Source organism: Pseudomonas sp. E315, from assembly GCF_055406205.1.
Window position 1 is genome coordinate 1 of sequence record NZ_JBUZPJ010000010.1, and the last position, 55,861, is coordinate 55,861.

Consider the following 55,861-nt stretch of genomic DNA (forward strand, 5'->3'; position numbering starts at 1 on the left):
TCAGGTTTACGGACGCTGCGCGCCCGATCGCAGCCTTCGTTCCTCGTCAGCTCCTACGTAGACCAGGGTGATGCCCTCGTGGGAGCTGCTGAGCATCAGCCGTAGAATCAGGCCCCGGGGTGGGCCAGGCACTCGGGGCTGTCAGGTTTACGGACGCTGCGCGCCCGATCGCAGCCTTCGTTCCTCGTCAGCTCCTACGTAGACCAGGGTGATGCCCTCGTGGGAGCTGCTGAGCATCAGTCGTAGAATCAGGCCCCGAGGTGGATCAGACACTCGGGGTTGTCAGTTTACGGACGCTGCGCGCCCGATCGCAGCCTTCGTTCCTCGTCAGCTCCTACGTAGACCAGGGTGACGCCCTCGTGTGGGAGCTGCTGAGCAGCAGTCGTAGAATCAGGCCCCGGGGTGGGTCAGACACTCGGGGCTGCCAGGTTTACGGACGCTGCGCGCCCGATCGCAGCCTTCGTTCCTCGTCAGCTCCTACGTAGACCGGGGTAACGCCCTCGTGTGGGAGCTGCTGAGCATCAGTCGTAGAATCAGGCCCCGGGGTGGGCCAGGCACTCGGGGCTGTCAGGTTTACGGACGCTGCGCGCCCGATCGCAGCCTTCGTTCCTCGTCAGCTCCTACGCAGACCAGGGTGATGCCCTCGTGGGAGCTGCCGAAGGCTGCGATCTGTAGATGAGATCAATAAATCTCAGCCTTCGGCAGTTTAGAACAGCCAAATTCAAGACATAAAAAAACGCCCCCGACCGCAAGGCCGGGGGCGTTTTTATAACCGCTAACTAAGTGACTTAGTTTTTGGCTTTTTTAGCAGCGCGGGTACGCTCGCCTTCGTCCAGGATCTTCTTACGAAGACGGATGGACTTAGGCGTCACTTCGCACAGCTCGTCGTCCTGGATGAATTCCAGAGCTTGTTCCAGAGTGAAGCGAACAGGCGGAACCAGAGCGATGGTTTCGTCTTTACCCGAAGCACGCATGTTGTCGAGCTTCTTGCCCTTGGTAGGGTTAACGCCCATGTCGTTGTCGCGGCTGTTAAGACCAACGATTTGACCGTTGTAGATCTCTTGACCGTGCTCAACAAACAGCTTGCCGCGTGCTTGCAGAGTTTCCAGGGAGTAGGTCAGTGCCTTGCCAGTCTCAACCGAAACCAGTACGCCGTTCTGACGGCCGGACATGTGGCCGGACTTCATGGTGTCGTAGCGATCGAAGATCGAGGTCAGGATGCCTGCACCGTTAGTCAAGGTCAGGAAGTGGTTACGGAAACCGATCAGACCACGTGCCGGGATGTTGTATTCCAGACGTACACGGCCCTTACCATCCGGAACCATGTTGGTCAGGTCGCCTTTACGCAGACCCATCTCTTCCATCACCTTGCCCTGAGAATCTTCAGGGATGTCGATGGTCACGTTTTCAAACGGTTCCTGCTTAACACCGTCAACAACGCGGATGATTACTTCTGGACGGCCAACGCCCATTTCGAAGCCTTCGCGACGCATGGTTTCGATCAGAACCGAAAGGTGCAGCTCACCACGGCCAGAAACCTTGAACTTGTCAGCGGTGTCGCCTTCTTCAACGCGCAGAGCAACGTTGTAGAGCAGTTCTTTGTCCAGACGTTCCTTGATGTTACGGCTGGTAACGAACTTGCCTTCTTTACCGCAGAAAGGCGAATCGTTTACCTGGAAGGTCATGGAAACGGTTGGCTCGTCAACCGACAGAGGCTTCATGGCCTCTACAACGGTTGGATCGCACAGGGTGTCGGAGATGAACAGTTCATCCATACCGCTGATGCAAACGATGTCGCCAGCAGCTGCTTCTTCAACGTCTACACGGTGCAGACCGTGGTGACCCATCAGCTTCAGGATACGGCCGTTACGCTTTTTGCCGTTAACGTCGATAGCCACAACTGGAGTGTTCGGCTTAACGCGACCACGAGCGATACGGCCAACGCCGATAATGCCCAGGAAGCTGTTGTAGTCCAGTGCCGAGATTTGCATCTGGAACGGGCCATCACGGTCAACAGTTGGTGCTGGTACGTTGTCGACGATCGACTGGTACAGCGGGGTCATGTCTTCAGCCATTTCGGTGTGGTCAAGACCAGCAATACCGTTCAGGGCAGAGGCGTAAACCACTTTGAAGTCCAGCTGTTCTTCGGTAGCACCCAGGTTGTCGAACAGGTCGAAGATCTGGTCCAGAACCCAGTCCGGACGTGCGCCTGGACGGTCAACCTTGTTGATAACCACGATTGGACGCAGGCCGGCTTCGAAAGCCTTCTTGGTCACAAAACGGGTTTGCGGCATAGGGCCGTCTTGGGCGTCAACCAGCAGCAGAACGGAGTCAACCATCGACATTACGCGTTCAACTTCGCCGCCGAAGTCGGCGTGGCCCGGGGTGTCCACGATGTTGATGTGGTAGCCGTTCCAGTTGATAGCGGTGTTCTTCGCCAGAATGGTAATACCGCGCTCTTTCTCCTGGTCGTTGGAGTCCATCACGCGTTCGTCGTTAAGCTCGCCGCGCTCCAGAGTGCCGGATTGACGCAAGAGTTTGTCTACCAGGGTAGTTTTACCGTGGTCAACGTGAGCAATGATGGCGATGTTACGTAGATTTTCGATCACTTGTGTATCTCGATCAGAGGATTCGGTGTGCTGACAGGTCGTGGCAGCGATTAACAGTAGAGTCAGGCCTTGCCGTTACAGCTTGACCGCGGCGTCGGGGGGCCGGTGACGCAGGCCACAGGCATACAGCCCCGGGCTCTTAGCTCGGTCGATAAACGCGCACATTGGCATGTCCCTCACTGAGCAAATGGTGAGCATGCAGGCGACTCATCACGCCTTTGTCGCAATACAACAGGTACTGACGAGTGTCATCCAGTTCCTTAAAGCGGCTGTTCAAAGCATAGAACGGCAACGCTTGTACTTCGATGCCAGCCAGTTCCAGCGGTTGATCTTCTTGAGCATCCGGGTGACGGATGTCGATCACGATCTGACCCGCGAGCACTTCGCTGACTTCTTCGACTTGCAAATCCTGGCCCAATTCATCGATCACCCGATCAATCGGCACCAGTTTGGCCCGCTCAAGCGCTCGCTCAAGCACGGCCATATCAAACTGTTGTTCTTCGTACTCCACACGCGGGCGCTTGGCGTGGGTCTTAGGGTTAACCGAAATCACCCCGCAGTATTCAGGCATGTGCTTGGCAAAATCGGCTGTGCCGATTTGAACCGCCTGATCAATGATGTCCTGCTTGTGACTGGCGATCAGCGGGCGCAAGACCAGTTTGTCGGTCACGCAGTCAATCACTGACAGGTTTGGCAGCGTTTGGCTGGAAACCTGCGAAATCGCCTCGCCCGTCACCAACGCATCAATGTCGAGCCGGTCCGCAATACGGGACGCAGCGCGCAACATCATACGCTTCAAAATGACGCCCATATGACTGTTATCGACTTTGCCGAGAATTTCGCCCAGCACTTCTTCAAACGGCACGCTGACAAATAGCACGCGTTGAGAGCTACCGTACTTCTTCCATATGTAGTGCGCGACTTCCATCACGCCCAGCTCGTGGGCACGCCCGCCGAGGTTGAAGAAGCAAAAGTGGCTCATCAGGCCGCGACGCATGATCTGGTAGGCCGCCACCGTTGAATCGAAACCGCCCGACATCAGCACAAGCGTCTGCTCAAGGGCGCCCAGCGGGTAACCGCCGATGCTGTCGTGCTGACTGTGGATCACAAACAACCGTTGGTCGCGAATTTCGAGACGGACTTCGATTTCCGGGTTTTTGAGCGAAATCCCGGCGGCACCGCACTCACGTCGCAGCTTGCTGCCGACGTATTTCTCGACTTCCATCGAGGTAAAAGGGTGCTTGCCAGCGCGCTTGCAACGCACCGAAAAAATCTTGCCTGCCAGCGCATCACCAAAGTGCACTTTGCACTTTTCGACGATGTCGTCGAAGTCGCCCAGCGGGTACTCGTCAACCTGCAGGAAATGCGCGATGCCCGGCATGCAGCTCAGGCGCTCAGTCATCTCCTTCAGGGCTTTGGGGTCGCTCACACGCGTTTGCAGCTCGATGTTGTCCCACACACCTGTCACCACCACAGCCGGGTCCAGATCGCGGAGCACAGCACGGATGTTTTTAGCCAATTGGCGGACGAAACGCATCCGAACCGGGCGGCTCTTGATAGTGATCTCGGGGAAGACTTTAACGATTAATTTCATGAAAACAGCGCGCGAGCAGCCTGCCAAAAAAGGGGGGCGCGGATTATAGCGGAAATTGCTCAAGGTTTAACCAGTTATCGTACAAACGGTTTTGCTCGCACCAAAATGAAGCAAAAAGTATGTTTTTCGCTTCATTAGAGTGCGATTGAGCCCGCTAATCGGTAGTCTGCCGCGCTTACCTGCTTGAGATTGGGGCATTGCACCCAAGTCGGGGCACTGGCATGCAATTTGCTCCCTTGTGAGGCAGGTTGCCTTGGCAGAGTATTCGCGCCGGCATCAACCACTTATTAAGGGCTATTCCACCACCAGCCCTAAGCCACCCCGGAGGACACTATGTCGAAGTCGGTTCAACTCATCAAAGATCATGACGTCAAGTGGATTGATCTGCGCTTCACTGACACCAAAGGCACTCAGCACCACGTGACCATGCCGGCCCGTGATGCGCTGGATGAAAACTTCTTCACCGACGGCAAAATGTTCGACGGCTCCTCCATTGCTGGCTGGAAAGGCATCGAAGCGTCCGACATGATCCTGCTGCCAGACGACAGCACTGCCGTCCTGGACCCATTCACCGAGCAGCCAACGCTGATTCTGGTGTGCGACATCATCGAACCTTCGACCATGCAAGGCTATGACCGCGACCCGCGCGCCATCGCTACCCGTGCCGAGGAATACCTGAAGTCCACCGGTATCGGTGACACTGTTTTTGTCGGTCCAGAGCCTGAGTTCTTCATCTTCGACGAAGTGAAATTCAAGTCCGACATTTCCGGTTCCATGTTCAAGATCTACTCCGAACAAGGTTCTTGGATGTCCGATCAGGACGTAGAAGGCGGCAACCGTGGCCACCGTCCAGGCATCAAAGGCGGCTACTTCCCGGTTCCACCGTTCGACCATGACCACGAAATCCGTACCTCCATGTGCAACGCTATGGAAGAAATGGGTCTGGTTATTGAAGTTCACCACCACGAAGTGGCAACTGCTGGCCAAAACGAAATCGGCGTGCAGTTCAACACTCTGGTGAAAAAGGCTGACGAAGTTCAGACCCTGAAATACTGCGTACACAACGTGGCAGACGCCTACGGCCGTACCGCTACTTTCATGCCTAAGCCTCTGTACGGCGACAACGGCTCGGGCATGCACGTTCACATGTCCATCTCCAAAGAAGGCAAAAACACCTTCGCTGGCGAAGGCTATGCCGGCTTGTCCGACACTGCTCTGTATTTCATCGGCGGCATCATCAAACACGGTAAGGCTCTGAACGGCTTCACCAACCCGTCCACCAACTCCTACAAGCGTTTGGTGCCAGGTTTTGAAGCTCCGGTCATGCTGGCCTACTCGGCTCGCAACCGTTCTGCGTCGATCCGTATTCCTTACGTGTCCAGCCCTAAAGCTCGCCGTATCGAAGCACGCTTCCCGGATCCAGCAGCCAACCCGTACCTGTGCTTCGCTGCACTGATGATGGCTGGCCTGGACGGTATCCAGAACAAGATCCACCCTGGCGACGCTGCTGATAAAAACTTGTACGACCTGCCGCCTGAAGAGGCCAAAGAGATCCCACAAGTGTGCGGCAGCCTGAAAGAAGCCCTGGAAGAGCTGGACAAAGGTCGTGCGTTCCTGACCAAAGGCGGCGTTTTCAGCGACGACTTCATCGACGCTTACATTGCTCTGAAAAGCGAAGAAGAAATCAAAGTACGCACCTTCGTACACCCACTGGAATATGAGCTGTACTACAGCTGCTAATCCAGTTTCACCCGCACTCGCGGCGTGACTCAAAAGGCCTCCTTCGGGAGGTCTTTTTTATGAGCGGTGTCTTACGCAAAACCGAGGCAAAGCCCGACCTCGTTCCGATCTACGCCTGACAGCCAATCCAATGCGCTATCTGTACTTTGAGCCCATTCATCGTACGGACGCTGCCCTATGCGCCGCTTACTCATCACCTTGCTGCTAATTACACCGCTGGCAAGCGCACAGGTTTACAAGTCTGTGGACGCTCATGGCCGAACCCATTATTGCGACACGCCCTGCCAACATTCGAACAATCTGCCTCTGGAGCTACCGCCGCTCAATCGCCAACAGGCACTGCCAGAGCAGAGACCTCACAACCCGGAACACCTTTTACCCGAACAAGAGTTATCGCAAACCGCTTATACCGTGCTGGCACTGAACGGCATACCAGCGGATCAGGCATTGCGCGCCAACAACGGCAGCTTCACCGTGCATATAACCGTGCAGCCACCGCTCAAGCCTCAACATCAGCTGCAATTGGTGCTCGACAACCAGCCTTATGGCCAACCCAGCCACCGCACCGACCTGCAATTGCTCAATCTTGATCGCGGTGAACACCAACTGGCCGTGCGCGTGCTGGAAGGCGACACAATGGTGCAGCAAAGCTCCGCCGTGAGATTTCACCTGCAACGCCACTTCCTGCGTAAAGGACAATCGTAAATACCGTGTTACTGCCTGGCCTAAGGCGGCTTCACAAACCGTACTTTTCGTAGCAGCTGCCGAAGGCTGCGTCCGATTGCGAAGCGATCGTAAACCTGCAGCACAGTTTCACTGAGGCACCGCGCTATCTGATTTAAGTCAGGCTGAATCCATTCAACAACCTTGCACTATATTGGTGCAGCTATAGTCTAGGCACACACTTCTCAGCCCAATTTGGTTCAAAAAGACTCACTTTTTAAAAACGTGCGCGTGCAAAGCTGACTCACGACGCCCATTTCAGGCCTTTCGCGCTTCTTTTCGGGGCCTTGGTTTGGTTTTTGCATTTTCCTTGCATCAGCGCCTCACCCGCGCACGCAATCCGGGATCGGCCCATGACCATCAGTGATGCCCTGCACCGACTGTTACTCGACAACCTGACTACCGCCACCCTTCTACTCAATGCCGATTTACGCCTTGAGTACATGAACCCGGCGGCAGAAATGCTACTGGCCATTAGCGGCCAGCGCAGTCATGGGCAATTCATCAGCGAACTGTTTACCGAGTCCACCGAGGCTCTGTATTCACTGCGCCAAGCGGTTGAGCAAGCCCACCCCTTTACCAAACGCGAAGCCATGCTGACCTCCCTCACAGGCCAAACACTGACAGTCGATTACGCGGTCACACCGATTTTGAGTCATGGCGCCACCCTGCTACTGCTCGAAGTCCACCCCCGAGACCGCCTGCTACGCATCACCAAAGAAGAAGCCCAACTGTCCAAGCAGGAAACCAGCAAAATGCTGGTGCGCGGCCTGGCCCATGAAATCAAAAACCCGCTCGGTGGGATTCGCGGCGCCGCACAACTGCTGGCACGCCAACTGCCCGATGAAAACCTGCGCGATTACACCAACGTGATCATCGAAGAAGCCGATCGCCTGCGTAATCTGGTCGACCGCATGCTGGGCTCCAACAAGCTACCGTCGCTGGCCATGACCAATGTTCACGAAGTGCTGGAGCGCGTGTGCAATCTGGTCGAGGCTGAAACACAAGGTGGCATCACGTTGGTGCGTGATTACGACCCGAGCCTGCCCGACCTGCTCATCGACCGCGAGCAGATGATTCAGGCCGTGCTCAATATCGTGCGCAACGCGATGCAAGCCATTGGCAGCCAAAATGAGCTGCGTCTGGGGCGTATCAGCCTACGTACACGCGCCATGCGCCAATTCACCATTGGCCACATTCGTCACCGACTGGTCACCAAGATCGAAATCATCGACAACGGGCCGGGCATCCCGGCCGAGCTGCAAGACACCCTTTTCTTTCCGATGGTCAGCGGCCGCCCTGATGGCACCGGGCTGGGGCTGGCCATTACGCAGAACATCATTAGTCAACACCAGGGATTGATCGAGTGTGAGAGCCACCCCGGCCACACACTCTTCTCGATCTTTCTACCACTGGAACAAGGAGCCGCATCGACATGAGCCGAAGTGAAACCGTGTGGATCGTCGATGACGACCGTTCTATCCGTTGGGTCCTGGAAAAAGCCTTGCAACAGGAAGGCATGACCACACAAAGCTTCGACAGCGCCGATGGGGTGATGAGCCGTTTGGCTCGCCAACAGCCTGACGTGATTATTTCGGACATCCGCATGCCCGGCGCCAGCGGGCTCGACCTGCTGGCCAAAATTCGTGAGCAACACCCGCGTTTGCCGGTGATTATCATGACCGCCCACTCCGATCTGGACAGCGCAGTGGCGTCCTATCAGGGCGGCGCATTCGAGTACCTGCCCAAGCCGTTCGATGTTGACGACGCCGTGTCGCTGGTCAAGCGCGCCAATCAGCATGCGCAGGAGCAACAAGGTCTGGCCGTTGCCCCCGCTGCGGCGCCAACGCCTGAAATCATTGGCGAAGCGCCAGCGATGCAAGAAGTGTTTCGCGCCATTGGTCGCCTCAGCCACTCCAACATCACCGTGCTCATCAACGGTGAGTCAGGCACGGGGAAAGAGCTGGTGGCCCACGCCCTGCATCGCCATAGCCCACGGGCTGCGTCACCGTTCATTGCGCTGAACATGGCGGCGATACCGAAAGACTTGATGGAATCAGAACTCTTCGGGCACGAAAAAGGCGCCTTCACCGGGGCGGCCAACTTGCGCCGCGGACGCTTTGAGCAGGCCGATGGCGGAACATTGTTTCTCGATGAAATCGGCGATATGCCCGCCGATACTCAAACCCGCTTGCTACGGGTGCTGGCCGATGGGGAGTTTTACCGTGTCGGCGGCCACATACCGGTCAAAGTCGATGTACGCATTATTGCCGCGACACATCAAAACCTCGAAACGCTGGTGCAAGCAGGCAAGTTCCGGGAAGACTTGTTCCACCGCCTGAACGTCATTCGCATTCACATCCCGCGTTTGTCGGATCGACGCGAAGATATCCCGACGCTGACACGGCACTTCCTCAGCAGCGCGGCCCAAGAGTTGTCGGTAGAACCCAAGCTGCTCAAAGCCGAAACCGAGCAATACCTGAAAAACCTGCCGTGGCCGGGCAACGTACGCCAGCTCGAAAACACTTGCCGCTGGATTACGGTCATGGCTTCGGGCCGCGAAGTACACATCAGCGACTTGCCGCCCGAGCTGCTGAACCTGCAACACGACTCTTCGCCGATCACCAATTGGGAACAAGCGTTACGCCAATGGGCCGACCAAGCGCTGGGCCGTGGCCAAACCAGCCTGCTCGACAGCGCAGTACCAACCTTTGAACGGATCATGATCGAAACGGCGCTCAAACACACCGCAGGCCGTCGCCGTGACGCCGCCCTGCTGCTGGGCTGGGGCCGCAATACCCTGACCCGCAAAATCAAAGAGCTGGGCATGAAAATCGACGGCGACGAGGATGATGGCGACGAAGTGTAAATTTGGAAAATAACCCTGGGCCAGCGCCTACACGTCAGTACGCACCAGCCTCAAGCAACACGCCCCATTTTTGTGCACCGCTCTAGCCCGATGGTTTGCACGGTGGCTCTCGAAAAACCTGCCCCATACGCAAAAGCCCCGGATTTCGGGGCTTTTGCGTATTAGGGAAAGTAATCCTACAAAAAAACAGAAACTGGCACGTGCCCTGCAATACCTATTACCAAGCAACAACGGTTTAGGGGACCTTGGTACAGGCAGGCCAAGACTCCCCACTTTTACACCCGCAGCCTTGATGCCTTTTGCATCAACGCGCACACCCGTTTGGGGAACCCGGTACAGGCAGGCCGGTGCTCCCTCTTTTATTACTCACGCAAGTTAACCTGCAAGCGCCAGCGCCCATCCTGCGGCGCTCCAGCCCAGTCGCCATTTAAGGCTCGGGCCGCCACCACCGTCAGCAACAACCCGCCATCTGTAAGGCGCACCCGCCAGTTAACATCTTTGCCATTGAGCTTGAATTGACCGTTCTGCGGCTTGCCCTGAGCATCAAATAACACCCCCAACGTACCGTCGACCAACTCGCCATGCAGCTTGGGCTCAGCGCTGAACCACACCACCAGCGCGCCCGGCAGAACGTCAACCTGCTGCAACTGGACCGGCTCGGTAATGGTCAAACGACCGATCATCATCCCCACCATAAAACCCACTATCGCCAAAGAACCTAAAACCCGCGGCCATAGTTTCGGTCTTGGGTCTTCTTCAGGCGTAGAATGCTGCCCATCTTTAAGTTCGGAGCCGTGCATGTTTCACGTCATCCTTTTTCAACCAGAAATTCCGCCGAATACCGGCAACGTTATCAGGCTGTGCGCCAACAGCGGCTGCCACCTGCATTTGATCGAGCCTATCGGTTTTGAGCTGGACGACAAGCGTTTGCGTCGCGCCGGGCTCGATTATCACGAATACGCCCCGCTCAAGCGTCATGCCGATTTGGCGAGCTGCCTTGAAAGTTTGGGCCACCCGCGCCTTTTCGCGTTCACCACCAAAGGCTCGCGGCCATTTCACGATGCTCAGTTTGCCGAAGGTGATGCCTTTATCTTCGGGCCTGAAAGCCGTGGTTTGCCGCCTGAAGTGCTTGATGCTCTGGATGGCGAACACCGCCTGCGCTTGCCGATGCGCGAAGGCTGTCGCAGCCTGAACCTCTCTAACACCGTCGCCGTCGCCGTTTACGAAGGCTGGCGCCAATTGGGGTTCAAATAACAGACCCTCTGTAGTCGCTGGCGCAGGCTGCGAGAAAGGTGGCCGGGGATTCAAGTAGACGGGTAGCTGCGCAACCCTTCGCAGCCTAAGGCAGCGACTACAGTTCCCAAACATAAAAAAAGCGCCTTAAACGGCGCTTTTTTTGTATTGCATCGACCGTTTATTGAACAGTCGGGGTGCCTTCTTCTTGCATGCGCTGCAATTCTTGCGCGTACAGGGCATCGAAGTTCACCGGAGACAGCATCAACGCAGGGAACGAGCCACGGGTAACCAGGCTGTCCAGCGTTTCACGGGCATACGGGAACAGGATGTTCGGGCAGAAAGCGCCCAAGGTGTGGTTCATCGAACCTTGATCCAAGTTTTTGATCAGGAAGATGCCAGCCTGCTGTACTTCTGCAATGAAGGCCACTTCTTCACCGTTTTTCACGGTTACCGACAAGGTCAAAACCACTTCGTAGAAGTCGCCTTCCAGCGGCTTTTGACGCGTGTTCAGATCCAGAGCAACAGCCGGCTCCCACTGCTGACGGAAGATCGCCGGGCTTTTTGGCGCTTCGAACGACAAGTCACGCACATAGATACGCTGCAGAGAAAATTGTGGAGAAGTATCTTCTTCAGTCGCAGCGGTGTTCTGTTGGTCAGTCATCACAGATCCTTGTTGATCTTGGGGCTTATAGAAGTTGAGAGTCAGACGTTCAGTAGCGCATCCAATTTACCTGCGCGCTCCAGAGCGAACAGGTCATCGCATCCACCTACATGCAAATCGCCGATCCAAATTTGCGGAACTGACGTGCGACCGGCCTTCTGGGCCATGTCTGCACGCACTTGCGGCTTGCCGTCGACTTTGATCTCTTCAAAGGCAACGCCCTTTTTCTCAAGCAGAGCCTTGGCTCGCATGCAGTAAGGGCAATAGTCGCTGGAATACACGATGACCTTGGACATAGTTACTTCACCACTGGGAGGTTATCGGCGCGCCAGCTGGAAATACCGCCGGATAGCTTGGCCGCGTTGTAGCCTGCCTTGAGCAGCTCACGGGCGTGGGAACCAGAATGTTGGCCTTGAGCATCGACCAGAATCAGGGTTTTACCCTTGTGCTTATCCAGCTCGGCAACGCGCGCCATCAGCTTGTCTTGTGGGATGTTCAACGAACCCACAATGTGGCCAGCTGCAAAGTCCTTGGCCGGGCGAATATCAATCACCACACCTTCATCGCGATTGACCAGTCCGGTCAGCTCGCCGGTGCTGATACTACGTCCGCCACGGCTAATCTCGTGGGCAATCAACATCACCAGCAGGATGACAAACGCGCCAACAAGCAGGTAGTGAGAAGTGGCAAATGCAATCAGGTGATCAACCATCAGAAGGTTCCAGGGTCGTAAAATGTGGGCCAGTATACACAGCCACCTTGGTCGGCCAAACCCCGCCCGGCGGTGACGCCACCTGAACTTCGCTTTAAACTGCCCCTCCTTTGCAAACCTTCTTTTAAACCAGCCACGAGTGGGATCTATGACTGCCACGCCTAAACCTTTGGTCCTGATCATCCTGGATGGCTTCGGTCACAGTGAAAGCCACGAATCCAACGCCGTGTATGCGGCCAAAAAACCCGTACTCGACCGCCTGTGCGCGAGCCTGCCAAATGGCCTGATTTCCGGCTCGGGCATGGATGTAGGCTTACCGGATGGCCAGATGGGCAACTCCGAAGTGGGCCACATGAACCTCGGTGCAGGCCGCGTTGTGTATCAGGACTTTACCCGCGTCACTAAATCGATCCGTGATGGCGAGTTCTTTGAAAACCCGACCATTTGCGCTGCGGTCGACAACGCTGTCGGCGCGGGCAAGGCCGTGCACATCATGGGCCTGTTGTCCGATGGTGGCGTTCACAGCCATCAGGATCACTTGGTGGCGATGGCGGAACTGGCGTTCAAGCGTGGCGCCGAAAAAATCTACCTGCACGCCTTCCTCGATGGTCGCGACACTCCGCCAAAAAGCGCCCAATCGTCGATTGAGCTGTTGGATGAAGCCTTCAAGGACATGGGCAAAGGCCGCATTGCCAGCCTGATTGGCCGCTACTTCGCAATGGACCGTGACAATCGTTGGGACCGTGTGGCTCAAGCCTACAACCTGATCGTCGATGGCAAAGGCGAGTTCAACGCCGCGACGGCACAAGAAGGCCTTGAAGCCGCTTATGCCCGTGGCGAAAGCGACGAATTTGTCAAAGCCACCACCATTGGCGAACCCGTGAAGGTCGAAGACGGCGACGCTGTGGTGTTCATGAATTTCCGCGCCGACCGCGCCCGCGAGCTGAGCCGCGCATTCGTTGAAGACGACTTCAAGGAGTTCGAGCGTGCCCGCCAGCCACAATTGGCCGGCTTTGTGATGCTGACTCAATACGCTGCCAGCATTGCGGCCCCAAGTGCATTTGCCCCTGGCAGCCTGGAAAACGTGCTGGGCGACTATCTGGCCAAAAACGGTAAAACCCAGCTGCGTATCGCTGAAACCGAAAAATACGCACACGTCACCTTCTTCTTCTCGGGCGGGCGTGAAGAGCCGTTCCCCGGCGAAGAGCGTATTTTGGTGCCCTCGCCGAAAGTCGCTACCTACGACCTGCAACCTGAAATGAGCGCCCCTGAAGTCACCGATAAAATCGTCGATGCCATCGAACACCAGCGCTATGACGTGATCGTCGTCAACTACGCTAACGGCGACATGGTTGGCCACAGCGGCGTATTCGCAGCAGCAGTAAAGGCAGTTGAATGCCTGGATGCCTGCGTAGGCCGCATTGTGCAAGCGCTGGAAAAAGTCGGCGGCGAAGCGCTGATCACCGCTGACCACGGCAACGTTGAGCAAATGTCTGACGAGTCCACCGGTCAGGCCCACACAGCCCACACCTGCGAACCCGTGCCGTTCATCTATGTGGGTAAGCGTGCACTCAAGGTTCGCGAAGGCGGCGTATTGGCCGACGTAGCTCCGACCATGCTTAAACTGCTGGGCTTGCCACAGCCTGAAGAAATGACCGGCACTTCGATTTTGGTCGACGCTTAAACATACCTTGTAGTCGCTGCCACAGGCTGCGAAGGGTTGCGCAGCAGCCCGATTTCGAAGGCACCGCGATTCACCTCGCAGCCTTCGGCAGCGACTACAAAGGCTTTACATACCGAATCTGCAGCTACTATTTCGTCTCACGGATTTCTCATACTCAACGTTGGCGGGCATACTAGGCCGTCCCATTCCCCAGGTGTCGCCCGCCCCATGCTCCGCGCCCTTATAGCCCTCGCTCTCACTTGCCTGCTCCAACCGGCGTTTGCCGACGAGCGTGCACAAACTCAACAACAGCTGGACGCCACGCGTCAGGATATCGGCGAGCTGAAAAAGCTCCTCGGCAAGCTCCAGCAAGAAAAATCCGGCGTGCAGAAAGACCTGCGCGGGACCGAAACCGAAATCGGCAAACTGGAAACGCAGGTGGAGGCCCTGCAAAAAGAACTAAAAAAGAGTGAAGGCGAGCTGCTGCGCCTAGATAGCGAGAAAAAAAAACTCCACAGCGCAAAAATTGAACAGCAACACCTGATCGCCATTCAGGCACGCGCCGCGTATCAAGGCGGGCGTCAGGAATACCTGAAGATGCTGCTCAACCAACAAAACCCCGAGAAGTTCGCCCGCACCCTCACCTATTACGACTATCTGAGCCAGGCCCGCCTGGAGCAGCTCAAGGGGTTTAACGAAACCCTGCGCCAATTGGCCAACGTCGAAGCCGAGATCAACCTGCAACAAGCGCAACTGCTGTCGCAAAAAAGCAGCCTCGACAGCCAGCGCGCCGAACTCGATAACGTGCGCAAAGAGCGTCAGCAAGTGCTGGCCAAGCTCAATAGCGACGTCAAAGACCGCGATCAAAAGTTGCAAGCCCGCGAGCAGGATCAAGCCGACTTGGCTAAAGTCCTCAAGACCATCGAAGAAACGCTCGCCCGCCAAGCCCGCGAAGCAGAGGCCGCACGCCAGAAAGCCCTGATTGCCCAGCAAGAAGCTGAGAAAAAACGCCAGCGCGAGGCTGAATCGGTGGTCACCGACGCCCCACGCAAACCGGTTAAATCGACACCCGGCGCGCTGGTTTCCAGTGCCGGTGTTTCTTACGGCGGACCTTTTTCTCAAGCACGGGGCAAACTTCCTTGGCCTGTTGATGGTCGATTGCTTGCACGCTTTGGCGAAAGCCGCGGCGACGATGCGCGTACCAAGTGGGACGGCGTCATGATCAGCGCCAACGCTGGCACCCAAGTACACGCGGTACATGGCGGGCGCGTGGTGTTTGCCGATTGGTTACGCGGCGCTGGCCAGTTGGTGATCCTTGATCACGGTAACGGCTACCTGAGTTTGTATGGTCACAACCAAACATTGCTCAAGGCCGCCGGAGACATTGTTAAAGCAGGGGATGTGATTTCCACCGTGGGCAACAGCGGTGGGCAAACAACGCCAGCACTGTATTTTGCTATTCGTCAGCAGGGCCGCCCCAGCGACCCTGCACAATGGTGCCGCGCTCAAGGATGAGCCCATCACCTTTAATACGTAGGAGTTTGTTCAACATGCCGCACTTGTCCCGCCTCAACTCGCTGGCCCTGTCGATCGCTTTGGTGATCGGCGCGCCTGTGGCAATGGCTGCCCAGCAGACTGCTCAGCCTGCCCCCGCTGCCAGCGCCAAGGCACCGCTGCCATTGGAGGAGCTGCGTACATTTGCCGAGGTCATGGACCGCATCAAGGCGGCGTATGTTGAACCCGTAGACGACAAAACCCTGCTCGAAAACGCCATCAAAGGCATGCTCAGCAATCTGGACCCGCACTCTGCCTACCTGGGGCCAGAAGATTTCGCCGAATTGCAAGAAAGCACCAGCGGCGAGTTTGGCGGGCTGGGGATCGAAGTCGGCACTGAAGACGGCAACATCAAAATCGTCTCGCCGATTGATGACACCCCGGCGAGCAAAGCCGGGATTCAAGCAGGCGACTTCATCGTCAAGATCAACGGCCAGCCCACACGCGGCCTGAGCATGACTGAAGCCGTGGATAAGATGCGCGGCAAGATCGGGCAAAAAATCACCCTGACGCTGGTGCGCAATGGTGGCACCCCCTTCGACGTGACCCTGACCCGCGCCAACATTCAAGTGAAAAGCGTCAAAGCCCAACTGCTTGAAGACGGCTACGGCTATATCCGCATTACTCAGTTCCAAGTCAAAACCGGCGAAGAAGTAGCCGCAGCACTGGCTAAGCTGCGCAAAGAAAACGGCAACAAGAAGCTTAAGGGCATCATTCTCGACCTGCGTAACAACCCCGGCGGCGTGCTGCAATCGGCGGTTGAAGTAGTCGATCACTTCATCACCAAGGGCCTGATTGTTTACACCAAAGGCCGTATCGCCAACTCCGAGCTGCGTTTCTCGGCCACAGGCAAAGACCTGAGCGAAAACGTACCGTTGGTGGTGCTGATCAACGGCGGCAGCGCTTCGGCGTCGGAAATCGTTGCCGGTGCCTTGCAAGACCAAAAACGTGGCGTGGTGATGGGCACCACCAGCTTCGGCAAAGGCTCGGTGCAAACCGTGCTGCCGCTGAACAATGACCGCGCATTGAAAATCACCACGGCACTGTACTTCACGCCGAACGGGCGCTCGATTCAAGCGCAAGGCATCGTGCCGGACATCGAAGTCAGCCGCGCTAAAATCACCCGCGAGCAAGACACCGAGTACTTCAAAGAAGCCGACCTGCAAGGTCACCTCGGCAATGGCAACGGCGGCGCAGACAAACCGACAGGCTCGGACCCAAAAGCCAAGCCAATGCCACAAGATGATGACTTCCAGCTGAGCCAAGCGCTGAGCCTGCTCAAAGGCTTGAGCATCACGCGCGGCAATTAAGGGTGCGCCTGCGGCTTGCTCTCACCCTGCTCTGCTGCCTGACCGGTGCTGCCCACGCGGCATCGGTCAGCCATACCGACGCACCTCGCAAGGCTTACGTGAGCCTGATCATTGATGACCTGGGGCAAAACCTGCCACGGGATCGGCAGGTGCTGGCCTTGCCCGGCCCCGTTACCGCAGCGGTAATGCCCGATACCCCGCACGCGGCCCAATTTGCTCGCGAAGCCCACAAGGCGGGCAAAATTGTCATCTTGCACATGCCGATGGACCCGGCAACAGGCCCGTTTGCCTGGCACCCGGACCTGCCCATCGACGAGCTTGAAAAACGCCTCAATGCCGCATTCAAGGCCGTGCCGTACACCAGCGGCATCAATAATCACATGGGCAGCCGCATGACATCACAACCGCAGGCAATGGCCTGGTTGATGTCCGACTTGCTGCATCGCCACAAATTCTTTGTCGACAGCCGCACCAGCGCGCAAACCGTCGCTGCGGCCCAAGCGCAAAAAATTGGCTTGGCCAGCGTTTCACGGGATGTGTTTCTTGACGACGTGCGCACTGAACAAGCCATCACCACTCAACTGAACACCGCAATCAAGCTGGCGCACAAGCAAGGTTCGGCGGTGATGATTGGTCACCCTTACCCTCAAACGCTTGCCGTGTTGGCACGCGAACTGCCCAAGCTCAAAGCGCAGGGCATTGATTGGATTGACATCAAACAAATGATTGGCGTGCGCAGCAACAAGGCCATGGCCGGGCACGGAAAAGATGGGGTTTATCGCTGAAATTTGGCCCTGTAGGAGCGCGCTTGCTCGCGAAAGGTTAGACGCGGCACATCAAATAACACGCATTGATTGGATCGCGATCAAGCTCGCGTCTACAGGTACTTGGCGCTGATTTTGTCGATCACACCTTCAGCCCGCAACTGCTCCAGCGCCGCCTGAAGCTTGGCCACTACCTCGTCAGGCACCTCTTTATTCAACGCTAAAAACAACTCAGCCTTGTTGAAGCGCAACACGGTCTTAAACCCTGATATGCCCACCTGACGCGCCAAAAAGCGCCCCGCCGGATCACCCGTGGCCCATAAGTCGATCTGACCGGACTGAAGCTTTCTGGCGTTGTCTTGGTCTCGCAACACAATCACTGGCGCAAGCCCTTGGGCCTCTAACGACAAAGCGATCGCATCGTCTTTATAAGCGCCTACCCGGTATTGGCGAGCTTGCTCAAGGGAGGTCAACGTAATCGGGCTATTGGCCCGGGCCAATAATACCCAGTCATCCGGGCCGATGGGGCCAACCCATTTGAACAATGCCTCGCGCTCAGGCACTCGCGCAGTGACGAAGACGCCATAGCCTGGATTATTGAGGGCAAGGTTATAGATGCGCTCCCAAGGAAATCGCAGCGTCATGCTGTAAGCGATATCGGCCCGTTTGAAGGTTTCACGCAAAATGTCGGCAGCGATGCCTTCGATATTCTGGTTCTGTGCAAAATTTTTGCCGTTTTTGGCCATGTTGTAAGGCGGAAAATTTTCAGTCAGCAATACCAGCGATTGACGCGAAGGGTCTGCCGCGAATACGGCATTCGTCAGTAACATCGCAAAGCCAGCAAGCACGAGCAAAAAACGTTTAAACATGACAGGCAACCTAAATCCATGGCGTGCCCAAGAGTGCCCCTCGCTCACCATGCTGTCCAGTAGCCTTTCGGGGTAACACGCGCAGTAAACACCTAAGCTGGCGCCCTGAATTTGCCAGCCATATATAAGTACCTCATCAGAACGCGTGAATCTGTTTTTATTAATCCAGACACCTTAAGCAAGGTCCACGATACTTCATACACAGGCTAACTTATGAAATACACCCTATTATTTTTTGCGTTAATAGCACTTAACGCCGCCTCATTTAGCGCACTCGCTAATACTCAAACGCCTATTACCCTCCCAGGCCAGGCCGAAGCTTTAAATCTTTCAAGCGACGCCAGTGATATAACCCATACATGGACAGGCATTGGCCGAATTATGGGGCCTAATAACGCCTCTTGCACAGCCAGTTTGTTAGACACGCGAATTGAAGGCGCACAAACAAGCACATCACCCGCTTACGTCATTACCAGCCATCGTTGCTTAAACACCTCATTAACGGGAAATTACATCTACCCCGGTGGCGTTCAGCAAAATACAGCTTCGCAAGGGAACGTTTATTTCAACAAGTTCGACAATACACTTTCCAATATAAAAAAATATGCATTTAACAACATAATCTGGCAAAGTGACGAAGGCACAAACTTGGCAATTATTGAACTTCAAGCACCTTTGTCCACGCTATTGGCTGACGGCATACAACCTTTGAAAATCGCTGCAAACAGTCCGCCTGCGGGCGCTGAAATATTGATGCTGGGCATTCCTGGTTTCGATAGTTTGCACTCGACAAGCTGCACCCAACTGGCCTCTGCTGATATCATCACCCACCCTTGGGTCAGCACCCAATTACTGACCAACCAATGCGCGCCCCTGACACGTAGCGGGTTTGGCGGGCCGGTACTGAATAAAGCCACCAACGAACTGGTGAGTGTATTGGTCGCGAGCACTCACGGCGCTAAACCCGCAGAGAAGTGCCTTGTAGGCTCGCCCTGCGAACTCGAAGCAGGCACATCTGTATTAAAACCAGATACCCACTACACACGGCCCGTTTCGTTTCTCAATCACTGTTTTGTGCAAGGGTTGCTCGATGCAAACCGTCCGGCATGTGGCTTATACAAGCTGACCTCGGTTAGGCTCAACGGCACGCACTTGCCCCCCACGCAAATAATGGAAATACTCGATCCCATAAAGCGGTTAACACCTGAAAAGTTTGAACTAAGCCTAACTGTCGATGCGCCCTACTTCCGTTATAAATACGCGCACACTGCCAACGAATGCCACACAGCCGAACAATACAGCGAAATCATTGAACGTACATCACCACACATTGATTTCACACTAAACAATCAAACAGGCATGCACATGCTCTGCGTCATTGGCATTGACTCGCATGAAGACCGAGCCACTTATGCGCGTTTACAAGCTGCCAAAATAATCACTATCGAGCGTATTAAAGCAAGCCCAGCACAAGCCCCTAAAATGACACTCACCACGCACAAAAATAACGGTGCCTATTACGCAGCACACTGGGACTACACTTCACCTTTCTTGAAGCGTTACGAAACTAAATACGGGCCTATTGAATCAACAGACTGTGCAAGCCCTGACGAATATGCCGAAACTCCAGGTTTGGAAGTGAGAAGGCGCGATACAGGCCCTTGGGAAAGAATTTATGAACATACCGACCACCCAACAGACCCAGAGCTGATCTTAATAAAGCGAAACAACACACAGTTAACTGCCGAGCACTACATTAAATTTATCTACCCCGAAGATGCTGTTTTCAAACTCTGTACAGTAATGATCAACACCGAGGGCCAGCGCTCAGAACCACGAACCGACATTCTGAAGCCGCTGTAATTGAACAACGTTCAGCGCCTGATCGTGATCAGGCGCTGAATACAGCTCGCTGGCGCCTTAGCGCACCACAATCCCACGTTCGGCCATATAGGCCTTGGCTTCTGGCACGGTGTATTCGCCAAAGTGGAAAATACTCGCCGCCAGCACAGCGCTGGCGTGGCCTTCGAGGATGCCATCCGCCAAATGCTGAAGGTTGCCCACACCGCCCGAGGCAATCACTGGAATACCCAGCGCATCGCTTATCGCGCGGGTGACACCTAGGTCAAAGCCGTTTTTCATCCCGTCCTGATCCATGCTGGTCAGCAGAATCTCGCCGGCGCCCAAGCCTTCCATCTTCATGGCCCACTCAACAGCATCAAGCCCGGTCGGTTTGCGACCGCCGTGGGTGAAGATTTCCCAGCGCGGGGTTTCGCCCGGCTGCGAGACTTTTTTTGCATCAATCGCAACCACGATGCACTGCGAGCCAAAATGCTGCGCGGCCTCGCCCACAAACTCGGGGTTAAACACCGCCGCCGTGTTGATCGAGACTTTGTCTGCACCCGCATTGAGCAGGTTACGAATGTCCTGAATGCAGCGCACGCCGCCGCCCACTGTCAGCGGGATAAACACCTGACTGGCCATGCGTTCAACAGTGTGGAGCGTGGTGTCGCGGCCATCGACGCTGGCCGTGATGTCGAGAAACGTAATCTCGTCAGCACCTTGCTCGTCATATCGACGGGCGATTTCTACCGGGTCGCCTGCATCACGAATGTTCTCGAACTTGACGCCCTTCACAACCCGGCCGTTGTCCACGTCCAGGCAAGGGATGATGCGCTTGGCTAACGCCATGACGTTCTCCTCAGGCCTTGTAGCTGTCGCAGAAGGCCTGCGCCTCTGCCACATCCAAAGTGCCTTCATAAATCGCACGGCCAGTGATGGCCCCCACGATGCCCGGCGCTTTGGCATCCATCAGGGCTTTGATATCGCCCAGATTGTGAATGCCGCCCGATGCGATGACAGGGATGGTGGTGGCAGCCGCCAGCGCAGCGGTGTAGCTCACGTTGCAGCCCTGCATCATGCCGTCTTTGGCGATGTCGGTATAAACGATGGCCGACACACCATCGGCTTCAAAACGCTTGGCCAGATCAATGACCTGCACAGTGCTGACTTCAGCCCAGCCATCAGTTGCCACGAAGCCGTCTTTGGCGTCCATGCCGACAATGATTTTGCCGGGGAATGCGCGGCACGCTTCAGCCACGAACTCAGGGTTTTTGACTGCTTTGGTGCCCAAAATCACGTAGCTAACGCCCGCTTTGACGTAATGCTCAATGGTTTCTAGCGAACGAATGCCGCCGCCGATCTGAATCGGCAGGTGCGGGTACAGCTTGGCGATAGCAGTGACCACTTCGCCATTGACCGGCTGGCCTTCAAAGGCGCCATTCAAGTCAACCAGGTGCAGACGACGGCAACCGCCTTCTACCCATTTGGCGGCCATGCTCACTGGGTCATCAGAAAATACTGTGGAGTCTTCCATGCGGCCCTGACGCAGGCGTACACAGGCACCGTCTTTAAGATCGATAGCGGGAATAATCAGCATCTGGCAAACCTTCAAATTCTGGAGTCAGTTTTTTTCGAGCGCCCACAGGTCGCTTTCGATGCTCTCGAACCTCTCTTTGAGGTGCGCCTGCACATCGAAAATCGCGCGATTGTAGTAATGCGGCGCGATTTCGCGGGTGAACAGCTCAAGGATTTCTGCCGCCTCGAACGAACCTAAGTCCAGTTCGAAACGGTCTTCCATAAAGCGTTTGATCTTGCTGTTGGCTTCGTTCTCTTGCTCGGGGGTGAGCGTGAGAATCGGCGGCTTTGGCTTGCGCGGCGCCATTACCAGCGCCCATCCCAAGCCACAAAGTTTTCCAGCAGCTGCAAGCCGTGGGTATGGCTTTTCTCAGGGTGGAACTGCACCGCAAAGCGCGAACCCTCAGCCAATGCCGCTGCGAAATCGACGCCGTAATGCCCACCGCCCACCACTTGGCGAGGGTTGCCCGCCGCGATGTAGTAGCTGTGTACAAAGTAGAAGCGCGCCAAATCAGGGATGCTGTGCCACAGCGGGTGATCGACTTTTTGCTGAACTTCGTTCCAGCCCATGTGCGGCACTTTGAGGTGCTCGCCGTTTTCGTGCAGATCTTTGCCGAACAACTTCACTTGGCCTGGGAACAGCCCGATGCAATCAACACCGCCGTTCTCTTCGCTGTGGTCAAGCAAGGCTTGCATGCCGACACAAATCCCGAGAAACGGGCGGTCTTGACTGACTTCGCGCACCAGCGAATCGAAACCCAAGCGGCGAATTTCTGCCATGCAGTCGCGAATTGCACCCACACCGGGAAACACCACGCGGTCAGCTTCACGAATCACATCAGCATCGCTGGTGATCAGCACTCGACCGGCGCCAACGTGCTCCAGCGCCTTGGCGACCGAGTGCAAATTACCCATGCCGTAATCAATGACTGCCACTGTCTGCATCAGAGCACGCCCTTGGTCGATGGCATTTGCCCGGCCATACGCTCATCAAGCGTGATCGCCATGCGCAGCGCACGGCCAAAGGCCTTGAACACTGTTTCGATCTGGTGGTGAGTGTTGGTGCCGCGCAGGTTGTCGATGTGCAGCGTCACGTTGGCGTGGTTCACAAAGCCCTGAAAGAACTCTTGAAACAGGTCAACATCGAAGCCGCCCACAGTGGCGCGAGTGTAAGGGATGTGCATTTGCAGGCCTGGACGGCCAGAAAAATCGATCACCACGCGTGACAGCGCTTCGTCCAGCGGGACATAGGCGTGCCCATAACGGGTCATACCTTTTTTGTCGCCGACGGCTTGGTTGAAGGCTTTACCGAGGGTGATGCCTACGTCCTCGACGGTATGGTGGTCGTCGATATGCAGGTCGCCTTTGCACTCGATGTCCAGGTCGATCAGCCCATGTCGGGCGATCTGGTCGAGCATATGCTCAAGAAAAGGCACACCGATATCAAATCGGGCCTTACCGGTACCATCCAAGTTGATCGAGGCTTTGATCTGGGTTTCCAGAGTATCGCGCTCGACTGACGCCTTACGTTCGGCCATCACCAGCTCCGCAAAATCATTGGGCGAAAAAGGTGGTCATTATAGGCACGGGTCTGACAAACAGAAACATTAAGGGTGATGTGGCTGACAGAGTGAGACTAAAGCACCATACAAACCCCGTAGCAGCTGGCGAAGACGGCGTCCGATTGCACAGCGATCGTAAGGTCAGAGCACGCAGATTCACAAAGAAAATGCGATACCTGAATTACGACGGCTGCGCCGTCGGACGCGACTACACAGGCGAGTTAGACGTTAGTTAAACAACACCGCCGTTTTCTGCACCGTGACCCACACACCCCACAACAGCGGAACGCCCACTGCCAGCCAGGCCGCAACGGTCAGCGGCAAGCTGGCAGGGTCTGCTTTCCACTCAAGCGAGGTGTTGGCGTCTGCGCCCTTGTCGTGGCCCAACGCTTGTTCGGCAGCCAGTTGTGCATCGGTCATGAAGTATTTATCGGCCACTGGTCGCACCAACAAATTGCACACAAAACCCAGCACCAGCAGGCCCGCAAGGATGTACAGCGTGATGTCGTACGCTGCCGCCCGCTCAACCCCAATGCTCAGTTGATATTCACGCAGATAGTTGACCAATACCGGGCCCAGCACCCCTGCCGCCGCCCATGCCGTCAACAACCGCCCGTGAATCGCCCCAACCATTTGCGTGCCAAACAAGTCCGCCAAATACGCCGGCACTGTGGCAAAACCACCGCCGTACATCGACAAGATGATGCAAAACGCCGCCACAAACAGCGACACGTTGCCCAAGTGGCCCAGATTAGGCACCAGTGCATACAGCGCAAAACCCAAGGCAAAGAACACAAAGTAGGTGTTTTTTCGCCCCAGATAGTCCGAGAACGACGCCCAAAAAAACCGTCCGCCGATGTTGAACAGGCTCAACAACCCCGTAAAACCAGCAGCAATGGCCGCTATCTGCGCCAACTGCGCAGCATCCAACTGACTAAACGTCAGCTCATTGCCCAGCAACTTGCCTGCAAACACTTCCTGCAACAGCGGCGAAGCCATGCCCAAAATGCCTATGCCCGCCGACACGTTCAGGCACAACACCAACCACACCAAAGCAAACTGCGGGGTTTTCCAGGCCACACTCACGTGAACATGACGCTGAGTGATCATCGCGTTGGCCGTTTTTTTGACCGGGGCCGTCCAGCCTTCTGGCTTCCAGCCGGTTGGCGGGACGCGGTATAGCAATGCCCCGCCAATCATGAACACGAAGTAAATAGCAGCCATCACCACAAAGCTCTGCCACACGCCCACGCTGTCTGGCGTTGCAAAGTGACTCATCAACGCAGCGGCCAAAGGTGCGCCCACCATCGCGCCGCCCCCAAAGCCCATGATTGCCATGCCGGTAGCCATGCCGCGCTTGTCCGGGAACCACTTGATCAGCGTCGACACGGGCGAGATGTACCCCAAGCCCAGCCCAATCCCACCAATAACTCCCGAGCCCAACCACATCAGCCAAATTTGATGGCTATAAATGCCCAGCGCCGAGATCAGTAAACCGCCACACCAGCACAGCGCCGATACAACGCCCGCCTTGCGAGGCCCGGCGTGTTCAAGCCAGCCACCCCACACGGCTGCCGAACAACCGAGGAAGATAAAGAACAAGGTGTAGATCCAGCCGAGCATCGAAATTGGCCAGTCGCATTGTGATGAAAACACTTGGGCGATGAAGTCCATGTTCGGCGAACAGGCCACTGGCGCACTTACACCCAAGGCTTTGGACAGTGGCAGCCAGAACACTGAAAAGCCGTAGGCCATGCCAATGCACAAGTGAATGGCCAGCGCCGCTGGCGGTACTAGCCAGCGATTGAAACCAGGTTTAGCGATGATGCGCTCCTTGGACAGGAACGCAGGCTGTGAGGCAAGGCCGCCCGCAGCGATGCTGATGCTCATTGATGTTTCCCCCATAAATGATGTGATTTTGCGGACACGCCCAACCCCAACTTTGGTGCTTTGCAGCACGTAGTCGTTTTATTGGATCGAGTTCAAGGCGCGACAATACGCCGCAGAAGGCCCCAAAAACAGCCGAAGATTACCACCGGGCAGTAGGGGAAATACCAAACTGATACTGTCTTTTACGACAAAACTGATTCGGCTTTGCCCACGAGCGGGCTGCGATTTTACTCTCAGAAAAGCCTCAACCCTTAAGCGGCGCGCGTTTGAGCGCGACCGGCCAATCCTTCGCAGGGCTTAATGACACGCATCCGACATAGGCAGTATCCAACGCCAGTCAGTGGGCGCGTGGGGCTATACTCTGCGGCTAAATTTAAAACTTACCTTCATACAGACCTACAAGGACTCGCCCATGAAAGCGTTCGGCAAAATCCTGGGTCTGGTGCTTCTCGGGTTGTTGCTGATCATCGTGGCGCTGGGCTTTGCCCTGAGCCATCTGTTCGATCCCAACGATTACAAAGACGAGATCCGCCAGATAGCCCGCGACAAAGCCCACATTGAGCTGACTCTCAATGGCGATATTGGCTGGAGCCTCTTCCCTTGGCTCGGACTGGAACTGCACGACGCCAGCGTCGCCACGTTGGCAGCCCCAACCAAACCTTTTGCTGACCTGCAAATGCTCGGGCTGTCTGTGCGCGTGCTGCCACTGCTGCGCAAAGAAATCCAAATGAGCGATGTACGCGTTGAAGGCCTTAACCTGCGCCTTACCCGCGACAAAGACGGCCACGGCAACTGGCAAGATATCGGCCAGCCAGCCCCCGTCGTCGCCACAGCCCAAACCGCCCCGGCTACCAGCCCTGAGCCTGCGCCAGTAGCCAAGCCTGAAACCGTCAGCCAACCGCTCAAGCTCGATATCGACAGCCTGACCGTGAACAACGCACGGGTTGAATACAACGACGAGCAAAGCGGCCAGCAGTTCAGCGCTGAAAGCATTCAAATGAGCACTGGCCCAATCCACGAAGCAACCAGCACGCCGGTGAAGCTGACTGCATTTTTGGGCACCAACAAGCCCGTTATGCGGGTCAAAACTGAAGTCGATGGCAAGCTGCGCTTTGATCGCGTGCTCAAGCGTTATCAGTTCGAAGACATGAGAGTCACGGGTGAAGCCTCGGGTGAGCCGCTGCAAGGCAAAACCATGACGTTCGCTGCACAAGGTCAGTTGTTGCTTGATTTGGCTGCCAACGTCGCCGAATGGAGCAGTTTGAAGGTTTCTGCCAATCAGTTACGCGCGCTGGGTGACCTCAAGGCTCACAGCCTGGATACCAACCCGCAAATCAGTGGCGGGCTGTCGATTGCTCAGCTCGATTTGGCCACATTCCTAGACAGCATCGGCCACACCCTGCCAGCAATGGCGCCGGGTAGCCTGAGCAAAGTTGAACTGGTGACTCGCTTGGCGGGCACGCCTAGCAGTGTGGTGTTCGACGAACTGAATCTAAAAGTCGATGACAGCACCTTCACGGGCCGTATCGCCGTGGAAGACTTCGCCAAACAAGCGCTGCGTGTTCAGCTCAAAGGCGACACGTTTAACGCTGATCGCTACATGCCGCCCACATCGGTTGAAGCTGCCAGCGCCACAGCGGCGCGTCAGGCCGAAGTTCAAGGCAACGAAGCGGGCGCACTGGCAGCATCGGGTGACACGCCACTGCCTGCGGCACCCACCAAAAGCGGCTGGAGCACAGCCAAAATCATCCCGGTCACTCGCCTCAAGGCGCTGGATCTGAACGCCGACATCAGCTTTGGCCAACTGACCCTCAGCAAACTGCCTATTCAGAACGCAGCGCTTAAAGCCAATAGCAAAGACGGCCTGCTGACGCTCGAAAGCCTGCGCGGCGATCTCTACAAAGGTAACTTTGCAGCCAACGGCAGCCTTGATGTACGCCCGATGCTGCCGTTGATGGCCCTGCAAACCCACATCAACAACGTGCCCGTCGAAAAAATCCTGCAAAGCCAGGGTCAAAAACCACCGATCAATGGCCTGCTGACACTTAACAGCAACGTCACGGCCAGCGGTAATAGCCAGAATGCGCTGATTGAAAGCCTCAACGGCACCGCCAATTTTGTGCTCAACGACGGCGTGCTACTCAACGCCAACCTTGAACAGCAACTGTGCCAGGGCATCGCTACGCTCAATCGCAAAACCTTGAGCGGCGCACCTCGCGGCAAAGACACGCCCTTCAAGGAGCTCAAAGGCAGTTTGATCGTGCGTAACGGCGTCGCCAGCAACCCGGACATGATCGTGCGCATTCCCGGCATGAGCGTCAAAGGCGATGGCGACATTGACCTGCGCGTACTGGGCATGGACTACCGCATCGGCATCACGATCGAAGGCGACAAGAGCGCGATGCCCGACCCGGCCTGTCAGGTTGGCAAAAACTTTGTCGGCGTTGAGCTGCCACTGCGTTGCCGCGGCCCGCTTGAGCTGGGCGCTAAAGCCTGCCGCCTGGACAAGGAAGGCTTGGGCAAAGTTGCCGCCAAAGTGGCCGGCAATAAACTCAGTGACAAACTTGAAGAGAAGCTCGGCGACAAGGTCAGCCCTGAACTCAAAAACGCCCTCAAGGGGCTGTTTAACCGATGAGAGATGAGCAGTTTGCAACCTCGGTGCTGGATTGGTATGACCGCCACGGCCGCCACGACTTGCCCTGGCAACAGGGCATTACCCCGTACCGGGTGTGGGTCTCGGAAATCATGCTGCAACAAACGCAGGTCAGCACTGTGCTGAACTACTTCGACCGGTTTATGGCTTCACTGCCAACAGTCCAGGCGTTGGCGAGCGCCCCTGAAGACGAAGTGCTGCACCTGTGGACAGGCCTGGGTTACTACACCCGCGCGCGCAATTTGCAAAAAACCGCAAAAATCGTCGTCGAGCAATACGGCGGCGAGTTTCCGCGTGACGTCGAAAAACTGGTGGAGCTGCCCGGCATCGGTTTATCCACAGCCGGGGCGATTGCCAGCCTGAGCATGGGCCTGCGCGCGCCAATCCTCGACGGTAACGTCAAGCGCGTGTTGGCACGCTATACCGCGCAAGAGGGTTACCCCGGCGAGCCCAAAGTTGCCAAACAGCTATGGGCCACCGCAGAACGCTTCACGCCCCATGACCGCGTCAATGCCTACACTCAGGCGATGATGGACATGGGCGCCACACTCTGCACGCGCAGCAAGCCCAGTTGTCTGCTGTGCCCGCTGGAGAACAGCTGTGAAGCGCACATGCTCGGCCTTGAGACCCGCTACCCGATCCCCAAACCACGAAAGAGCATCCCGCAAAAGCGCACGCTGATGCCAATGCTGGCCAATGCTGAGGGCGCGATTTTGCTGTACCGCCGCCCACCAACAGGCCTGTGGGGCGGCTTGTGGAGTTTGCCGGAGCTTGATGACCTCAAAGACATTGAGCATTTGGCGCTGCAACACTCGCTCAGCGTGGGCCAACAACACCCGCTGCCCGGCCTGACCCACACCTTTAGCCATTTCCAGTTGGCCATCGAACCGTGGCTGATCCACGTCAAGGAGTCTGGCCATCACGTGGCCGAGGCCGATTGGCTCTGGTATAACCTCGCCACCCCGCCGCGCCTGGGCCTTGCTGCCCCGGTCAAGAAGCTGCTCAAACGTGCAGCCGACCTATTGAACGCAGGAGAGTCCTCATGACCCGCACCATCATGTGCCGCAAGTACAAAGAAGAACTGCCCGCCCTTGAGCGCGCTCCATTCCCGGGCGCCAAAGGTCAGGACATTTTTGATCACGTCTCGGCCAAGGCCTGGGCAGACTGGCAAAAACACCAAACCCTGCTGATCAACGAAAAGCGTTTGAACATGATGAACGCCGAAGACCGTAAATATTTGCAGGGCGAAATGGATAAGTTCTTCAGCGGTGAAGAATATGCGCAAGCAGAAGGCTACGTTCCGCCAGCGGAATAAACCCCGGTTTTAAAGGCTTTGGCCCGTAAGCGACGGTAATAATTAAATATTTTTCAAAAAAGTGTTTGACGGGTCATCGAAAAAGGCTTCTAATGCGCCCCGTTGCCCAGATAGCTCAGTCGGTAGAGCAGGGGATTGAAAATCCCCGTGTCGGCGGTTCGATTCCGTCTCTGGGCACCACATTCAGTTTTGATGTGGTGTTCGCACCACCTCAAAGCAAACAAAAAACCCGCCTCGTGCGGGTTTTTTGTTGGGCGCGATTTATACCCGGCAGCGCCGCCTCTCTTGGCGATTGCAAAGAGATGGGGTTCAATCCTCTCCTCAGCCTGCAAAGGACACACGTTCATGTCATCGCCTAAAAAACAGCAAAAACACGCGCAGCGGGCCAAAACCAAAGCCAAGCAAAACCGCATGGGCAAACCCGGCAAAGCTGCGAGCACGAGCTTGATCGACAACCCGTTCGATGATGTGAAAATCGACCTCAGCACTTTCGACTTTCAAGACATCCTCGAAAACGGTTTTGAACCTTCCGATTTCGACGATCTGTTCCAGGCCATGAAGAGCGCCGAAGGCATCAGCCTGCAAGCGATGTGCAGCATATTCCTGCAATACCCTGTGCTGGAGCTGGTGATCTCGGAAGAAGACGAAGAAGACGCCACCGATTTCCTGATGGGCCTGCTGATCGCCTTCCGCATGACGGTACACGGCGACGATGAAGACAGCGCGTTGGCTTGGGTCGAATCGCCTGTATTCCAAAAGGCCTATGTCGAAGCCTCACAACAGTTGGCAGAACGCAGCGCTCGGAGCGCGCACTGACAGCGGCTCTGCTTGAACCTGTCAGCCGGGCATTCACCGAGCCCGCTGCTGACGGCTATCCACTGGGCGGCATTGAATGGCGCCACCCCAGCCCTGACGCCTTGCGCGCCGTGGTCATCATCAACGCCGCCACATCGGTGCGATGCGTTTACTATTCGCGATTTGCCCAATACCTGTTCCGGCATGGACTGGACGTGATGCTGTTCGACTATCGCGGCATTGGCGTCTCACGCAGTGGGTCGTTACGCGGGTTTGCGGCGTCATGGTCAGACTGGGGCGCGCTGGACACTCAAGCCATGCTCAAGCGCGCTCAGCGCGAATACCCCGGCCAGCCGATCGATATGGTCGGTCACAGCTTTGGCGGCTGTGCGGCAGGGCTCGCGGCGTCTGCACCCTTGATTCGACATTTGCTCACCGTGGGTGCGCAGTTCGCTTATTGGCGCGATTACGCGCCTGCTCAACGCTGGCAGATGCTCGCCAAATGGCACGGCGTCATGCCATTGCTGACGCGGGTGTGTGGCTACTTCCCCGGCAAACGCCTGGGTTGGCTGGAAGACACCCCGGCGGGCGTAGTCAAAGACTGGAGCGCATTGCGCACGCGCTACGAGAAGCTGCCCAGCGCCCGCAACCTGGCCAGCCTGCCCTTTTGCCATGTAACGGCCAAAACCCTCGCCATCAGCCTGAGCGACGATCCTTTCGGCACAGTTGCCGCTATCGAACGCTTGCTGAGTTACTTCAGCGCCAGCCCACGCACGCATCTGCGTATCGCCCCCGAAGACATCAACGAGACCGAGATAGGCCATTTCGCGTTTTTTCATAGCCGGTTTCAGGACAGTTTGTGGCCGATTGCTTTGGCATGGCTGCAAAAAGGGCAGTTGCCCGAAGACGCGCCAGGCGCAATACGGCCTGTGACCTGATACCGGCTGCGTCTTGCTGAGACCCCCTTCAAAAAGGATTGAGCACGCTCAAAGGATCGCCGCCTTGGGCAGCATCAACGTTGGTGCCCGCCTCAATCTACGCCTGCGCATCCCTCGGGCTTGTGAATACGCACGCTGGAAGGCGGATTGTTGGCCAATTTATTGGCCGGACGACGCGGGCGAACCAGCAATTCGCCGCCGCAGTTCGGGCACAAACCACCCAATTTCAACTGCGCGCACGCAGCACAAAAAGTGCACTCAAACGAGCAAATTAACGCTTGTGCCGAATCGGGCGGCAGGTCGAGGTCACAGCATTCACAATTGGGGCGTAATTCAAGCATGGCGGCACCTTGGACACTGAGGGTTCTAAAGCATAACCTGCGTACGTTGCCTGTCTTTTGTAGCAGTTGCGCCGCAAATGTATTGCACTATTTGCAGGCTTTGGCCTCAGATAACCATGAGCTTCTTTTCCGAATGCACACAGAGAGCCCTGTTCCAAGGCATGACTCAAAACCATGATTCAACCCCGCCAGCCTCTGTTTTGAGCGAGCTGCGCGCGGGCACCCACACGCGCCATGTTGCCCTCGAAAAACGCTTGCCGTTTTTCTCGCCTACGCTTGACCGCGCGCTCTATAAGCGTTTGCTCACGGCCTATTACGGTTTTTATCAGGCGCTGGAGCACGCATTGATTAACAGCCCAGCCATACCGCCAGATTTTGACCTGCAATCGCGCCTCAAAACGCCTGCACTGCTTGAGGATTTACACGCACTCGGCATAAACGCAGAGCCTTCGCCGCGCGGCCAAAACTTGCCCGTCCTAAACAGCCAAGCCTGCGTACTGGGCGTGTTGTACGTACTGGAAGGCGCGACGCTGGGCGGCCAAATCTTGCGCAAGCACGTCGCCCAACACCTGAACATCGAGGCCCATAACGGCGGGGCATTTCTGTATGTGTATGGCGAAGCCACAGGGCGACGCTGGAAGGACTTTCTCGACTTTCTAGGCCGCCAGCCACTCGACACGCACGCACGCGCCCAAACCGTACACGCGGCCTGTCTTACTTTTAGCTGCTTTGAGCGTTGGTTCGAGAGCCAGGAGGTTTTGCTATGAATCTATCGGATAACAAAGATTTCGAAACCTTGCTGATCAATTGCGCGGACGAACCGATTCGCTTTCCTGGCGCGATCCAGCCTCATGGCGTGCTGCTAACCCTGTCACTGCCCGACCTGCATATCCAGCAGGTCAGCGCCAACGTATTGCCCATGCTCGGCCAACCCGCTGAGTCATTGCTCAACCAGCCACTGCAAAAGCTGGTTGGGGAGCAAAACGCAGCGGCGATTCAACAAGCCTCGGCCTTTGATGGGCTGGACACGCCACCTTTGGAACTGACGCTTAATGGCCAGCTTTTCGAGGGCCTGCTGCATCGGGCGCACGATGTCGTTGTGCTTGAGTTAGAACGCAAGCCTGACGCCATTAAAGCCCTGAGCACGATGAACAAGGTGCGCCGCCTGAGCCGCATGCTGCAACGCTTGCAAGCCGCTCAAAGCCTGCCCGCCCTGTATGAGATGTGCGTCACCGAAATTCAGGCCATGACCGGTTACGACCGCGTGCTGATTTATCGCTTTGAAGAGGAAGGCCACGGCCAGGTGATTGCCGAAGCCTCAGCCCCTTCGATGGAGTTGTTCAACGGCCTGTTTTTCCCGGCATCCGACATCCCGGAGCAAGCCCGCGAACTGTATCGCACCCACTGGCTGCGGATTATTCCCGACGCCAGTTATGAGCCCGTCGCACTCGTCCCCACGCTGCGCCCTGACACGGGCCAAGCGCTGGACTTGAGCGGTGCCGTGCTACGCAGCGTGTCGCCGATTCATTGCCAATACATGAGAAACATGGGCGTGCTGTCGTCCATGAGCATCTCGCTGATGGACGGCGAACGCTTATGGGGGCTCATCAGTTGCGGGCACCGGCAGCCACTGCACGTGCCTCATGAATTGCGCATGGCCTGCCAAACCCTTGGCCAAGTGCTGTCGCTGCAAATCAGCGCGCTGCAAACCTTGGAGATCAGCCGCCAGCGTGAAGCCAAAATGGACGCCTTGGTGCGCCTTAACGCGGCCATGGTTCACAGCCCAAACAACGTGTTTGACGGCTTAACCGAGGAACCCGAGCTGCTAATGGCGCTGACACAAGCTGACGGCGTAGCGATCCTGGAAGACAACGTGCTGCATCGCTACGGCAACTGCCCACAACCCGAAGACATTCGCGCCTTACATCAATGGTTCAAGGCGGGCGGACAATCAGTTTTTTCCAGCCACCATCTGTCGGGGCTTTATCCCGAGGCGGCTCAGTACAAAGCCATTGCCAGCGGCGTGCTGATCATGAGCTTGCCCAAACCCATCGACAACGCCGTGTTCTGGTTTCGCCCGCAGGTAAAAGCCAACATTCAGTGGAGTGGCGACCCGAAAAAACCACTCAATCTGGAGCAGACCGACAAGGGGCTGCGTTTGCGTCCGCGCACCTCGTTCGAGATCTGGAAAGTTGAAATGGAGGGCATCTCCACCAAATGGAGCCACGGCGACTTGTTTGCCGCCGACGACTTGCGCCGCTCCGCGCTGGAAAACGACCTGGCCCGCCAAGTACAACGCGAACAACAAGCCGTGCGTGCCCGTGATGAGCTGGTGGCGGTAGTGTCCCATGACCTGCGCAACCCAATGACCATCATCTCGATGCTCTGCGGCATGATGCAAAAAGCCTTCAGCAGCGACGGGACGCACAGCTCGCGGCGCATCAGCTCGGCCATCGACACCATGCAGCAAGCCAGCAGCCGCATGAACGTATTGCTCGAAGACTTACTCGACACCTCAAAAATCGAAGCCGGGCGTTACACCATTACCCAGCAGTCGCTCGATGTGAGCCAGATTTTCGAGGAGGCGTATTCATTGCTGGCCCCGCTGGCGACAGACAAATCCGTTGAGCTGACCTTCCATGCCGAGCCCGACTTAAGAATCAGCGCAGACCCCGAACGGCTTTTTCAGGTGCTTTCCAATCTGATCGGCAACGCCATCAAGTTCACCCCGGCGCAGGGCAAAATTGGCGTGGCGGCCATGTCTGACGGCCAGCAGATTGTGTTTAGCGTGCGCGACTCCGGCAGAGGCATCCCTCCCGAACAACTGCCCCACATCTTCGAGCGCTACTGGACGGCCAAAGAAGATAACGCCTCTGGCACCGGGCTGGGGCTGTATATCTCCCAAGGCATCATCAAAGCCCACGGCGGGCAGTTATTGGCAGAAAGCAAACTGGGCGAAGGCAGTGAGTTTCGTTTTACCGTGCCCAAGGCAGGCTGATTAGCGGCGCCTGTATCCGCCACAAAAAAGGCCACCGCCCGTGAGGAAAGTGGCCTTGATTGTGTACTTAACCGCGAGAACCATCCTGGCCTCAGTTAAGTACCGGTGCCCCCAACTTCTGAACGCGGCGACGGCGCGCAACCAACAATCCTGCCGCGACCACCAGAATGCTCAGCAAACCGGTAGCCATGATTTCAACTCGATGCGACTCCTGAAACAGCATGATCGTCAAAATCGCCACGATGAACACGATCACGGCCCAGGTCAGCCCCGGGAACAGCCACATTTTGAATTCAACCGTCTCACCGCGCTCTGTACGCTTTTGACGCATCCGCAGTTGCGATATGGCGATCACCAGATACACCAACAGCGCAATAGCGCCAGAACTGGCCAGCAAGAACTGAAAGACCGCCGCCGGCGCCACATAGTTCGCGAACACGGCCAGAAAGGCCGCGCCAGTGGACATCATCACCGCCCAGTAAGGTGTGCCGCTGGCGTTGGTTTTTTTGGCCGCAGCCGGCGCATCGCCACGCTTGCTCAAGGAGTACAGCATGCGCGACGAGGTATAGAGCGCCGAGTTCAGGCAACTGGTCACAGCGATCAAAACCACGATGTCCACGATCAGCTTGGCATTAGGAATACCCATGCGATCAAGCACGGTCTGGTAGGAGCCAAACTGCGCCAGACCCGGATCGTTCCACGGCACCAGCGCCACGACGATAAAAATCGACACCAGATAGAACAAACCAATACGCCAGATCACCGAGTTGGTGGCCTTGGTGATTTGCTTGCTTGGGTCTTTGGATTCAGCTGCCGCGATGGTCACGATTTCTGTGCCCATGAACGAGAACATGGTGGTCAACATCGCCGCCAATACAGCGCCCATGCCGTTTGGCATAAAGCCCACGGTGTCGACCAGATGCGAGACGCCGCTGACCTGGCTGTTAGGCAGTAAGCCGAAAATCGCCAACACGCCCAAAATGATAAAGCCAATGATCGCCAGCACTTTGACCAGCGCAAACCAGAACTCGAATTCGCCGTAGTTTTTCACGCTGAACAGGTTGGTGACAGTCAGCAACAGCGTAATGACAAGGGTAAAGACCCAGATCGCCGTGCCGGGAAACCACGCATGCAAAATAGTGGCGGCAGCAATCGCTTCCAACGGGATGACCAACACCCAAAACCACCAGTACAACCAGCCGATAGTGAAACCGGCCCAATGCCCAATGGCACGGTCGGCGTAGGTCGAGAACGAACCGGTGTCGGGCGAAGCGACGGCCATTTCGGCCAGCATGCGCATCACCAACACCACCAAAGTACCCGCGGCAGCGTAAGCCAGCAGTACAGCTGGCCCGGCCTCAGCGATTGCATGGCCGGAACCGACAAACAGGCCGGCACCAATTACCCCGGCAATCGACAGCATAGTCACGTGCCGTGGCTTGAGCCCTTGTTCCAGGCCGTCAGAAGAATGCGTATTGCTCATTGGGACTACCTTTGCATTGAAGCCATTCCGAGCACCTCGTTGACTTTCGTAAAAAGTAACAAACGAGGCGTTTAAAATTGTTTACGCAATAAGTGCGCCAAGATGTATCAAAGTCCCGCTCTGCACAGGCCAAACAACGGAACTCAACATTAGGCGCAGGCTTTAGCGCAAGGGTTTTGCCCCCTTTGTTACCGTAACACTCAGTAACAAGGACTCAAGCGCACCAAAAAATACCCATTTAGGCCAAGTGCGTTTAAAACAAGTGCGCATCTTTGACCTTTAGTAGGTTCGCGCTTCCAACACAGGGCCAAAGCTGGCAACATCGCGACCTTTTTTACGCGACACCACCTGTTGGCCAAAGGGCGATACACAGGTTGAGTTGTTGTCGGCGCGACAGTCAGCTGTCGTGATGCGACAAACAACCTCCTCCCTCGCTTTTTGTGCCCCTGGAGCGGTTGGTTGCCATTGCGGCCCTATGCTAGCTTGGCGTGCGCCAGAAAGGCCGCCCAACAGCCGGGTCGCACCCGAACACAATGAGGACCGCACATGGCTTTGGCCACGCCCGCGCTTGAAATCCGCAACTTGCACAAACGCTACGGCGAGCTTGAGGTACTCAAAGGTATCTCGCTGACCGCACGCGACGGCGACGTGATCTCGATCCTGGGTTCTTCCGGTTCCGGCAAGTCGACTCTGCTGCGCTGCATTAACCTGCTGGAAAACCCCCACGAGGGCCAAATTCTGGTCGCTGGGGAAGAGCTCAAGCTCAAAAAGGCCAAAAATGGCGAACTGGTTGCCGCCGACGGCAAGCAGATCAATCGCATGCGCAGTGAATTAGGTTTTGTGTTTCAAAACTTTAATCTGTGGCCGCACATGACCATCCTCGACAATGTCATCGAGGCGCCGCGCCGGGTATTGGGCCAGACCAAAGCTGAGGCCATCGAAATCGCCGAGGCGCTATTGGCCAAGGTGGGCATCGCTGATAAACGCCATGCTTACCCGTCTGAATTGTCCGGCGGTCAGCAACAACGTGCGGCCATTGCCCGCACGCTGGCCATGCAGCCCAAAGTCATTCTTTTCGATGAACCTACATCAGCACTTGACCCGGAAATGGTTCAAGAAGTACTTAGTGTGATCCGTGCACTCGCCGAAGAAGGCCGCACCATGTTGTTGGTCACACACGAAATGGGTTTTGCCCGCCAGGTGTCGACCGAAGTGGTGTTTCTGCATCAAGGCCTGATCGAAGAGCAAGGGTCGCCAGAACAGGTGTTTGATAACCCGGTTTCGGCACGCTGCAAACAATTCATGTCCAGCAATCGCTAACGGAGCAACCCGAATGCAGAACTATAAAAAGCTTCTTCTGGCCGCTGCCGCCACATTGGTGTTCAGTGCCAATGCCTTGGCTGTTGATAAGTACAAAGTGGGGATTGAAGGCGCTTACCCACCGTTCAACAACAAGAACGCCAGTGGTGAAGTGGTCGGCTTTGACCCCGATATCGCGATGGCCCTGTGCGCCAAGATGAAAGCGGAGTGCGAGATCGTCACCTCTGATTGGGACGGCATCATCCCGGCGCTTAACGCCAAAAAGTACGATTTCATCGTGTCGTCGCTGTCGATCACCGACGAGCGCAAGCAAGCGGTCGACTTCACCGACCCGTACTACTCCAACAAGCAACAGTTCATTGCGCCGAAAAAAGTCGATTTCAAAACCGACGTCGAGTCGCTCAAAGGCAAAAGCTTGGGCACCCAGCGTTCGACCCAAGCCGCAACTTGGCTGGAAGACAACGTGGGTGGCGGCATCTCTTTGTATGACACCCAGGAAAACGCCTATCTCGACCTGACTTCGGGCCGTGTAGATGCGTTGCTGGCGGACAAATACGCCAACTACGACTGGCTCAAGAGCCCGGCTGGCCAGGCTTACGAGTTCAAAGGTGAACCGGTCAACGAAGACGACAAAGTCGGCATTGCCCTGCGCAAAGGTGACAACGAACTGCGCACCAAGCTGAACTTGGCCCTCAAAGAAATCGTTGAAGACGGCACGTACAAGAAGATCAACGACAAGTACTTCCCGTTCAGCATCTACTGACCTGCCTGACCGGTGCGCCTGTGGGCGCACCGGTCCCTAGCAAAGCCTGCCTAACCCATGACTATCGATTTATACGGATTCGGCCCGGCGCTTGCCGCTGGCGCGCTGATGACCGTCAAACTGGCACTCACTGCGCTGTGTCTGGGCCTGGTGCTCGGCTTGCTCGGTGCACTGGCCAAAACTTCACCCTTTAAACCACTACGATGGCTGGGCGGGGCGTATTCGACTCTAGTACGTGGTGTGCCCGAATTGCTGTGGGTACTGCTGATTTACTTTGGCAGCGTGAATGCTGTGCGCGCCCTTGGTGAATTCATCGGCATGCCCGACCTCACCCTCAGCGCCTTCGCCGCTGGCGTAATTGCTCTGGGGCTGTGTTTTGGCGCCTACGCCACTGAAGTTTTTCGTGGCGCGATTTTGGCCATCCCTAAAGGCCACCGCGAAGCGGGCATGGCCCTTGGCATGTCCAAGCGCCGTATTTTTAGCAAGCTGGTGTTGCCGCAAATGTGGCGTATCGCCCTACCCGGCTTGGGCAACTTGTTCATGATCCTGATGAAAGACACCGCGCTGGTATCCGTCATTGGGCTGGAAGAAATCATGCGTCAGGCACAAAACGCCGTGACCTTCGCCAAACACCCGTTCACCTTCTACATGGTGGCCGCCGTGATGTATCTGGGCCTGACCGTTCTGGCTATGGGCACCATGCACGTACTTGAAAAACGCGCCGCGCGCGGCTTCGTGAGGAGAACGTAATGGTGTGGGAACTCTTCCTCAAGTGGCTGCCCAAGCTGATTCAGGGCGCGACCCTGACACTGGAGCTGACCGCGCTCTCCGTGATTGCCGGTTTGATCGTTGCCATTCCGCTGGGTATCGCTCGCTCATCCAAGTTGTGGTACGTGCGCTCGCTGCCTTACGCGTACATTTTTTTCTTCCGCGGCACGCCCTTGTTGATTCAACTGTTTTTGGTCTATTACGGCCTGGGCCAGTTTGAAGCCGTACGAGAAAGCGTGTTGTGGCCGTACTTGCGCAGCCCGTTCTGGTGCGCTGTGATCACCATGACCCTGCACACGGCCGCCTATATCGCTGAGATCCTGCGTGGCGCAATTCAAGCCATTCCACCGGGTGAAATCGAAGCAGCACGAGCCCTGGGCATGTCGCGCTTTAAAACCCTGATCCACATCATCTTGCCTCGTGCCACCCGCATCGGCTTGCCAGCCTACAGCAACGAAGTGATTCTGATGCTCAAGGCCAGTTCGCTGGCGAGCACCGTGACCCTGCTGGAACTGACCGGCATGACGCGCACGATCATTGCCCGTACTTACCAGACGGTGGATATGTTCCTGATTGCCGGGTTGTTGTATCTGGTCATGTCGTTTGTGCTGATTCAAGGCTTCAAACTGCTGGAGCGCTGGTTGCGCGTCGATGCCTGCCAAGGGCGTTAATGACTTAAGCGGCGAGTTACTGCTCGCCCGCTTTGAGGCGCTAGACGCCTTTATAAGTGACCACCAGCATCTGTGGCGCCCACGGCCATTCACTCAGTTGAATATGCCGTGGGAAGCCCAACATCCCGAGTTGGCTCAATGGTTGCGCACCCGGTCGTTGCAAGACGCCGAAACCAGCCACAACCATCCGCACTTTCTGGCCGCTCCTGCGCCATTCCCCGAACTGGCCGCAAGCTCCCTTGCCCTGAGCACCGTTGAGCGTTTGCCCACCCAAGCGCTGGCGCCTGCCGCAGCGCGCTTGCACGTTGATGTACCGGGGCGCAAATGGCTGCAAATCGAAGCGTTCGCTCAAACACTGACGTTCAAACACACGCCCACGCACTGGTTGGACTGGTGCGCAGGTAAGGGCCATTTAGGCCGCAGGCTGCTTAACGCCGAGCAGCAATTAACGTGCGTGGAATATGACCCTGCGCTGATCGAGGCGGGTCAACAGTTGAGTCAGCGCCATCAACTCGCCGCCCGGCATGTTCAACAGAACGTGCTTGCCGAAGACGCGGCACTGCAAGTCACCCCCGAAATGACCCCGGTTGCCTTGCACGCTTGCGGCGATCTGCATGTGCGCCTGCTGCAACTGGCCAGTGCGGCGGGTTGTGCACAACTTGCCATTTCGCCGTGCTGCTACAACCGCATCAGCGCTGCGAATTACCAGCCGTTATCCACAGCCGCCCAAGCATCGAACCTGCACCTGTCACGAGAAGACTTGAGTTTGCCGATGAGCGAAACCGTGACTGCTGGCAGCCGCGTGCGCCGTCAACGCGATGAATCAATGGCCAGACGCTTGGGGTTTGATGTATGGCAGCGCCAAGCACGCCAATGTGACGAATACTTATCCACACCCTCGCTGCCCAGCGCATGGCTCAACACGCCGTTTGCCGAGTACTGCGAACACTTGGCAGCGCTGAAAAACTTATCCACAACCGGCAACGAACACTGGCCTGCATTTGAAAAGGCGGGCTGGGAGCGACTGGCACAGGTGCGCAATCTGGAGCTGGTGCGGGGGCTGTTTCGCCGCCCTCTGGAGCTGTGGTTGGTGCTTGATCAAGCGTTGTATCTCGAAGAAAACGGCTACAACGTGCGTGTCGGTGAGTTTTGCGACAACCACCTAACGCCGCGCAACTTGATGCTGTTAGCGCAGCGCTGTGGATAACTTGACGCGTCTATTGGATTGGGGGCGAGCCAGTCGCCCCGTGCAAAGCCTACGACCCGCGATACGTCGAAAAGCCATACGGGCTGAGTAACAGCGGAATGTGGTAATGCTGATCAGCATTTTTCACCTCAAAAATCACCGGTATTTCAGGAAAGAACGTGTCTTGCCCGGCTTTTTTGAAGTATTCACCGGTTTTGAACACCACCCGATATTCACCCGCTTCAAATGCCTGCTTGGCCGGGAACAACTCGCCGATACGGCCTTGCTCGTTGGTCACGCCTTGCGCCAGCGGCTGCCAGTTCTGGCCTACGTGCTTTTCTAAGGTCACGTTGACCCCAGGCGACGGCAGACCATTTTCAAGATTGAGCACATGCACGCTCAATGGGTTACCAGCGGCCAGCGCCAAGCTGGAGACTGCGCTCAGGCCCAAGGCCGCCAACGTCATTCGCAATTGCTTCATGGGGAGTTCCTCAAAGGTTAAAAAACACTCAATTCAACGTTCAATCGTTAAGCCAACACGTTGCGCGGCCTGCACAGCACAGGCTTCGTCCTGTTCAGCGCCCCCTGCCCCCGCAACGCCCAGCGCACCCACGAGCTCACCTTCAGCAAACAACGGCACACCGCCGCCCAGCAGCAACAGCTCGGCAATAGAGTTGAGGTTGGCTGCTTGCGGGTTAGTGCGGGCGCGTTCAGCAAACAGACGGGTTGGGGTTTTAGTCGAAAGCGCGGTGTAAGCCTTACGCTGACTCGCCAGCAAGTTGTGCGAGCCCACGGCCTCCGGGCGCATGGCGAGCAACACATTGCCACCCCGATCAAGCACACTCAGCGCTCCCGTGCAGGACTTAAGCGTGGCATCGCCCAATTGGCGAGCGGTGGCCAAGTCCAAGTCCGCATGACGTGGCAAATTCACCGCCGCTTGAGCAGTACCAACAGCACCGACAGCGGCACACAACAGCAGGGTTCTCAGCATCATGGGCAAGCTCCTGTACGAATGAAGCCACCTTAACCAGCGACCTTCGTCAAAACCTCGTCAGTTGCATTACAAGTTTGTAATAGGCAACGTCACCGAAGGCGCCTAGCCTGTGCAGACGATTGATCGAGGTATGCGATGCGTTTATTAGTGGTTGAAGACGAAGCAAAAACTGCGGAATTTGTGGCCAAAGGCCTGAGAGAGTCAGGCTTTGCGGTGGATGTAGCGCTTAACGGGCTGGACGGCCGTTACTTTGTTGAGCAGCAAGAATACGACCTGATCATCCTCGATGTGATGCTGCCGGGGCTCAATGGCTGGCAATTGCTGCAACTGATTCGCCAACGCGGGGCTACGCCCGTTTTGTTTTTGACCGCCAAAGACGCCATCGAAGACCGTGTTCGCGGGCTTGAACTGGGCGCCGACGACTACCTGCTTAAACCTTTTGCCTTCGCCGAATTACTGGCCCGCGTGCGCACGTTGTTACGGCGCGGCCCCATGCGTGAGGCCGAGTCATACAGCATTGCCGATCTGGAAATCGACGTACTGCGCCGTCGTGTCAGCCGAGGCGGCCAACGCATCAGCCTGACCAACAAAGAGTTCACCTTGCTCCAATTGCTGGCCAGCCGTCAGGGTGAAGTTTTATCGCGCACATTAATCGCCTCACAAGTGTGGAACCTGAACTTCGACAGTGACACCAACATGGTGGAAGTCGCCGTTCGACGTTTGCGCTCCAAGGTTGATGACCCATACATGCCTAAGTTGATCCACACCGTGCGTGGCGTGGGCTACCAGCTCGAAGCACCTGATGAATAAATCCATCGCCTGGCGACTGGCGCTGGCAATCGCCCTGACGTGTGCGTTGGTGTTAAGCCTGATCGGCGTGTTTTTATATCGCTCGCTAAGCGCTGAGCTGGCCTTTCGTGACGACCAAGCGTTACTGGGCCGCCTTGAGCAAGTCCGCGCCCTGCTCCACGACAGCGACAGCCTCGAAGCACTGCAAGAGCGCCCTCGGCTGTATCAAAACATGCTGGGGAATCTAGACAGCGTGTTGCTGGTCAAGCGCGAAGACGCCAGCCAAGTCATTGCAATCAACCCGCATCAACAAAGCTTGCCAACGCTGCAACCCATCGCTCAAAACCAAACGCCTCAGCGTGCAGATATTAAAACCGTGGACGCCACGGTGTTGCTGGCCGGCATGGCCGAAGGCCCAGCAGGTGAAACGTTGAACGTTGTGGTGGGCAAACGCCTTAACGAGCGTGAGCAGATGCTCGCCAGTTATCGGATGAAGTTGTACGCAGCAGTAGGGCTCGGCGCGTTGCTCGCCTTTGGTCTGGGGTTGCTGCTATTGCGCCGCGGCCTCAAGCCCTTGCGCGAACTGGCGCAGGCTATGGGCGGCATCCAACCACGCAGCCTTAACCAGCGCACCCCGGTAGACAACGTGCCAAGCGAGCTTAAAGAACCGGTACAAGCCTTCAACGCTATGTTGGCGCGTCTTGAAGACAGCTTTGCCCGGCTGTCGCAGTTCTCGGCAGATTTGGCCCATGAAATTCGCACCCCTCTGCATAACTTGCTCGGCAGCAACAGCCTGGCGCTAAACCAACCCCGTAGCCCCGCCGACTATCAGGAGCTGCTGGCCTCTAACATCGAAGAATATGAGCGGCTAAACCGCATGGCCGAAAACCTGATGTTTCTGGCCCGGGCGGAACACGGCCAACGCCCCTTGCACCTGCAACCACTGGATTTGTCGCAGATGGGCGACGAACTGTGCGATTACTTCGAAGCCCTGGCCGAAGACAGGCAACTGCGTTTGGACAACTCACTCACAGGAACGCTAACCGCCGATCAGCAGCTGCTGCAAAGGGCATTGGGCAACCTGCTTGCCAATGCCGTGCGGCATGCCGAGCCCGGATCAACCGTCTGCCTGCGCCGCCATGACGACGACGAGCATTGCTGGGTGGGCGTGCACAACCTCGGCCAACCGATTGCCGAGCAACATCTGGGCAAACTGTTTGATCGCTTCTACCGGGTCGACCCCTCTCGCGCCCAACCCGGCGACTCAGGCGGGCTAGGTTTGGCGATTGTGCACTCCATCATGCAATTGCACGGCGGCCAGATACGGGTCACCAGCGATAGCAACGGCACACTGTTTGAACTGGGATTTACCCGTTAAACCGTATTTTTCGGAGCGATCCTGCCACTGGTTTTAGGGCTACGAACCGCCCAAAAACCTCTGCGCAGCGCATGCCCACACAAGGCCCTCAACAACAGCCGGCTGGCCACAACTTAAGCATCCTGTCCAAATCATGAAAATAGTCTGTTATCAGGGGTTTACAAGCTCGAACATCCCGGTATACTCGTCGCCCATAACGCCGGTATAGCTCAGTTGGTAGAGCAACTGACTTGTAATCAGTAGGTCCCGAGTTCGACTCTTGGTGCCGGCACCAGACAAGGTTCCACAGACAGCTAGTAAAGTCTCTGAAACCACCAAAAAACCCGCCTTCTGGCGGGTTTTTTCGTTTTGGCGTTCCGTCGGGTTCCGCCAAAATCTCATGGATACCAGCCGTTTTAAAGATAAAGATAGGGGTAAGGTCATTCGATAAAGGGAGGAGTACCCTTATGTCGCGCACCACTGCCCCGCTCTCCGATTCGGCTTGCCGTTCAGCCAAGCCCACCGACCGCGCCTATAAGCTTTTCGACGGCGACGGCCTCTACCTTTTAGTCCAACCCAATAGCCGCAAAGGCTGGCGCCTGCGATATGTCTCATGAACTGGTGGAGCCGGTATCTGTAGGCCAACCAGCAGGAGCATGTCACTCCACACGAATTTGCAAACCAGACCGGAACGAACGTACGCCGATGGAAGCAAAGCCTGTCACGGGTGCACAGAGGATGAATTGAGATGGACATCTCAACCACGCAAAGCCTCAAGCTCGCCATCGTGTCGGCTACCGGGCTATCAAGAGACGCGTTGCATATCTATGTGGGCATGGCCTCCTATTTAACGTTGATCGCCGTCATACGAGGGTTCAGGCCATACATTGGCTGGCTGGGTGTTTTCATCATTGCATGTGCTGGCGAGTGGGTGGACAGACGGGACGATCTTGAAAGTCTCGGGTACTGGCGCTGGCAAGCAAGTGCTCACGATATTCTCAACACACTGTTTTGGCCGACGGCACTCACACTTCTTTGGCTTTTAAAGTACCGCAAGTAAGCAAGCGTAGATCCGCAACACTCCCCCCTCTCTAGCTCGGCCTTCTACAGGCAAGCGTGCGATTTCGTCGCCCAACCAGCGCATAAAAATTGGTTATCACTGGCTTTCCAACTGACTGTTCACCGCTGGCCGTGTGCATTGACAGATCTCATATTGTGTTTGTAGTCTGTATACAGAACACGAAAATAAGGAAGCATCATGCAGAAGCTCAATGCCCCGGCGCATCTGATTGAACAAGTTTATGACGCCATTCTCGATGCCATCTGCGAGGGGACGTTGCAGCCTAATGAACGCGTGACTCAGGAAGGTCTGGCCGCGCAGTTGGGTGTTTCACGCCAACCCATTCTGCAGGCTTTTCAGATCCTCAAGCGCGAAGGCTTCATTGAGGATCACGGCCGTAAAGGTGTGATCGTCACGCCACTCGACCCACAGAAGTTGGTGCAGCTTTATCAAGTGCGCGCAGCTCTGGATGCACTTGCTGCTCGTAACGCAGCAAGGCTGGCACAGCAAAACAACACCAAAAAACTCCAGGCAGCTGCCGACAAACTGATCAGCCAAGGTCGCGCTGGCGCTGCAGCCAATGACACCCGCGCGCTGGTTCGGCTGGACATGGCGTTTCATCAGTTCATTTACGAGATGTCCGGCAACCCGGTGATCGCCCAGACCACTGCGCTGCATTGGCACCACATTCGCCGCACGATGAGTTCGATTTTGCAAAACGACGTGCGCACGTTTGAAGGCGTTTGGGATGAGCATCAAGCCATCCTGAACGCCATTTTCAATGGCAATGAAGAACTGGCGCAGCAGTTGGCCCAACAGCACGCTGAAAGTGCCGTCGAACACTTGGCGCGGATTCTGGAGGGTTCGGAGCACGCGGCAAAACTGAAGCAGGCCTGACCTGCGGTTTAACCCTGGAGGTACTCATGAAGCTGACACAAGAACAAATAAAAGCTTATGACGAAGAAGGCTACATTCTGTTGCCAAGCCTGTTTACACAGCAGGAGGCCGCGTTGATGAAGTCCCGTCTTCCCGCGCTGTATCAGATGAACCGTGACGAGGTGATCAAGGAAAAAAGCGGCGTAGTACGCACGGTGTTCGCCGCTCATACCTTCGATGACGTTTTCGCTCGGGTGGCCTGCCATCCCCGCTTGATCAACCCGGCGCGGCAATTGTTGAACAGCGAGGTGTACATGCACCAGTTCAAGATCAATGCCAAAGCGGCGTTCAATGGTGATATCTGGCAGTGGCACCAAGATTTCGGCACTTGGCATCAAGACGATGGCATGCCCCAAGCTCGGGCAATGAACGTGGCGGTGTTTCTGGATGACGTCAACGAGTTCAACGGCCCGCTGATGCTTATTCCTCGCTCGCACAAAGAGGGCCGACTGGACGCCAGTCACGACCTGACTACCACCAGCTATCCGCTATGGACGCTGGACAATGCCAAAGTCTCGGAGCTGGTTGAACAGGGAGGCATCGTCGCGCCCAAGGGCGTCGCCGGTACAGTGCTGATTTTTCAAAGCACGCTGGTGCATGCCTCCTCGCCCAATCTGTCCCCGTGGGACCGCAACACGCTGTATGTCACCACCAACTCGGTGGAGAACGCCATCCGCAAGTTTCAGCGCCCGGACTACATCGCTCATCGCGATTTCACTCCCATCCAGACGTTGGATGACAGCTGCCTGGACGCATTTCAACACGCCGTAGCCTGAACCCTGCTCCTCGCCGAACCCTGTTCGGCGGGGAGCCATCGCCATCATAAAAAGGACAACAACGATGAACGATTCAATGCGCGATAAAGTTGTGATCGTTACCGGGGCTGGCGCCATTGCTGAGGGCTGGAGCAATGGCAGGGCGGCGGCGGTGCTGTATGCGCGAGAGGGTGCCAAGTTGCTGGTAATGGACCGCGATCGACCATCAGCCGAGGCCACGTGCGCCATCATTCGCGAAGAAGGCGGCACCTGCGAAATGTTTACCGGCGATGTTTCTAACGGCGACGATGTGCGACGCATGGTTGAGGCCGCGCAGGACCATTTCGGTCGTTTGGACGTGCTGCACAACAATGTCGGTATTGCCGAAACCGGGGGCCCGGTAGAGGCCAGTGAAGAGAGCTGGAACCGCTTGCTGGCCGTCAACCAGACCAGCCTGTTTCTGACCTGCAAACACGCCCTGCCGGTGATGCAAGCCCAAAAGCGCGGAGCCATCGTCAACATCGCCTCGGTTGCTGCGGGCCATTGGCTGGGGTTTCCCTATGCGGGCTATTCGGCGACCAAGGCGGCGATGATCGCCTTTACTCAAAACGTTGCGATTCAGTACGCCCCGTTGGGTATACGCGCCAATTGCGTGTCACCCGGCTTCATGAACACGCCGATGGTCAGCGCCTCATTGGCCGCAGCTTACGGCGGCGACGTGCAAGCGATGCTCGACATGCGCCACGCGCAATGCCCAATGGGTTTTATGGGCGATGCCTGGGATGTGGCTAACGCTGCGTTGTTTTTGGCCTCCGATGCGGCGCGCTACATCACCGGCACCAATCTGGTGGTTGATGGCGGCCTGACCCTGCGCTGCGCCTGAGTTCGGACGCTGCTGCACTCTCTCTTCGCAACCTGCCGTGGTTCGCCACGGCGCTAAGGACACGTACTGCGATGCTCGCCATCTTCAATGTTGCCTTTCCAGTATTCGGCCTGATTTTTATCGGCTTTTTCTGCCGCCGACGCGGCATCCTAGGGCCTAATGCGTCCACCGAACTTAATCGGTTTGTCATTTATTTGGGCTTACCGGCGCTGTTGTTTGAGTCGATGTCCCGGCTGGCTTCGGTGCAGGCGCTCAACCTGTATTTCGTGGGTTCTTTCGCCTTGGGCATGGCCGTGGTGTTTCTGATTACGCTGTGGCTGCGGTTGCGAAAAAAGGCTCACTTCATCGACGCCACTATCGATGCCTTGGGCGCGGCCTACCCCAACGCAGGTTTTTTAGGTATTCCATTGTGTTTGTTGACCTTTGGTGAGGCGGGTATCGCCCCCGCGATCATTGGCATCTTGATGACGGCCTGCCTGCTGTTCGCCTTGGCAATTGTGATGATCGAGATGTTTCGCCAAAGTGAAAAACATTTGGGCCGTACGCTGGCCAAGGTCGGCCGCTCGCTGTTGCGCAACCCGATCATGGTGGCGCCAATATTGGGCTGTTTGGTGGCGTGGAGCGGTATACAACTGCCTTCCGGGGTGCAGCAGTTGTTTCAATTTTTAGGAGCCGCCGCAGGGCCTTGCGCACTGGTTTCCATTGGCTTGTTTCTGGCCGCCACTCGTTCGCACAAGGTCGATGGCCGCACGTTAAGCATGCTGGTCATGATGAAGTTGCTGGTGCAACCGGCAGTGACTGGCGCCTTGGTGTTTTGGGTATTCGACGTGCCGCCCATGTGGGCCTGGGCTGCGTTGCTGTTAAGCGCATTACCGGTGGGCAATGGGCCTTTTATGTTGGCGGAATTGTTTGGACGCAAAGCAGACACCATGTCGAGCACCATCCTGATCTCGACCTTGTGCTCACTGCTGACGGTGTCAATTATTCTGGCGTGGATTCCCCCGCAATAAAGCTCATCGCTACAGGGTTTTGATCTTCCTGTAGCGCACGCCTGCTGCTCCTCTAATCGCGCATGTACCCGCCGTCTACATCCATGATTTCACCGGTCACAAAACTGGCCGCATCTGATGCTAAAAAACACACCGCTGCGGCGATATCTCGCGGTGTTCCTGCGCGGCCCAAGGGCATATCAGCCAGCACCCGAGCGCGCGCTTCGGGGCTCAGGGCGCTGGTCATGTCGGTGTCGGTTAACGCTGGCGACACTGCATTGGCCGTAATGTTGAACGGCCCGGCTTCGCGAGCTAGCCCTTTGGTCAATGCAATCACACCGCCTTTGGCTGCGGCATAACAGCTGTTGCCCAGCAAACCGCCCCCGCGCTTTCCGGCAACCGAAGCAATGTTGATGATCCGCCCTGAACGGCGGGCCATCATGCCCGGCAATACGGCTTTGGCGCAGTAGAAAACGCTGTTGAGGTCAATCGCCATAACGCGCTTCCACTCAGCCGTACTCACCTCCAGCAGTGGCGCGGTAGAAACGATGCCCGCATTGTTGACCAAAATATCAATGCCCCCCAGCGCCCGCTCAACCTGCCCCACCATCGCATCCACCTGCTGCTCGTCAGCAACGTCGCCCCCAATGCCAAAGGCATGAATGCCCAGTTCACCCAACTGTTCGGCGGCACGTTGTGCAGCGTCATAGTCGAGGTCGCAGATTGCAATTCTGGCGCCACACTGGCCCAGCGCGACGGCAATGGCATAGCCAATTCCGCGGGCAGCTCCCGTGATCAGGGCGGTACGGCCTTCGAGAGAGAAATTGATCGGCGCAAAATTGGCTAAGGCATTCATTATTGTTATCCCTTGATTTGGACGCAGGTCGGCCCTCCCGCTCACTGGGAAAGGCCGGTGTTTGAATGAAAATCAGGCGGCGAAAACTGTCAGGTAGGGGCGTAGCTGCCCAGCGCCAGTTGGTTCTTAAGTGGCGCAATATCCAGGCGCCGTAGCACGCGGTACAGCGATGGCCTGCAAATGCCCAACATGCGAGCAGCAGCGGTCATGTTCCAACGGCATTCAGTTAGCACACCCAGTACATCGTCGCGCTCACCCAAAGGGGTTGTAGCTGGTCGGCTCTGACGAATAGGCGTGACGTTTTGCGTGTTAGCACGGGTGGGTGGCGACACCTGAGCGCCCGCTTGAGCGAGGAAGTCAGCGGGCAAGTCGCAACGCTGAACCCGCGCCCCGTCCTTCACTGCACAGGCATAGCGAATCACTGCCCGCATCTGGCGTAAATTCCCCGGCCACGAATGACCGAGCAGCAAAGGCCAGACATCAGCGGCGATCACCTGACGCGGGTCGCAGCCAGGCAATTCGGTTGCAACCATGTTGCACACCAGCTCGGCACGGTCAGTGCGTTCGCGCAGCGGGGGCAGTTGCACCACACCGGTAGCAATGCGGTAGAACAAGTCTTCGCGGAAACTACCGTTTTCAACCAGATGCGTGAGGGATTGATGGGTGGCACAGATCAGTGCGAAATTCACCGGCACGCTGCGCTCGGCGCCCAGCGGGGTGATTTCGCGCTCGGCGATCACCCGCAACAAACGGGTTTGCTGCTCAAAAGGCATATCGCCTATTTCATCCAGAAATAAGGTGCCGCCATCGGCCTGCGCCACTTTGCCCTTCTTACCACCCGGCAGGGCCCCGGAAAACGCACCCCGGGAATAGCCGAACAATTCACTTTCGATCAGGGTTTCGGGGATGGACGCACAGTTGAGGGCAATCAATTGCGCGGCGTGACGCTGACTGTGCTCGTGCAGCGCACGGGCCAGCACCTCTTTGCCGGTGCCGGTCTCGCCTTGAATGAGTACGGCAATGCCGCGCTCCATCAGGCGCAATGCGCGGCGAAAAGCCTGATGCACTTGCGGGTCACTGTCGTGGGCAATGTCGCATTCAGGGTAAGCGAACGTTGCGTGGGCTCGGGCAAACGAAGGGCGTTCGTGTACAGAGGGCATCAGCGTCACCTTTTATTATTTTATAGCTCGTGACTATGTCGACTCGCCGCACTTGTGATGCAGCCGTCGATATGGCGTTGAATCACAATAAGCCAGGCAGACTTATATTTTCCAATCCATAATAAATCATCTATTGATACCTTTAAGAGCATCATGATCGAACTCCGCCACCTGCATTATTTCCGCACTCTGGCCGAAACCCTGCACTTCGGTCATGCCGCTGAGCGCCTGCATATCTCCCAGCCACCGTTGTCGCGCCAGATCGCTTTGCTGGAAGAAGAACTGGGGGTCAAGCTGTTCGATCGTTCGCGCCGACGCGTAGAGCTGACCGAGGCAGGCCAACGCTTTTATCTGGACACCGCCACGGTGTTTGCTGCCTTCGAGCAAGCCAAACGCAACGCCTTGGCGGCCGCACGAGGCGCAGCGGGCGAGCTGTCGGTGGGGTTCATGATGTCAACGGCTTACAGCGTTACGCCCGCGATTACCCGGCGCTACGCCGCTCACTTTCCACAAGTGAGCCTCAAGCTCACCGAGACCCTGCCACTGGACTTGGCCCAAGACATCAGCAGCGGCAACAAGGACGTGGCAATCATGTACCGTCCACAAGACTGCTCTGAACTCGAAACGGTGACCCTGTTTCGTGAAGAGATGACCCTCGTGCTGCCACCGGGTCATCGACTGCTCCAACAGCCGGTCATCGACCCGCGCGAGTTGGCCGGAGAAACGTTCATCATCGTGCCGAGACGCATCGCGCCAGCCCTGCACGACATCATCTTCAACTACTGCTTGCAGCACGGCGTGACCCCAAACATTGGGATGGAAATCAACATGCAGCAAACCATCGTCAACTTGGTGGGCGAAGGGTTGGGGATTGCGATTGTGCCTCGCTCGATGTGCAACATGCGCCTGACCACCACCACGTTCAAACCATTGCGCAATGCACCGGTTATCGAAGTGGTGGCCGTATGGAAAGCCGATAATCACAACCCCTGCATTGCGCCATTCATTGAGAGTGCGCAACAGGCCTGTGCGCAAGTATCTCGTGAGCAAACGGTCACTTGAGTAAGGGGCAAGTTCCGGCGTAACGCCCTGCCCCCCGCTACCTGCTTTAACCTGCCAAATCACCCCACTGCGCACACTCATGTGAAGCGACAGGTGTCTCTCAGAGTGTCTCCCGCAGAGACCCGGGCGACATCTGTATGAACACGCGTGCTGCTCGCAAACGCCCATCCCATAAGCCCTTCGCCCTTCCCGCCAGCCCTTGGCACCGCTCTTGCTATCGCCCTAGGTAAACACTATCAACGTAGGGAACACCTTATGCGATCGCCTGTTATCACTGGCTGGTATCACTCGCCATTCGGCAAGTTCGATCATCTCGACCCGGAACTGATGATGGCCGAAGCGGCCATTGGCGCTCTGGCACACGCAGACATTGCGCCACAGCAAATCGACTCCGTGCACGTCGGCCATTTCAACGCCGGGTTCTTGTATCAGGACTTCCCTTCGGCGCTGTTGGCCAACCATATTCCGCAACTGCGGTTCACGCCTTCAGTACGCGTAGAAAATGCCTGTTCCACGGGTTCGGCAGCCATTCACTCCGCCCTGCAAGCGGTACTCAGTGGCCAGAGCAAACACGCGCTGGTGGTAGGGTTCGAAAAGATGAACACCCTGCCCACCGCCGAGGTCGGCAAGATCCTGCTCAAATGCTGCTACGCCAAGGAAGAAGCGGATATTGAAGGCGGTTTCGCGGGGGTATTCGGCACCATCGCGCAAACCTATTTCGATCGTTACGGTGACCAGTCCGATGCACTGGCGATGATCGCGGCGAAGAACCACGCCAACGGCGTCCTGAACCCGTTTGCGCACATGCGGCGCGATTTTGGTTATGACTTCTGCCGCAACCCTTCGGATAAAAACCCCTTTGTGGCCGGGCCTCTCAAGCGCACGGACTGCTCGTTGATTACTGACGGATCGGCCGCACTGGTCATCAGTCGTGAGGATCTGATAGGCGACCGCCGCCACGCCGTGCGCTTTCGCGCGGCCGTGCAAGTCAACGACTACATGCCCTTGTCCAAGCGCGACCCAACCTACTTCGAAGGCGCTGCCCGAGCCTGGCAACAGGCGTTACACGTTGCCCAACTGAGCTTGGGTGATCTGTCGCTGGTCGAGACTCATGACTGCTTCACCATCGCCGAATTGCTGGAGTACGAGGCAATGGGGCTGGCCGAACGGGGCCAAGGCGCACGCGTGATTGCCGAAGGCATCAGCCGCAAGGACGGTCGACTGCCGATCAACCCGTCTGGCGGGCTCAAGTCTAAGGGCCACCCCATCGGCGCCACGGGCGTGTCGATGCACGTAATGGCAGCCATGCAGCTCAGCGGTCAGGCGGGCGATATGCAACTGCCTAAAGCCGATCGGGCCGGGGTTTTCAATATGGGCGGCGCGGCCGTGACCAACTACGTGAGCATTCTGGAGGCAGTGCAATGATGGGTATCGATAACGTCATGAACCTGGGCGAAATCCTCAACCAAATTGCGCGTCGCTATCCAGAGGCGCCAGGGTTTATTCGCAACGGTCGTGAGCACTCCTGGAAAGAAATTTCCATGCGGGTCGACAGTGTGGCTGCCGCCCTGCGCGAGCGTGGCATCAAAAAAGGCGACAGGTTGCTGGTGCACTCACGCAACAACCTGCCACTGTTCGAAAGCGCCTGGATCGCGTTTCGGCTCGGCGCGGTGTGGGTGCCCACCAACGTTCGCATCACTGCGCCAGAAGCTGCGTATTTGGGCAGTTCCAGCGGTGCGGTGGCGATGCTGTATGACGAAGGCCTCGAACTCTACGTCGACGCCGTACGCGAGGCGTCCCCAGCCCTGCAACACGTCATCGCCATCGGTCAGCCCCGAGACGGCGAACTGCATTACGACCAATTGCTCGATGAAGGCCGCGCGCTGCACGCCACATTCCGCCCGGCTGACGTGAGTTACCACGACCCGCTGTGGTTCTTCTACACCTCAGGCACCACTGGCCACCCCAAGGCCGGTGTGCTTAGCCACGGCCAGATGGCCTTTGTGATCACCAACCATATCGCCGACCTGATGCCAGGCTTGAACCAGCATTCGCGCTCGTTAGTGCTCGCACCGCTTTCTCACGGCGCTGGCATCCATGCCTTGGTCAACGTCGCCCGAGGCGCCGCCTGCATTCTGCCCGCCAGCGACAAGCTGGACTGCGACGAAGCTTGGCGACTGGTTGAGCAATACCACGTGGACAACCTGTTCACCGTGCCGACCATCGTCAAAATGCTCACCGAAAGCGAAGCTGTCGATTGCTACGACCACAGCAGCCTGCGCCACCTGATCTACGCGGGCGCGCCGATGTATCGGGCCGATCAGCGTCATGCCTTGAGCAAGCTGGGCAAGGTGTTGGTGCAGTATTACGGCTTGGGCGAAGTGACCGGCAACATCACCGTGCTGCCCGCCGATTGCCACGACACCGAAGATTCGCCAAATGCCAAAGCAGGCAGTTGCGGCTACCCGCGAACCGGCATGCAAGTGGCGATTCTCGATGACGAGGGCAATGAACTGGCAACGGGCGTCGACGGTGAAATCTGTGTACGCGGCCCAGCCGTATTCAGCGGTTATTACAACAATCCGAAAGCCAACGAAAGCTGCTTCAAGTTCGGCTGGTTCCACACCGGCGATCTCGGTCATTTGGACGAAAACGGCTATCTGTTCATCACAGGCCGGGCTTCGGACATGTACATCTCTGGCGGCTCCAACGTGTACCCCCGAGAAATCGAAGAAGCTCTGCTGACACATCCCGCCATCACTGAAGTGGCCGTGCTGGGCATGCCTGACGCTAAATGGGGCGAGTCAGGCTGTGCGGTCATCGTCACCACCGCCGAGGTCACGGACGAGCAACTGCTGGCGCATCTAGAGCCGCGTATTGCGCGCTACAAATGGCCCAAGTGCTTTGTGCGCTGGGACGAGATGCCCAAGTCGGGCTATGGAAAGATCGTCAAAAAACAGATCCGCGCATTGCTTGAAGAGCGCGAGGAGGTGGCCTGATGACGCCTCATTTCGCTGATCGCGCGGGGGTGCGCACGTTCATTCATGGCGGCCCGCCACTGTCCCCCAGACGTCTGGATCTGGAAGTGTCTGGCTGTGAAGAGCTGCGCATCGTGCTGCCAGCGGCCAGTAACGTTGCGGCCGGGGTACTGAAGGCGCTGGAAGGCCGACGCTATGGCAGCGCGGTCGGACGCTTGCTGTCGGGTAGCGCCGCACACTTGAGCTACCACCGCATGGTAGTCACCGACACGCCTGAACGCCCGTATGACTATGGCCAGCCGGTGGTGCTGGACGGTTACGTCACCTTTATCAGCGGCGCAATCACCGTGGGCCGCGATGCTCAGGGCACGCCGTTGCTGCACTGCCATGCGGGTTTTTTGGATCGTCATGGCGAGCAGCACGGCGGCCATTTGGTGCTAAGCAAACTGATCGTCGGCAATGAGCCTCTGGTCATTCGCCTGTGCCTGTTCGATCAAGTCACTTATCAGGTTCAGCCTGACGCAGAAACCCACTTCAACCTGCTGCATCCCGTCCTACAGGAGGCGCCATGAACGTCGCTGTCATCGAAGAATCCGAAGTCCAGGGCGGCCGTTTGGGGCGCCTGATCATCGCCCGCCTCAAGCCCAACGAAGACCTCATCGACAGCGCAGAAGCTCTGTGCAAAGACCACGGCATCCACTTGGCCGTGGTGCGTGGCGGGCTGGGCAGTTTGATTGATGCCCAGCTTTGCTACACGGGCCGCGAGGGCACCGTGCACATTCATGTTGAAGGCCCGGGCGTAGAAATTCTCAGCGTTAGCGGCGAAATCATCCCCGGCGAAAGTCGGCTGCAAGGTGTCGTCGCCGATGCCAACGGCAAGCTCTACGCGGGCCGTCTTGAGCGCGGCAAAAACCTCACGTTCATCACGGTCGAGCTGACCTTGCAAGAGTGGCTGCCCGACTGACCGGCTCACCCCGCAACGCCCATAACAATAAATCGAAGCCGTGCGCACAGGGCTGACTCTCAGCCTCGCGCCTCTGGACTTCACCGTATCGCCACGGATATCAGGAAAATAACAATGAAAAAAAATCCTTTCGTTCGCCTGTCCTTACTCGCCACCACCGGTGTCGCCCTGTCACCCATGGCGCACGCTGACTTCATCAAGGACAGCAGCGCCACTCTGGGTTTTCGTAACTACTACTTCAACAACGACTTCCGCGACCGCGCCGGGCCTGCCGGGCAAAGCAAGACAGCAGAATGGGCGCAGGGCTTCATCCTCGATTACAAGTCCGGCTTTACCGATGGCACTGTCGGTGTGGGCGTGGACGCACTCGGTTTGTTGGGCCTGCGGTTAGATGGCGGAAAAGGCAACCACCGCGGCAGCTCGATGATTCCTGATGACAGCGATGGCAGCGCCGTCGACGAATGGAGCCGCCTGGGGCTGACCGCCAAAATGCGCTTTTCCCAAACTGAGGCCCGTTACGGCACTCTCCAGCCCAAGCTGCCCATTCTGGTGGCTAACGATGGTCGAGTGCTGCCGCAAACCTTCGAGGGCGGCATGATCACGTCCAAAGAAGTGGATAACCTCACGCTGGTCGGCGGTCGATTGGAACACTCCACCGGGCGCGGCTCGACCAA

Annotated in this window: 54 protein-coding genes, 2 tRNA genes and 1 pseudogene (1 of these 57 cut by a window edge); 38 read left to right on the forward strand and 19 right to left on the reverse strand. The window is 56.8% G+C overall.

The features are described 5' to 3' along the window. Window positions 1–788 precede the first annotated feature (788 nt). Window positions 789–2,609, reverse strand: coding sequence for a translational GTPase TypA (typA, locus tag ACZRJQ_RS14675; protein WP_463979057.1), 1,821 nt, complete (start codon window positions 2,607–2,609; stop codon window positions 789–791). Window positions 2,610–2,748: 139 nt separating this feature from the next. Beyond that, a complete protein-coding gene (gene thiI, locus ACZRJQ_RS14680) occupies window positions 2,749–4,203 on the reverse strand; it encodes a tRNA uracil 4-sulfurtransferase ThiI (protein ID WP_463979058.1) in 1,455 nt (484 codons plus the stop codon). A gap of 333 nt (window positions 4,204–4,536) precedes the next feature. On the opposite strand from thiI, the gene glnA reads away from it, so the two are divergent. The 4 genes from glnA to ntrC all read left to right on the forward strand — a co-directional run bounded on the left by glnA (window position 4,537) and on the right by ntrC (window position 9,535). Beyond that, window positions 4,537–5,943 (forward strand): glutamate--ammonia ligase, encoded by a 1,407-nt coding sequence (gene glnA / locus ACZRJQ_RS14685; protein ID WP_047281915.1) that lies wholly within the window; start codon window positions 4,537–4,539, stop codon window positions 5,941–5,943. 177 nt (window positions 5,944–6,120) lie between these two features. After that, window positions 6,121–6,648 (forward strand): DUF4124 domain-containing protein, encoded by a 528-nt coding sequence (locus tag ACZRJQ_RS14690; RefSeq protein WP_463979059.1) that lies wholly within the window; start codon window positions 6,121–6,123, stop codon window positions 6,646–6,648. A gap of 371 nt (window positions 6,649–7,019) precedes the next feature. Next, window positions 7,020–8,105: a nitrogen regulation protein NR(II) gene (gene glnL / locus ACZRJQ_RS14695; protein ID WP_463979060.1), complete on the forward strand. Its 1,086-nt coding sequence runs from the start codon at window positions 7,020–7,022 to the stop codon at window positions 8,103–8,105. Beyond that, entirely contained in the window at window positions 8,102–9,535 is a 1,434-nt protein-coding gene (ntrC, locus tag ACZRJQ_RS14700) for a nitrogen regulation protein NR(I) (RefSeq protein ID WP_463979061.1), read from the forward strand. The genes glnL and ntrC overlap by 4 nt, the downstream gene beginning before the upstream one ends. Window positions 9,536–9,897: 362 nt before the next feature. Here ntrC and ACZRJQ_RS14705 read toward each other — a convergent pair whose 3' ends face one another. After that, entirely contained in the window at window positions 9,898–10,335 is a 438-nt protein-coding gene (locus tag ACZRJQ_RS14705) for a hypothetical protein (protein ID WP_463979062.1), read from the reverse strand. Here ACZRJQ_RS14705 and ACZRJQ_RS14710 point away from each other — a divergent pair. Continuing rightward, a complete protein-coding gene (locus tag ACZRJQ_RS14710) occupies window positions 10,334–10,789 on the forward strand; it encodes a tRNA (cytidine(34)-2'-O)-methyltransferase (protein WP_463979063.1) in 456 nt (151 codons plus the stop codon). The two genes, ACZRJQ_RS14705 and ACZRJQ_RS14710, sit on opposite strands and share 2 nt — an antisense overlap. A gap of 160 nt (window positions 10,790–10,949) precedes the next feature. On the opposite strand, the gene secB is transcribed toward ACZRJQ_RS14710, so the two are convergent. From secB to ACZRJQ_RS14725, 3 genes are read right to left on the reverse strand one after another with little or no spacing between them, the layout of a single operon-like run. After that, window positions 10,950–11,432, reverse strand: coding sequence for a protein-export chaperone SecB (gene secB / locus ACZRJQ_RS14715; RefSeq protein WP_463979064.1), 483 nt, complete (start codon window positions 11,430–11,432; stop codon window positions 10,950–10,952). 41 nt (window positions 11,433–11,473) lie between these two features. After that, window positions 11,474–11,728, reverse strand: coding sequence for a glutaredoxin 3 (gene grxC / locus ACZRJQ_RS14720; RefSeq protein ID WP_463979065.1), 255 nt, complete (start codon window positions 11,726–11,728; stop codon window positions 11,474–11,476). A 2-nt stretch (window positions 11,729–11,730) separates the two neighbouring features. Next, window positions 11,731–12,144, reverse strand: coding sequence for a rhodanese-like domain-containing protein (locus tag ACZRJQ_RS14725; RefSeq protein ID WP_463979066.1), 414 nt, complete (start codon window positions 12,142–12,144; stop codon window positions 11,731–11,733). Window positions 12,145–12,292: 148 nt separating this feature from the next. Here ACZRJQ_RS14725 and gpmI point away from each other — a divergent pair, with 148 nt between their 5' ends. From gpmI to ACZRJQ_RS14745, 4 genes are all read left to right on the forward strand, one after another. Further along, on the forward strand, window positions 12,293–13,828 hold the full coding sequence (gene gpmI / locus ACZRJQ_RS14730) for a 2,3-bisphosphoglycerate-independent phosphoglycerate mutase (protein ID WP_463979067.1): 1,536 nt from the start codon (window positions 12,293–12,295) through the stop codon (window positions 13,826–13,828). A gap of 207 nt (window positions 13,829–14,035) precedes the next feature. Beyond that, on the forward strand, window positions 14,036–15,322 hold the full coding sequence (locus ACZRJQ_RS14735) for a murein hydrolase activator EnvC family protein (protein WP_463979068.1): 1,287 nt from the start codon (window positions 14,036–14,038) through the stop codon (window positions 15,320–15,322). A gap of 35 nt (window positions 15,323–15,357) precedes the next feature. Continuing rightward, entirely contained in the window at window positions 15,358–16,671 is a 1,314-nt protein-coding gene (locus ACZRJQ_RS14740) for a S41 family peptidase (RefSeq protein ID WP_463979069.1), read from the forward strand. A gap of 2 nt (window positions 16,672–16,673) precedes the next feature. After that, window positions 16,674–17,456 carry a divergent polysaccharide deacetylase family protein gene (locus ACZRJQ_RS14745; RefSeq protein ID WP_463979070.1) on the forward strand — a complete coding sequence of 261 codons (783 nt, stop codon included), beginning with the start codon at window positions 16,674–16,676 and terminating at the stop codon, window positions 17,454–17,456. Between the two features lie 92 nt (window positions 17,457–17,548). Here the strand turns inward: ACZRJQ_RS14745 and ACZRJQ_RS14750 are convergent, their stop codons facing one another. Then, window positions 17,549–18,304, reverse strand: coding sequence for a substrate-binding periplasmic protein (locus ACZRJQ_RS14750; RefSeq protein WP_463979071.1), 756 nt, complete (start codon window positions 18,302–18,304; stop codon window positions 17,549–17,551). Window positions 18,305–18,517: 213 nt separating this feature from the next. Here ACZRJQ_RS14750 and ACZRJQ_RS14755 point away from each other — a divergent pair, with 213 nt between their 5' ends. Then, window positions 18,518–20,167: a hypothetical protein gene (locus ACZRJQ_RS14755; RefSeq protein WP_463979072.1), complete on the forward strand. Its 1,650-nt coding sequence runs from the start codon at window positions 18,518–18,520 to the stop codon at window positions 20,165–20,167. 57 nt (window positions 20,168–20,224) lie between these two features. Here ACZRJQ_RS14755 and hisF read toward each other — a convergent pair whose 3' ends face one another. The 6 genes from hisF to ACZRJQ_RS14785 all read right to left on the reverse strand — a co-directional run bounded on the left by hisF (window position 20,225) and on the right by ACZRJQ_RS14785 (window position 25,173). After that, complete coding sequence (hisF, locus tag ACZRJQ_RS14760) at window positions 20,225–20,995, reverse strand: imidazole glycerol phosphate synthase subunit HisF (protein WP_048400703.1); 771 nt, start codon at window positions 20,993–20,995, stop codon at window positions 20,225–20,227. A gap of 10 nt (window positions 20,996–21,005) precedes the next feature. Then, the gene (gene hisA / locus ACZRJQ_RS14765) at window positions 21,006–21,743 is read right to left on the reverse strand and encodes a 1-(5-phosphoribosyl)-5-[(5-phosphoribosylamino)methylideneamino]imidazole-4-carboxamide isomerase (protein WP_463979073.1); all 738 of its coding nucleotides are present in this window, start codon (window positions 21,741–21,743) and stop codon (window positions 21,006–21,008) included. A 24-nt stretch (window positions 21,744–21,767) separates the two neighbouring features. After that, entirely contained in the window at window positions 21,768–22,028 is a 261-nt protein-coding gene (locus tag ACZRJQ_RS14770; RefSeq protein ID WP_463979074.1) for a DUF2164 domain-containing protein, read from the reverse strand. After that, window positions 22,028–22,666 (reverse strand): imidazole glycerol phosphate synthase subunit HisH, encoded by a 639-nt coding sequence (hisH, locus tag ACZRJQ_RS14775; protein ID WP_463979075.1) that lies wholly within the window; start codon window positions 22,664–22,666, stop codon window positions 22,028–22,030. The genes ACZRJQ_RS14770 and hisH overlap by 1 nt, the downstream gene beginning before the upstream one ends. Then, window positions 22,666–23,259 (reverse strand): imidazoleglycerol-phosphate dehydratase HisB, encoded by a 594-nt coding sequence (hisB, locus tag ACZRJQ_RS14780; protein WP_019411757.1) that lies wholly within the window; start codon window positions 23,257–23,259, stop codon window positions 22,666–22,668. Before hisB ends, hisH begins: the two co-directional genes overlap by 1 nt. Window positions 23,260–23,511: 252 nt before the next feature. Next, window positions 23,512–25,173: an OFA family MFS transporter gene (locus tag ACZRJQ_RS14785; RefSeq protein WP_463979076.1), complete on the reverse strand. Its 1,662-nt coding sequence runs from the start codon at window positions 25,171–25,173 to the stop codon at window positions 23,512–23,514. Window positions 25,174–25,585: 412 nt separating this feature from the next. Between ACZRJQ_RS14785 and ACZRJQ_RS14790 the strand changes: the two genes are divergently transcribed. The 6 genes from ACZRJQ_RS14790 (at window position 25,586) to ACZRJQ_RS14815 (ending at window position 30,874) form a co-directional block, all read left to right on the forward strand. After that, complete coding sequence (locus tag ACZRJQ_RS14790) at window positions 25,586–27,808, forward strand: AsmA family protein (protein ID WP_463979077.1); 2,223 nt, start codon at window positions 25,586–25,588, stop codon at window positions 27,806–27,808. Next, window positions 27,805–28,872 (forward strand): A/G-specific adenine glycosylase, encoded by a 1,068-nt coding sequence (mutY, locus tag ACZRJQ_RS14795; RefSeq protein ID WP_463979078.1) that lies wholly within the window; start codon window positions 27,805–27,807, stop codon window positions 28,870–28,872. The genes ACZRJQ_RS14790 and mutY overlap by 4 nt, the downstream gene beginning before the upstream one ends. Beyond that, a complete protein-coding gene (locus ACZRJQ_RS14800; protein WP_054054381.1) occupies window positions 28,869–29,141 on the forward strand; it encodes an oxidative damage protection protein in 273 nt (90 codons plus the stop codon). Before mutY ends, ACZRJQ_RS14800 begins: the two co-directional genes overlap by 4 nt. A gap of 104 nt (window positions 29,142–29,245) precedes the next feature. Beyond that, window positions 29,246–29,321, forward strand: a tRNA-Phe gene (locus ACZRJQ_RS14805). A 165-nt stretch (window positions 29,322–29,486) separates the two neighbouring features. Continuing rightward, window positions 29,487–29,957, forward strand: coding sequence for a hypothetical protein (locus ACZRJQ_RS14810; protein ID WP_463979079.1), 471 nt, complete (start codon window positions 29,487–29,489; stop codon window positions 29,955–29,957). Between the two features lie 8 nt (window positions 29,958–29,965). Beyond that, window positions 29,966–30,874, forward strand: coding sequence for an alpha/beta hydrolase family protein (locus tag ACZRJQ_RS14815; RefSeq protein ID WP_463979217.1), 909 nt, complete (start codon window positions 29,966–29,968; stop codon window positions 30,872–30,874). A 92-nt stretch (window positions 30,875–30,966) separates the two neighbouring features. Here ACZRJQ_RS14815 and ACZRJQ_RS14820 read toward each other — a convergent pair whose 3' ends face one another. After that, on the reverse strand, window positions 30,967–31,215 hold the full coding sequence (locus ACZRJQ_RS14820) for a DUF1272 domain-containing protein (protein ID WP_463979080.1): 249 nt from the start codon (window positions 31,213–31,215) through the stop codon (window positions 30,967–30,969). A gap of 161 nt (window positions 31,216–31,376) precedes the next feature. On the opposite strand from ACZRJQ_RS14820, the gene ACZRJQ_RS14825 reads away from it, so the two are divergent. Next, the gene (locus tag ACZRJQ_RS14825) at window positions 31,377–31,982 is read left to right on the forward strand and encodes a biliverdin-producing heme oxygenase (RefSeq protein WP_463979081.1); all 606 of its coding nucleotides are present in this window, start codon (window positions 31,377–31,379) and stop codon (window positions 31,980–31,982) included. Beyond that, on the forward strand, window positions 31,979–34,213 hold the full coding sequence (locus ACZRJQ_RS14830; RefSeq protein ID WP_463979082.1) for an ATP-binding protein: 2,235 nt from the start codon (window positions 31,979–31,981) through the stop codon (window positions 34,211–34,213). The genes ACZRJQ_RS14825 and ACZRJQ_RS14830 overlap by 4 nt, the downstream gene beginning before the upstream one ends. A 91-nt stretch (window positions 34,214–34,304) precedes the next feature. On the opposite strand, the gene gabP is transcribed toward ACZRJQ_RS14830, so the two are convergent. After that, complete coding sequence (gene gabP, locus ACZRJQ_RS14835) at window positions 34,305–35,696, reverse strand: GABA permease (protein WP_463979083.1); 1,392 nt, start codon at window positions 35,694–35,696, stop codon at window positions 34,305–34,307. Between the two features lie 546 nt (window positions 35,697–36,242). Between gabP and ACZRJQ_RS14840 the strand changes: the two genes are divergently transcribed. From ACZRJQ_RS14840 to ACZRJQ_RS14860, 5 genes are read left to right on the forward strand one after another with little or no spacing between them, the layout of a single operon-like run. Further along, window positions 36,243–37,016, forward strand: a complete 774-nt coding sequence (locus ACZRJQ_RS14840) for an ABC transporter ATP-binding protein (protein WP_463979084.1) — start codon at window positions 36,243–36,245, stop codon at window positions 37,014–37,016. Between the two features lie 13 nt (window positions 37,017–37,029). Further along, a complete protein-coding gene (locus tag ACZRJQ_RS14845) occupies window positions 37,030–37,779 on the forward strand; it encodes an ABC transporter substrate-binding protein (protein WP_463979085.1) in 750 nt (249 codons plus the stop codon). Between the two features lie 57 nt (window positions 37,780–37,836). Further along, window positions 37,837–38,529 (forward strand): ABC transporter permease, encoded by a 693-nt coding sequence (locus tag ACZRJQ_RS14850; protein WP_463979086.1) that lies wholly within the window; start codon window positions 37,837–37,839, stop codon window positions 38,527–38,529. After that, a complete protein-coding gene (locus ACZRJQ_RS14855; protein WP_463979087.1) occupies window positions 38,529–39,218 on the forward strand; it encodes an ABC transporter permease in 690 nt (229 codons plus the stop codon). The genes ACZRJQ_RS14850 and ACZRJQ_RS14855 overlap by 1 nt, the downstream gene beginning before the upstream one ends. Then, window positions 39,199–40,425: a methyltransferase gene (locus ACZRJQ_RS14860; protein ID WP_463979088.1), complete on the forward strand. Its 1,227-nt coding sequence runs from the start codon at window positions 39,199–39,201 to the stop codon at window positions 40,423–40,425. Before ACZRJQ_RS14855 ends, ACZRJQ_RS14860 begins: the two co-directional genes overlap by 20 nt. A 49-nt stretch (window positions 40,426–40,474) precedes the next feature. Here the strand turns inward: ACZRJQ_RS14860 and uraH are convergent, their stop codons facing one another. Beyond that, window positions 40,475–40,885: a hydroxyisourate hydrolase gene (gene uraH / locus ACZRJQ_RS14865; RefSeq protein WP_463979089.1), complete on the reverse strand. Its 411-nt coding sequence runs from the start codon at window positions 40,883–40,885 to the stop codon at window positions 40,475–40,477. A gap of 33 nt (window positions 40,886–40,918) precedes the next feature. Further along, window positions 40,919–41,395: a GlcG/HbpS family heme-binding protein gene (locus tag ACZRJQ_RS14870; RefSeq protein ID WP_463979218.1), complete on the reverse strand. Its 477-nt coding sequence runs from the start codon at window positions 41,393–41,395 to the stop codon at window positions 40,919–40,921. A 138-nt stretch (window positions 41,396–41,533) separates the two neighbouring features. Between ACZRJQ_RS14870 and ACZRJQ_RS14875 the strand changes: the two genes are divergently transcribed. The 9 genes and pseudogenes from ACZRJQ_RS14875 (at window position 41,534) to ACZRJQ_RS14915 (ending at window position 48,188) form a co-directional block, all read left to right on the forward strand. After that, window positions 41,534–42,208, forward strand: coding sequence for a heavy metal response regulator transcription factor (locus ACZRJQ_RS14875; protein WP_463979090.1), 675 nt, complete (start codon window positions 41,534–41,536; stop codon window positions 42,206–42,208). Further along, the gene (locus ACZRJQ_RS14880) at window positions 42,201–43,565 is read left to right on the forward strand and encodes a heavy metal sensor histidine kinase (RefSeq protein ID WP_463979091.1); all 1,365 of its coding nucleotides are present in this window, start codon (window positions 42,201–42,203) and stop codon (window positions 43,563–43,565) included. The genes ACZRJQ_RS14875 and ACZRJQ_RS14880 overlap by 8 nt, the downstream gene beginning before the upstream one ends. Before the next feature lie 198 nt (window positions 43,566–43,763). Next, window positions 43,764–43,839, forward strand: a tRNA-Thr gene (locus ACZRJQ_RS14885). Window positions 43,840–44,011: 172 nt separating this feature from the next. Further along, window positions 44,012–44,155: pseudogene (locus ACZRJQ_RS14890) on the forward strand (integrase arm-type DNA-binding domain-containing protein); the annotation flags it as partial. A 137-nt stretch (window positions 44,156–44,292) separates the two neighbouring features. Then, the gene (locus tag ACZRJQ_RS14895; RefSeq protein ID WP_463979092.1) at window positions 44,293–44,604 is read left to right on the forward strand and encodes a hypothetical protein; all 312 of its coding nucleotides are present in this window, start codon (window positions 44,293–44,295) and stop codon (window positions 44,602–44,604) included. A gap of 198 nt (window positions 44,605–44,802) precedes the next feature. Beyond that, window positions 44,803–45,501, forward strand: a complete 699-nt coding sequence (locus tag ACZRJQ_RS14900) for a GntR family transcriptional regulator (protein ID WP_463979093.1) — start codon at window positions 44,803–44,805, stop codon at window positions 45,499–45,501. Between the two features lie 26 nt (window positions 45,502–45,527). Further along, window positions 45,528–46,316: a phytanoyl-CoA dioxygenase family protein gene (locus ACZRJQ_RS14905; protein WP_463979094.1), complete on the forward strand. Its 789-nt coding sequence runs from the start codon at window positions 45,528–45,530 to the stop codon at window positions 46,314–46,316. A 64-nt stretch (window positions 46,317–46,380) separates the two neighbouring features. Continuing rightward, on the forward strand, window positions 46,381–47,178 hold the full coding sequence (locus tag ACZRJQ_RS14910) for an SDR family NAD(P)-dependent oxidoreductase (RefSeq protein ID WP_463979095.1): 798 nt from the start codon (window positions 46,381–46,383) through the stop codon (window positions 47,176–47,178). 71 nt (window positions 47,179–47,249) lie between these two features. Next, a complete protein-coding gene (locus ACZRJQ_RS14915) occupies window positions 47,250–48,188 on the forward strand; it encodes an AEC family transporter (RefSeq protein WP_463979096.1) in 939 nt (312 codons plus the stop codon). A 52-nt stretch (window positions 48,189–48,240) separates the two neighbouring features. On the opposite strand, the gene ACZRJQ_RS14920 is transcribed toward ACZRJQ_RS14915, so the two are convergent. Together ACZRJQ_RS14920 and ACZRJQ_RS14925 are read right to left on the reverse strand one after the other, a co-directional pair. After that, the gene (locus ACZRJQ_RS14920) at window positions 48,241–49,023 is read right to left on the reverse strand and encodes an SDR family NAD(P)-dependent oxidoreductase (protein ID WP_463979097.1); all 783 of its coding nucleotides are present in this window, start codon (window positions 49,021–49,023) and stop codon (window positions 48,241–48,243) included. Window positions 49,024–49,112: 89 nt separating this feature from the next. After that, window positions 49,113–50,183: a sigma-54-dependent Fis family transcriptional regulator gene (locus ACZRJQ_RS14925; protein ID WP_463979098.1), complete on the reverse strand. Its 1,071-nt coding sequence runs from the start codon at window positions 50,181–50,183 to the stop codon at window positions 49,113–49,115. 153 nt (window positions 50,184–50,336) lie between these two features. Here ACZRJQ_RS14925 and ACZRJQ_RS14930 point away from each other — a divergent pair, with 153 nt between their 5' ends. From ACZRJQ_RS14930 to ACZRJQ_RS14955, 6 genes are all read left to right on the forward strand, one after another. Further along, complete coding sequence (locus tag ACZRJQ_RS14930) at window positions 50,337–51,245, forward strand: LysR family transcriptional regulator (RefSeq protein ID WP_463979099.1); 909 nt, start codon at window positions 50,337–50,339, stop codon at window positions 51,243–51,245. Between the two features lie 255 nt (window positions 51,246–51,500). After that, entirely contained in the window at window positions 51,501–52,670 is a 1,170-nt protein-coding gene (locus ACZRJQ_RS14935; RefSeq protein WP_463979100.1) for an acetyl-CoA acetyltransferase, read from the forward strand. Further along, on the forward strand, window positions 52,667–54,244 hold the full coding sequence (locus ACZRJQ_RS14940) for an acyl-CoA synthetase (RefSeq protein ID WP_463979101.1): 1,578 nt from the start codon (window positions 52,667–52,669) through the stop codon (window positions 54,242–54,244). The genes ACZRJQ_RS14935 and ACZRJQ_RS14940 overlap by 4 nt, the downstream gene beginning before the upstream one ends. Then, entirely contained in the window at window positions 54,244–54,795 is a 552-nt protein-coding gene (locus ACZRJQ_RS14945) for a PPC domain-containing DNA-binding protein (RefSeq protein ID WP_463979102.1), read from the forward strand. The genes ACZRJQ_RS14940 and ACZRJQ_RS14945 overlap by 1 nt, the downstream gene beginning before the upstream one ends. Then, window positions 54,792–55,187 (forward strand): PPC domain-containing DNA-binding protein, encoded by a 396-nt coding sequence (locus ACZRJQ_RS14950; RefSeq protein WP_463979103.1) that lies wholly within the window; start codon window positions 54,792–54,794, stop codon window positions 55,185–55,187. The genes ACZRJQ_RS14945 and ACZRJQ_RS14950 overlap by 4 nt, the downstream gene beginning before the upstream one ends. Before the next feature lie 114 nt (window positions 55,188–55,301). After that, on the forward strand, window positions 55,302–55,861 hold the 5' portion of the coding sequence (locus ACZRJQ_RS14955; RefSeq protein ID WP_463979104.1) for an OprD family porin. The gene runs 769 nt beyond the window's last position; only the first 560 of its 1,329 coding nucleotides appear in the window; its start codon is at window positions 55,302–55,304; the stop codon falls past the right edge of the window.

What these genes read in the sequence shown, in the direction of transcription:
- thiI (WP_463979058.1), bottom strand. Translation starts at nt 4,203, where the DNA reads ATGAAATTAATCGTTAAAGTCTTCCCCGAGATCACTATCAAGAGCCGC.
- glnA (WP_047281915.1), top strand. Translation starts at nt 4,537, where the DNA reads ATGTCGAAGTCGGTTCAACTCATCAAAGATCATGACGTCAAGTGGATT.
- ACZRJQ_RS14690 (WP_463979059.1), top strand. Translation starts at nt 6,121, where the DNA reads ATGCGCCGCTTACTCATCACCTTGCTGCTAATTACACCGCTGGCAAGC.
- glnL (WP_463979060.1), top strand. Translation starts at nt 7,020, where the DNA reads ATGACCATCAGTGATGCCCTGCACCGACTGTTACTCGACAACCTGACT.
- ntrC (WP_463979061.1), top strand. Translation starts at nt 8,102, where the DNA reads ATGAGCCGAAGTGAAACCGTGTGGATCGTCGATGACGACCGTTCTATC.
- ACZRJQ_RS14710 (WP_463979063.1), top strand. Translation starts at nt 10,334, where the DNA reads ATGTTTCACGTCATCCTTTTTCAACCAGAAATTCCGCCGAATACCGGC.
- ACZRJQ_RS14705 (WP_463979062.1), bottom strand. Translation starts at nt 10,335, where the DNA reads ATGCACGGCTCCGAACTTAAAGATGGGCAGCATTCTACGCCTGAAGAA.
- secB (WP_463979064.1), bottom strand. Translation starts at nt 11,432, where the DNA reads ATGACTGACCAACAGAACACCGCTGCGACTGAAGAAGATACTTCTCCA.
- grxC (WP_463979065.1), bottom strand. Translation starts at nt 11,728, where the DNA reads ATGTCCAAGGTCATCGTGTATTCCAGCGACTATTGCCCTTACTGCATG.
- ACZRJQ_RS14725 (WP_463979066.1), bottom strand. Translation starts at nt 12,144, where the DNA reads ATGGTTGATCACCTGATTGCATTTGCCACTTCTCACTACCTGCTTGTT.
- gpmI (WP_463979067.1), top strand. Translation starts at nt 12,293, where the DNA reads ATGACTGCCACGCCTAAACCTTTGGTCCTGATCATCCTGGATGGCTTC.
- ACZRJQ_RS14735 (WP_463979068.1), top strand. Translation starts at nt 14,036, where the DNA reads ATGCTCCGCGCCCTTATAGCCCTCGCTCTCACTTGCCTGCTCCAACCG.
- ACZRJQ_RS14740 (WP_463979069.1), top strand. Translation starts at nt 15,358, where the DNA reads ATGCCGCACTTGTCCCGCCTCAACTCGCTGGCCCTGTCGATCGCTTTG.
- ACZRJQ_RS14750 (WP_463979071.1), bottom strand. Translation starts at nt 18,304, where the DNA reads ATGTTTAAACGTTTTTTGCTCGTGCTTGCTGGCTTTGCGATGTTACTG.
- ACZRJQ_RS14755 (WP_463979072.1), top strand. Translation starts at nt 18,518, where the DNA reads ATGAAATACACCCTATTATTTTTTGCGTTAATAGCACTTAACGCCGCC.
- hisF (WP_048400703.1), bottom strand. Translation starts at nt 20,995, where the DNA reads ATGGCGTTAGCCAAGCGCATCATCCCTTGCCTGGACGTGGACAACGGC.
- hisA (WP_463979073.1), bottom strand. Translation starts at nt 21,743, where the DNA reads ATGCTGATTATTCCCGCTATCGATCTTAAAGACGGTGCCTGTGTACGC.
- ACZRJQ_RS14770 (WP_463979074.1), bottom strand. Translation starts at nt 22,028, where the DNA reads ATGGCGCCGCGCAAGCCAAAGCCGCCGATTCTCACGCTCACCCCCGAG.
- hisH (WP_463979075.1), bottom strand. Translation starts at nt 22,666, where the DNA reads ATGCAGACAGTGGCAGTCATTGATTACGGCATGGGTAATTTGCACTCG.
- hisB (WP_019411757.1), bottom strand. Translation starts at nt 23,259, where the DNA reads ATGGCCGAACGTAAGGCGTCAGTCGAGCGCGATACTCTGGAAACCCAG.
- ACZRJQ_RS14785 (WP_463979076.1), bottom strand. Translation starts at nt 25,173, where the DNA reads ATGAGCATCAGCATCGCTGCGGGCGGCCTTGCCTCACAGCCTGCGTTC.
- ACZRJQ_RS14790 (WP_463979077.1), top strand. Translation starts at nt 25,586, where the DNA reads ATGAAAGCGTTCGGCAAAATCCTGGGTCTGGTGCTTCTCGGGTTGTTG.
- mutY (WP_463979078.1), top strand. Translation starts at nt 27,805, where the DNA reads ATGAGAGATGAGCAGTTTGCAACCTCGGTGCTGGATTGGTATGACCGC.
- ACZRJQ_RS14800 (WP_054054381.1), top strand. Translation starts at nt 28,869, where the DNA reads ATGACCCGCACCATCATGTGCCGCAAGTACAAAGAAGAACTGCCCGCC.
- ACZRJQ_RS14810 (WP_463979079.1), top strand. Translation starts at nt 29,487, where the DNA reads ATGTCATCGCCTAAAAAACAGCAAAAACACGCGCAGCGGGCCAAAACC.
- ACZRJQ_RS14820 (WP_463979080.1), bottom strand. Translation starts at nt 31,215, where the DNA reads ATGCTTGAATTACGCCCCAATTGTGAATGCTGTGACCTCGACCTGCCG.
- ACZRJQ_RS14825 (WP_463979081.1), top strand. Translation starts at nt 31,377, where the DNA reads ATGACTCAAAACCATGATTCAACCCCGCCAGCCTCTGTTTTGAGCGAG.
- ACZRJQ_RS14830 (WP_463979082.1), top strand. Translation starts at nt 31,979, where the DNA reads ATGAATCTATCGGATAACAAAGATTTCGAAACCTTGCTGATCAATTGC.
- gabP (WP_463979083.1), bottom strand. Translation starts at nt 35,696, where the DNA reads ATGAGCAATACGCATTCTTCTGACGGCCTGGAACAAGGGCTCAAGCCA.
- ACZRJQ_RS14840 (WP_463979084.1), top strand. Translation starts at nt 36,243, where the DNA reads ATGGCTTTGGCCACGCCCGCGCTTGAAATCCGCAACTTGCACAAACGC.
- ACZRJQ_RS14845 (WP_463979085.1), top strand. Translation starts at nt 37,030, where the DNA reads ATGCAGAACTATAAAAAGCTTCTTCTGGCCGCTGCCGCCACATTGGTG.
- ACZRJQ_RS14850 (WP_463979086.1), top strand. Translation starts at nt 37,837, where the DNA reads ATGACTATCGATTTATACGGATTCGGCCCGGCGCTTGCCGCTGGCGCG.
- ACZRJQ_RS14855 (WP_463979087.1), top strand. Translation starts at nt 38,529, where the DNA reads ATGGTGTGGGAACTCTTCCTCAAGTGGCTGCCCAAGCTGATTCAGGGC.
- ACZRJQ_RS14860 (WP_463979088.1), top strand. Translation starts at nt 39,199, where the DNA reads ATGCCTGCCAAGGGCGTTAATGACTTAAGCGGCGAGTTACTGCTCGCC.
- uraH (WP_463979089.1), bottom strand. Translation starts at nt 40,885, where the DNA reads ATGAAGCAATTGCGAATGACGTTGGCGGCCTTGGGCCTGAGCGCAGTC.
- ACZRJQ_RS14870 (WP_463979218.1), bottom strand. Translation starts at nt 41,395, where the DNA reads ATGCTGAGAACCCTGCTGTTGTGTGCCGCTGTCGGTGCTGTTGGTACT.
- ACZRJQ_RS14875 (WP_463979090.1), top strand. Translation starts at nt 41,534, where the DNA reads ATGCGTTTATTAGTGGTTGAAGACGAAGCAAAAACTGCGGAATTTGTG.
- ACZRJQ_RS14880 (WP_463979091.1), top strand. Translation starts at nt 42,201, where the DNA reads ATGAATAAATCCATCGCCTGGCGACTGGCGCTGGCAATCGCCCTGACG.
- ACZRJQ_RS14895 (WP_463979092.1), top strand. Translation starts at nt 44,293, where the DNA reads ATGGACATCTCAACCACGCAAAGCCTCAAGCTCGCCATCGTGTCGGCT.
- ACZRJQ_RS14900 (WP_463979093.1), top strand. Translation starts at nt 44,803, where the DNA reads ATGCAGAAGCTCAATGCCCCGGCGCATCTGATTGAACAAGTTTATGAC.
- ACZRJQ_RS14905 (WP_463979094.1), top strand. Translation starts at nt 45,528, where the DNA reads ATGAAGCTGACACAAGAACAAATAAAAGCTTATGACGAAGAAGGCTAC.
- ACZRJQ_RS14910 (WP_463979095.1), top strand. Translation starts at nt 46,381, where the DNA reads ATGAACGATTCAATGCGCGATAAAGTTGTGATCGTTACCGGGGCTGGC.
- ACZRJQ_RS14915 (WP_463979096.1), top strand. Translation starts at nt 47,250, where the DNA reads ATGCTCGCCATCTTCAATGTTGCCTTTCCAGTATTCGGCCTGATTTTT.
- ACZRJQ_RS14920 (WP_463979097.1), bottom strand. Translation starts at nt 49,023, where the DNA reads ATGAATGCCTTAGCCAATTTTGCGCCGATCAATTTCTCTCTCGAAGGC.
- ACZRJQ_RS14925 (WP_463979098.1), bottom strand. Translation starts at nt 50,183, where the DNA reads ATGCCCTCTGTACACGAACGCCCTTCGTTTGCCCGAGCCCACGCAACG.
- ACZRJQ_RS14930 (WP_463979099.1), top strand. Translation starts at nt 50,337, where the DNA reads ATGATCGAACTCCGCCACCTGCATTATTTCCGCACTCTGGCCGAAACC.
- ACZRJQ_RS14935 (WP_463979100.1), top strand. Translation starts at nt 51,501, where the DNA reads ATGCGATCGCCTGTTATCACTGGCTGGTATCACTCGCCATTCGGCAAG.
- ACZRJQ_RS14940 (WP_463979101.1), top strand. Translation starts at nt 52,667, where the DNA reads ATGATGGGTATCGATAACGTCATGAACCTGGGCGAAATCCTCAACCAA.
- ACZRJQ_RS14945 (WP_463979102.1), top strand. Translation starts at nt 54,244, where the DNA reads ATGACGCCTCATTTCGCTGATCGCGCGGGGGTGCGCACGTTCATTCAT.
- ACZRJQ_RS14950 (WP_463979103.1), top strand. Translation starts at nt 54,792, where the DNA reads ATGAACGTCGCTGTCATCGAAGAATCCGAAGTCCAGGGCGGCCGTTTG.